Here is a 57,671-nt window from a genome sequence, read left to right as displayed (position 1 = left end):
TGTCATAAAAATTGAGAAAGCTTGTCAAAAAATAAATCGGTTATAAATTCCATTTAATTGCAGAATTTGTCGGACTTAGGAAATATTTTGGATAAATTTATAAAAAGCCATTGACATTTTGCGCTAGAAACGATAAAATATGTTTCGTGAGTTGCGGGAATGCCGGAATTGGCAGACGGGCATGATTCAGGTTCATGTGTACGAATGTACGTGAGGGTTCAAGTCCCTTTTCCCGCACTGAGTAGCCTGTAGATCTGTTATGGATTTACAGGTTTTTTTGTTTATTTAATTTTTGACAATTTTGTTTATTTCATTTTGACAATAAGAGGAATTCATAATGAAGATCGTGAAAAGCACTGGTAATATATTGATTGGGTTATGCCTGATACTGGCTGTTGTGATTGTCCTGAAAGCAGATGCCGGACAGCCGGATTTTTCGGTTGGAATGCAGGATGATCGGAACAATACGGAACAGACGGATAAGAATCCGAATAATACAAAGCAGAACAAGGCAGCGGATGGAGAGCCGTCGGACAGAGATAACGCAGCCGATGCGGACACTAGTCCTGCGCAGATAACAGATCCGAAGGATCAGACAGATCAAAATACGGGGGGCGGCGTAAATAAATCGAAAGAGCTTTTGCTGGCCTTTGGCGGAGACGTGCTGTTAAGCGATGGTCTGAACGCCGTATATGACAAAGGCGGAATCGCTTCGGTATATGACTCCCGGGTTCTGGAGAAGCTGCTGGCAGCAGATATCCTGATGATTAATCAGGAGTTTCCATTCAGCACCAGAGGCACGGCTATGGAGGATAAACAGTACACCTTCCGGGCAGATCCCAGATATGTGCAGATATTAAAAGACATGGGGGTGGATATCGTTACCTTAGCGAATAATCATACCCTGGATTTTGGCTCGGATGCACTTCTGGACACGTTAAGTACCCTGGAAGAAGCAGGTCTGCCTTATGTGGGCGCCGGGGAGAATCTGGAACGGGCCGCCCGGATGATCAGTATCGAGAAAGGCGGCAGGAAGATCGGTTTCTTAGGCGCGAGCCGCGTGATTCCTGTGACCGGCTGGTACGCGGGAAAAGACCGTCCGGGTCTGTTCGCGACCTATGATCCGGCGCAGATGCTGGAACAGATAGCACAGGCGAAGGAAACCTGTGATTATGTGGTGGCATATGTCCACTGGGGAGTGGAGTACGCAGATACCCCGGAAGAGTATCAAAGACAGATGGCGCAAAAATACATAGACGCAGGGGCGGATCTGGTGGTGGGAAGCCATCCCCATGTCCTCCAGGGAATTGAATTTTATAAAGGAAAGCCGATTCTGTACAGTCTGGGTAATTTTCTCTTTGGCCAGTGGGCGGGGGAAACGGTGATGGCGGAGATTACCATCCGCGCGGATGGTGCCGTGGGATTAAAGCTGGTCCCTTTGACGATGAAGAATAATCAGACCTTTCTGATCGAAGAGCCAAAGCGGTTGTTTGAAGAGCTGCAGAGAATTTCATTTGGGGTATCGATCCGTGAGGATGGAGTAGTGTCATCGAATGCGGAATAACCAGATCAGGAGTGAATTGCTTCCTGTATGACAGTAAAACGGCAGGAATAAAAAAAGGCACAGTATACAGAAATTTACCATATACCAGCGGTAAAGAATGTATACTGTGTCTTTTGCTTTATTTTTGGATTAGTTATCCTCGGGCTGGTCTTCCATTGTATAGACCGTCCGTTTCCGGGCCATTTCATCACTTTCCAGGTATTCATCATAGGTCGTGATCTTGTCGATCAGATGGCCGTTCACGATCTCCATAATCCGGTTAGCTGTTGTCTGCACGAACTGATGGTCATGGGAGGCGAACAGCACGACCCCCGGGAATTTGATCAGCCCGTTGTTCAGCGCGGTTATGGATTCCATATCCAGATGATTGGTAGGCTCATCCAGGATCAGAACGTTGGAGCCGGAGATCATCATCTTCGAGAGCAGACAGCGGACCTTCTCCCCTCCGGAGAGCACCTTCACTTTTTTGACACCATCCTCGCCGGCAAAGAGCATCCGGCCCAGGAAACCGCGGACATAAGTGGCGTCTTTGATCTCGCTGTACTGGGTCAGCCAGTCCACAATGATGTCCTCACAGTCAAATTCTTTGGTACTGTCCTTGGGAAAATAGGCCTGGGAGGTGGTTACACCCCATTTGTAGGTACCCTCGTCGGGTTCCATCTCTCCGGCCAGAATCTTGAACAGGGTAGTTTTCGCCAGCTCATCACCGCCCACAAATGCGATTTTATCCTCATGGCCCACGATGAAGGAGAGATTATCCAGCACCTTAACGCCGTCAATGGTCTTACTTAGATTCTCCACTGTCAGCACTTCATTGCCGATATCACGGTTCGGGCGGAAATCGATATAGGGATATTTCCGGCTGGAAGGTTTGATGTCATCCAGCTGTATTTTTTCCAGCGCGCGCTTTCTGGAAGTGGCCTGCTTGGATTTGGAAGCATTGGCAGAGAAACGGGAGATGAATTCCTGAAGCTCCTTAATCTTTTCTTCCTTCTTCCGGTTCGCTTCCTTCATCTGACGGATCAGCAATTGGCTGGATTCATACCAGAAGTCATAGTTGCCGGCATAGAGCTGGATCTTGGCGTAATCGATATCCGCGATGTGCGTACAGACCTTATTCAGGAAATAACGGTCATGGGAAACAACGATGACGGTATTCTCGAAATTAATCAGGAATTCCTCCAGCCAGGAGATCGCATCCAGATCCAGATGGTTGGTAGGCTCATCCAGCAGCAGAATGTCGGGATTGCCGAACAGTGCCTGGGCTAACAGGACCTTGACCTTCTGGCTTCCGTTTAAATCTTTCATAATGGCGTAATGCAGATCCGTCTCGATACCCAGGCCATTTAACAAGGTGGCGGCGTCGGACTCGGCTTCCCAGCCGTTCATGGTGGCAAACTCACCTTCCAGCTCGCTGGCTTTCAGGCCGTCTTCTTCTGTAAAATCTTCTTTGGCGTAGATGGCGTCCTTTTCTTTCATAATCTCATACAGACGGGCATTTCCCATGATGACGGTATCCAATACCGAGTATTCATCGTATTTGAAATGATCCTGCTGTAAAAAGGAAAGACGTTCCCCGGGAGTGATGATGACATCACCTTTGGTCGGCTCCAGCTGGCCGGACAGAATTTTGAGGAAGGTAGACTTACCGGCTCCGTTGGCGCCGATCAAACCATAACAGTTACCCTCCGTGAATTTGATGTTGACATCTTCGAATAAGGCTTTTTTGCCGATCCGAAGCGTCACATTACTTGTACTGATCATTTGAAAACCTCATTTTTTCTTTCTGAAATACTTTTTCTTTCTATGATTATGTGTTAAATTCATTTCTATTTTACAGGAATCCTATGAATTTGCAAGCCTTTTTATCAGGTTTGTGTATTTGGCAGAGCGACTGAGGTGTTTTGAAAGGGTAAATTCCATACGTTCTGCCATCACCTTCCTGGCGGTGCCGGGATTCCTTTTCACAGATCACATTTTGGAACATGATACATTTTCATTAATGAATAATAAAATATAGAAATCTGAAAAAAACAAAAAAATAAAATCCGGCATTGACATTTGGAGAAATTCACGATAGAATATGATTCGTGAGTTGCGGGAATGCCGGAATTGGCAGACGGGCATGATTCAGGTTCATGTGTACGAATGTACGTGAGGGTTCAAGTCCCTTTTCCCGCATGATTAGTTGAGCGTTGCGAATAAGCAGCGCTTTTTTTCATTCATAGGAAGTGCTCCTATGAACCCTTTTTCATTTCACAGACAATCGTAATAATGCAAAAACCTTATGATGGATAATTATAGATGGATAATTATGGAAATTTCCCGTGAATTATATTAAAGTATATAGCAAGGGGGTTAGCCAGATGAAATCTAGTACATTAAAAGAAATAGCAGAAAAACTGAATGTGTCCGTTTCCACGGTTTCCAGAGCTGTGAATCAAAAAGAATATGTCAAAGAGGAGACAAGGGAACGTGTACTCAGGGCGTTGGAAGAATATAACTATGTGCCGAACGAGGTCGCGCGGTCTCTGAAAATGAAATCGACAAAAACCATCGGAATCGTGGTCCCGGATATCTGCGAGACATTGTTTGGTATGATTATCAAGGGAATCGATCAGGTGGTATCTCCGCAGGGATATTCGATTATCGTATCCGATACCAATGAAAATAAGAAAAATGAGGAAAAGTATCTGAATCTGCTATACCAGAAGAGGGTGGATGCTCTTGTGCTTGCGACAGTTGATCTGAAAGGAACGAAAGCTTATGAGTATATAAAAAGTGGAATTCCGGTTATCTTTATCGATAATATACCGGCCCTTGACATACCGGTGGAATCTGTGACTATAGATAATGCCAAAGCCAGTCAAATGGCGGTAGAATACCTGATCGGGAATGGACATCAGAAGATTGCAGTGATTGGCGGATCTGTCGATGAGACGACAGGGTATGAGCGGATCAGCGGATACCGGGACACATTAAGAAAACATGGGATTGAGGTGGATGAGCAGTTGATCCGTTACGGGATGTACAAAGAGGACGACGGGTTCCGGTGTATGCAGGAATTTCTCAATAACCGGGGCCAGTCTGCGTTTTCAGCGGTCTATGTGACATCGGAAATGATGACTTTCGGTGCGATGAAAGCGATCCGACAATATGGGCTTCGCATCCCTGATGATATTTCCATTGTCGGATTCGATGTCCATGACAAAGCGGGGCTGGTCTATCCAAGTATTACGACAGTCCGTGAGCCGGAGGTGTTGATCGGAACAAAGGTGGGAGAACTTCTGCTGGCAAGGCTTAAGAAAGAGCGGAAGGATATGTGCCAATTGGAAGAGGATAACAAAGTTTTGCTGGATCCGGACTTGGAGATCGGACAGAGCGTCAGATGCATCCTGTAGATATACCAATCCCCCCATTTTATTGAAGGCTTCACAAGTAAAACAATTTTATTAATAAGAAATATGTACAGAATTTTTGTGCAAAATTTGTGGAAAAGGCCAAAATAATAGTATGGTTATTGACAAATTTATGAGAGGGTGATAGGATAATTGCAAACGATTGCAGAAATTTCATAGAAGAGATTCATAAAGGGAAACATATGACAAGAACAAGTACATTAAAGGAAATTGCTCAGAAGTTAAATGTATCCGTTTCCACGGTTTCCAGAGCGGTGAATAATAAGGAATACGTGAAGGAAGAGACGAGGGAGAGGGTATTGAAAGCACTGGAGGAATATAACTATGTGCCGAATGAGGTGGCGCGGTCCCTTAAGAAGCAGTCGACCAGAACGATCGGTGTGGTAGTGCCTGATATCTGTGAGACACTTTTCGGGACCATCATCAAGGGAATTGATCAGGTGGTGTCCCCGCATGGGTATTCGATTATTGTGGCGGATACGAATGAAAGCAGGAAGAATGAGCAAAAGTATCTGGAATTGCTCTACCAGAAACGGATCGATGCCCTTGTTCTGGCAACCGTGGATCTAAATGGCCGGAAAGTGCTGCAATATTTGAACAGCAAAATTCCGGTAGTATTCATCGATAATATCCCAAAACTCAAGGTGCCAATTGAATCGGTTACCATTGACAACGCCAAGGCCAGTGAGGTCGCGGTGGAGTATCTGGTTCGCCACGGCCATCACAGAATAGCGGCCATCGTGGGGTCCATTCAAGAGACGACAGGTTATGAACGGGTTGCAGGATATAAGCGGGCTCTGATAAGTCATGGGATCACAGTGGATGATAATCTGATCCGCTATGGGAATTATAAAGAAAACGAAGGGTATCTTTGTATGCGGGAGCTTTTGGACAACCGCTACCAGACATCCTTTACCAGTGTATATATTATGTCGGAAATGATGACGTTCGGCGCGATTAAAGCTATCAGGCAGTATGGGTTGAGGATTCCGGAAGATCTGTCTGTGGTCGGTTTTGATGTGCACGACAAAGCGGGTCTGGTTCATCCCAGTATCACAAGCATAAGGCAGCCAGAAGCCATGATCGGCACAAGAACCGGGGAACTTTTGCTGGAACGGCTGGCACATATGGAATCGGGTCAAACCTGTGAGAGGGAAAATGAGAGGTTTTTGGTGGAACCCTATTTAGAAATAGGGCAGAGTGTATGGGATGTAATTTAAATGGCAAAGTTTTAAACTATATTTTTTTCGTCTTTATTGCAAACGTTATCAGCTGGACTTTATTTATAACGATTGGAAAAGAGGTGAGTGAGGACAGAAGAAACAGATAAAGTTCAGATTATTAGATTTGTAATTATTAAAATAGCCAAAAGGAGGAAAAGAAATGGAATTGGGAAAGAAAACCTGGGTATTTGCAGACGGGGATCTCCCGCCCCAGGGAGAAGTGGAGCCCTTGGGGCATGAGGCTCTGATGATTGTAAATAACACAGAGAAGGATGCCGAGATAACCTTGGATCTTTTATTTGAGGATCAGGATCCGAAAGAAGGGATCAAAATCAAGGTGAAGGCCAGAAGGGTACATTGTTTCCGGATGGATTATCCCATTGGTGAGGAGCAGTATTTGATTCCGAAAGGGCAATTCGCGGTAATCTTAAACAGCAATGTTCCGGTGGTGGCTGTTTACGGGCGGCTGGACAGGCGAAAAGACATGGCATATTATCCGGTAACGGGTTTCAGTGTCTGATCTGAATATTTATTATTTGCCCAAATTGCAAACGTTGTCAGACAACGTTTGCGGAAATAAGTTACATTTAGGCAGAGAGAGCGATGGTAAATTTTAAGAGTAGAAAGGAAGGAATAAGTATGAAAAAGTTGTTAGGTTTGGTGTTGAGTTTGGTGTTGGCGGTATCCCTGTGTATGACAGGATGTTCCGGAGGAGGAGAGACCGGACAGACAGGCGGTGGGACGGATGCCCAGAAGACTGACGAAGGAAGCGCTCAAGCACAGGATACACAAAAAGATACAGAACAGCTGAATATCTTTTTCGCAACCGCTTTTATGACGGTGCCTTACGCTGCTCCCATGAATACGGCTATGGAGGAGTATGCAAAAGAAAATAACATCAACCTCCAAATGGTAGACGGGGAGGGGGATTCCCAGAAACAGCTGGATCAGATTAAAAACGCGGTAACCCAGGGCGTGGATGGCATTATCTACTGGCCTGCTGATGCAGCTTCGACCATTCCGGTAGTTAATTATCTGGCAGAGTGCGGCGTACCCTATGTAGTTCTGAATTCGAAGGTAGACGCCTCGGTCCAGGATAAGGTTCCCGCCTATGTGGGCCTGGATTATGAGATGGCCGGAGGGATCAGCGGTGACCTGGCATTGGATTATCTGAAAGACGGAGGCAACGTGGTGGTCGTCGAGGGTGTAATGGGCACAGAGGCCCAAATCGGATACCTGAAAGGATTTGAAGACAAAATTGCTCAAAATGACAAGATAAAGGTTCTTGCGAAGCAGTCCGCAGAGTGGGATACAGCCAAGGCAATGAAAATTATGGAAGACTATATCACCACTTTTGGAGAGGAAATCGATCTGGTATACAGCGAGGACGACGGTATGTACCAGGGGATCGCGGCGGCTCTTTCCGATGCCGGCTTAAGCGACAAGATTAAATGTGTCTGCAACGGGCAGCTGCAGTTCGTGCTGGATCAGATCCAATCGGGTGTACTGCTGGGAGCCAGCTCTCAGGATCCTTCCGTGGAGGGAAGAACGGGTATCGAAGTGATGCATAAGGTGATTATGGGCGAGGAGGTCCCAGAATGGACTAAGATCGACTGCCGGCTGATTACACCGGACAATGTGAATGAATTCAACGGCTGGTAATAAGGTGTAGTTGACAGGCAGGTAGCGGTGCCGGCCCCATCGGCCGGCACCCTGCCCTGATATACGGAAAAGGGGGAAACCCTACCTAAGCGAAAGCCGCAGTAAATGCAGCACTGGAGGTAACTATGGAGAGCTATGCACTGGAAATGATAGATATAGTAAAGAATTTCCCGGGCGTCAAGGCGTTGGACAACGTGACTCTGAAAGTGAAAAAAGGAGAGGTCCATGCGATTATCGGTGAAAACGGCGCGGGGAAATCAACGCTCATGAAAGTCCTAAATGGTGTATATCAGGCGGATTCAGGGAGCATTCGGTTAGAAGGACAGGAGGTAAAGATCGGCAATATCAATACAGCCAAAAGCCTGGGAATCAGTTTTGTATTTCAGGAAATCAATCTGGTCCCCACACTGTCCGTGGTGGAGAACTTCTATCTGGGAGCGCTTCTGAAGAATAAGCTGAACATGATCGACTGGCATACCATGACCCGGAATGTAAAAGAGGCACTGGAAAAGATTAATTTTACCCTGGATCCGAAACGCCGGGTCCTGGAGCTTACGGTAGCCGAGAAACAGATGATCGAGATTGCCAGAGCGGTCTCAGGAAATGCGAAAATAATCGTGATGGATGAGCCGACTTCATCCCTGTCTGAAAATGAGGTGGAGAAATTATTTACCATTATCCATCAGCTTCGGAAACAGGGCATCACGATCATCTATATATCCCATAAACTGGATGAAATCTTTAATATCTGTGATGAGGCGACCGTGATTCGGGACGGCAGGACCATCGATACCCGCCGGGTGAAAGATTACACGGAAGATATCATGATCGAACAGATGGTAGGACGCAGCGTGACCATGGAATTCCCGCACAGGACATCGAAGCCTGGGGAGGTTATATTTTCAGCGACGGATATATGCAGGAAAAATAAAATTTACCATGTGGATCTGGAACTGCGAAGAGGGGAGGTCCTGGGGCTCGCGGGCCTGGTGGGAGCTGGGCGTACCGAGCTGTGTGAGACCATCATCGGCGCGGAGAAGATGGAAGCCGGGGAGCTCCGGATCTTCGGTAAAAAAGTCAGAGTTTCCAATACCAGACAGGCAAAGCACAACTCGATCGGGATGGTGACGGAAGAGCGCAAGGAAACGGGCTTGGCCCTGGATTTTTCTGTGAAACAGAATATCGTGATCACCAACCTGCCAAAGGTCGCCCGGAAAGGAATCTGGCTGAATGCCGGAAAAGAAGAGGCAGCGGCCCGGGAATACATAGAGGAACTGAATATCAAGACTCCCGGGATGAACCAGAAGACCATGTTTCTCTCCGGAGGGAATCAGCAGAAGGTCGTGATCGCCAAATGGCTGTTTTCCGATGTGGATATTCTGATCCTGGACGAACCGACCAGAGGGATTGACGTGGGGGCAAAATTCGAGATCTACCAGCTCATCAACAGGCTGGCCGAACAGGGGAAGGCGATCCTGATGATCTCATCGGAGATGAACGAAATCATTGGGATGTCGGACCGGATCATTGTCATGCACAACGGACATAAAAAAGGGGAACTTGAGAAAGACATGATATCGGCGGAAAATGTAATGCGGCTTGCAGTGGATACGGAGGAGGAATGACAATGAACAAGAATAAAAATAAATGGCTGTCATTACTTTTTGACTATGGGCTGCTGTTCGTCCTGATTCTCATCATATTGATCGTGTCCCTGCTCTCCAAAGAATTCATGACAGTGGACAATATGACAAATATCCTAAGACAGTCCGCGGTCATCGGGATTATGGCGATCGGGGTCACGGTGGTCATCCTGGCAGGACACATTGATCTGTCTATCGGCTCCACGGTGTCACTGGCCGGAGTTATCGTCATGAGTTTTGTGAACAACTATTCCATGGACTGGACCGGTATGATCCTGGCGATTCTGGCCGGCGGGCTTGTGGGGCTGGTGAACGGACTGATTATCGCGGTGATCAATGGACGTACCTGCGACAGCTTTATCATCACCTTCGGCATGCAGACGGCGGTGGCCGCGGTGGCGCTTATCTATTCCGGGGGTAAATATATGTCGGGCACCGGCGGCGGGGTACACAGCCTGCTGGGAAAAGGATATCTGCCGATTTTCTTCTTCCTCTTTTTTGCGGTTGTCCTGTTCCTGGTCATGAGATATACACCGTTTGGCCGCACCGTTTATTTTATGGGCGCGAACACGAAGGCGGCTAAGATGTCCGGGGTCAATATCAAATTCTATACCACGATGCTGTTCGTGATCGCCGGGATAATGGCCAGTACGGCCTCCGTGATCTTAAGTTCCCGGGTAAATGCGGCATCCCCCACATCCGGAAAGGGATATGAGCTGGACGCGATCGCGGCGGTAGTGGTGGGGGGAACGTCACTGACCGGCGGGAAAGGCGGCATATTCAAGACGGTACTGGGTGTCGTTATTATCGGAGTGCTGGGAAACGCGTTAAACGTCATGAACGTTACCACCTATCCCCAGATGATCATCCGCGGGTTCATCATCATTATCGCGGTTGTTCTGGATGTTTCCGGCAACAAGCTGAAGAATAGCGGGGTGAATTAGATGACCAGAACAAAAGAAATCAGAGGTTTTTTTACCAAAAACATGGTAGTCATACTGCTTCTTTTGATGATGCTGTTTATGACTATCGTGAACCGTAACTTTTTGACACTGTCCAACCTGACGAATATTTTTATCGAGATGTCTACCTACGGCACGATTACCATGGCCATGACCATCGCGATTATATGCGGGGAATTTGATTTAAGCGCCGGTGCCACCTATGCACTGTGTTCGGTATTTTTCCTGAAAAATCTGGACACTATGGGAATCATTCCGGCCATTCTGGTGACTGTTCTCATTGGTGCGGCCGTGGGATTTGTGAACGGCTTTCTGGTAGCTAAACTGGACATCCCTGCCTTCGTCGCCACGCTTGGAAGTATGACTTATGTCCGGGGCATAGCCCTTTTTTATACCGACGGCCAGCCGGTCAGCAATGCCAACCAGGCGATCTACCAATGGGGAAATGGGAGCTTCCTTGGTATTCCCAATCTGGTGCTGACATTTTTACTCTTTGTGGTACTCACGGAATGCTTTTTAAAATTTACGAAATCCGGCAGAGAGATCTATGCGGTGGGTGGAAGCCGGAAGATCGCGGAGCTGGCCGGCATCAACGCGCAAAAGAGCAAACTGCTCATCTTTGTGATCCTGGGCATCGCGGCGGGGATCGCGGGAGTGATGATTTCCTGCCGGATGGCATCTGGAAGCGCCGCCCTGTTAGGCCTGAATACTTCAATGTCTGCGATCTCCGCGGTTGTGGTGGGCGGAACCTCGCTGTCCGGAGGCAGCGGCAGCGCGGTGCGGTCCTTGATCGGGCTGCTGGTGATCAGTGTCCTGTTTAACGCGCTGACACTTTTGGGGATCGGTGCCTATTATCAACAGCTGATCCGGGGGCTGGTTGTTATTATCATCGTGGCCATCGACGTCTACATGAGCCTTAATAAGAAGGATTAATGGAAGTGACAGGCCGATTTCCATATGGCCTTTCAAATAACACTTATCAAAAAGATTAGGAGGAAAAAGTATGTATTTTAACGCAGCAGAAACAGAAAACAGAATTGCAAAGGTGAAAGAGATTTTAAAGGAGAACGGACTGGATGCGGCATTCGTCTATTTTGACGAGCTGAATGTCGCCAACGGCTGGTATCTGACCGGCTGGTGTCCCCAGTTTGAAAAAGGGGCGGTATTAGTACCGGTAAACGGGGCTCCGATCCTTTTAGGCGGTCCTGAAAGCCAGCCGTTTGCGCTCATGTCCAGCGCGATCAAAAACACTTACTGTTTCCCGGTATTTATGGTGCCTGAGGAGGAATATCCCAACGCGACCATCATTGATTTCAAACAGCTGAACGAGGAACTCAAAGCTTCCGGCACGGTGATCAAAAAGCTGGGCCTGGTGGGAACAGAGGCTCTTCCGTATCAGGTATATGATCAGCTGGTGAAGGGATTTGCCGGAGTAGAGATCGTGGATTTCACCAAAGAGTATGAAGCGCTGCGGATCGTCAAATCAGCCTGGGAGCTCGAGTGCATGCAGCAGGCGGCTCATATGTCGGATCTGGCCTATGATGCCATGCGCGCAAAGATCATACCCGGAGCATACGAATATCAAATCGCCGCGGCCGGGGAAGCGGTCTGCCGGGACGCGGGGGCCAACAGCTTCGCCTACGGCACCATGGTAGGAAGCGGAGAACGCTCGAATGCGGTCGTTCCCACAGCCTCAGATAAACAGCTGGAGGCCGGCGAGATGGTACTGTTCGGAATCGCGCCCAGATACAAGGGGTATACGGCAACCTTTGGCGATACGCTTCCGGTATCCGGGGAATACACACAGATGCAAAGGGACGGCATGATGTGGTTAAGAGATGTTCTGCAGCTGACGAAATCCATGCTGCGTCCGGGTGTATCCGGTAAGGAGATTGACGAAAAGGGCCGGGCCTATTATGAGGACAAAGGTATCATGAAATACCTGGTGTGCCCGTTCGCCCATACGATCGGCCTGATGGAGGCGGAAGCCCCGTTTTTTGGCCCTAACAGCGAGGATATCCTGAAACCGGGCATGGCTGTGATGGTGGATGTGAGCTTTTTCGGCCATCCGCAGCTGAACGGAGCCAGAATCGAGACTGGCTATATCATTACGGAAAATGGCTGTGTGCCGTTCTCTAAGAAAATGGACGACTATTTTTCCAAAGATCTGTAGACAGTCCTTAAAAAAGGAACGGGTAACCTGTTTCCAAGGATCGGTTCGAAGTAAATCTGAACAAGAAAGAACGATTAACGTAATAAACATAAGCCGGCTGCATCATAAAATGCAGCCGGCTGTTTATAAATCAGCCAATCACACCGAGATGTTCCAACAGGATCTTAAGGCCGATCAGAATCAGGACGATCCCTCCGAAGATCTCCGCTTTTGATTTCAATTTGGCCCCAAACAGGTTACCAATCAGTAATCCGCAGATCGAAAAGACAAAAGTAACCACACCAATAAAAGAGATCGCAGGCAGAATCGCCACTTTCAGAAAAGCAAATGTGACTCCCACGGCTAACGCATCGATACTGGTAGCGAGGGCGAGAATCAGCATCACCTTCAGGCCAAAAGAATCGTTCAGCTGTTCCGGACATGATCTGGATTCCCGGATCATGTTAATACCGATCACGGATAGCAGAACAAAGGCGATCCAATGATCTACATTTGTGATAAGCGCCTGAAACTGGCGTCCCAGCAAATAACCGATCAGAGGCATCAGAGCCTGAAAGCCTCCGAAGTACAAGCCCACTAAAAGTGCGTGCTTCACATGGACCTTCCGGACCGACAGCCCCTTACAGACAGAGACCGCAAACGCGTCCATTGACAAACCAACCGCCAAGATAAAAAGTTCCCAAGTTCCCATAAAAAATCCTCCTGTTCAGTTATAGACACTACAGGAGGCTCACAAGAATTTCCCATAAAAAAAGACCCACCTGTTGTGTACAGATAAGTCTCGTCATTTCATACAAAGCCAGGAATTCTCTTCCAGTATGTTGACTTTATCACGTCCAAACGCTGACTACTCCCTTATTTCTGTCCATTATAACACAGAACACCGGCAAGTCAATCCATAAAATGCTAAAATGTGGCATTTCTCTTCACAATAACTCTGCGCAACGTATCTTCACACAAGAAAACCTGCTGCCTCAATACACCACTTTCCAAAAAAGGTTGACAACAAAGAAAACTTAGGTATAATTATAATTACTCGAGTAACCTAAAGATACGAGGAGGTATCCTTATGGTATCAATGAAGGACATTGCGAACGCCTTGAATCTTTCAAGGTGTACGGTATCGGATATATTAAATAATAAGCTGGAACACAGATCCTATAAGGCAGAGACCATTGAGATGGTGCGGATGAAGGCGAAGGAAATGGGATATGTGTCCAATAATATCGCCAGGTCCTTAAAAACCGGCTCTACCAGGACATTGGCGATCGTGGTGCCACATCTGAGCAATCCGTTCTATACCCATATTATACAAAAGGTGGAGAAGCTGGCGAATAAGGAGGATTACAGCCTGATCATCTGTACGACGGAAGAGAAGCTGGATAAAGAGAACCATGTGCTGAAGATGCTGACCAGCCGGATGGTGGACGGAATTCTGATTTCCCCGGTTTCCTTTGAGGGCTCCCTTCAGGATGAATATTCCTATAAGATCGTCTGCTTTGACCGGACGATCGAGAGCGGGAAATACCCGGCGGCTCTGTTCGATAACGAGACAGCTGCCAGACAGCTTATGAGCCAGGTAATGCGCCGGGGCTGCAGCAGGCCTTTGCTGTTAAACACGGTGGAGTCTGATTATACGATTCACTGCAGGATGAAAGGATACCGTGAGGAACTAAGAGAGGGCGGCTGTGAGCTGGATGATCAGCTGGTATATTATGATATTTATGATAAAATACAATCTTATGAAATAATGTGCCGGATTCTGAGAAATCCAAAGATACGGTTTGATTCCATTGTTCTTGGAACCAATTTTTGTATTTACGGAGTACTGCGCGCACTGAAAGAGATGAATGGGCCGCAGGTACCGATCGCCGGATTCGAAGATTTCGACGGCTCCGAGGTGATGGAGGGAGATTTTATCAAGGCGATTCAGCCGGAGAAGAAGATTGGAAAGGAAGCTTTTTATATGCTGCTCCGGTATTTAAATGGCGAAAAGCCCCAAGATGTTTTCCTGCAAACGGATGAAATCGAAGATCCGTTTGATGAGGACACCATGAATTGATAAACAGGCAGAAGGGGACATGTCCATTTCGGTTTGGGACATGTCCAATCTAAAATGGACATGTCCCAAACTGGAATGGACATGTCCCATGCCGCTGTGCGGTATGATGCAGACGGAGAGTTTCGTAACGAAGCTCTTTTTTTGTTTGTGAAAAATGCACATAAATAGAAAAGAAAAATTATGCATAGTATACAAAATGCAAAAAAGGAGTTGACATATATACTCGAGTAACCTAAAATGCAAGTAAAGGTACTCGAGTAAATAAAACATTCAAATTTAGTAATTAAGAATCAAGGGAGGCAAAAGAATGAGTGAGCATGTCTTTTTAGAAATGTCGGACGTAAGTATGACGTTTCCGGGCGTGAAAGCTCTGGACAAAGTCCGGCTGGATATCCGGGAAGGAGAAGTACATGCGCTGATGGGGGAGAACGGAGCCGGTAAATCCACGTTGATTAAGATCATATCCGGAGTGCAGCAGCCGGACCCGGGGGCCAGAATCCTTATGGACGGGGAAGAAGTACAGTTTCCCAATGTCCATGCCAGCATCAAACATGGAATTAATGCGATCCACCAGGATTTGAGCCTGTTCCCGAACCTGACCGTGGCGGAGAATATTTATCTCGGGCGGTCTAAGAACGGTAAGGTCGACTGGAAGGAATGTGACCGGATCGCCGCGGCGGCGTTAAAGCGGTTGGAAGTGCAGATGGACATTCATGAACTGCTGGGAAACTTAAGTGTGGCAAAGCAGCAGCTGGTGGCGATCGCAAGGGCGATTTCCTTAAGTTCCCGCCTGCTTATCATGGATGAACCGACCGCGGCCTTATCCTTCAGTGAAGTGCGGATGCTCTATGAGATCATACGCAAGCTTAAGAAAGAAAATATTGCGATTCTTTTTATCAGCCATAAGCTGGATGAGGTATTCGAAGTATCCGACCGGGTGACGGTATTAAAGGACGGGAAATATGTGGGCTGCAAAGATATAGGGGAGCTGGACGAAAGTACGCTTGTGCAGATGATGGTGGGCAGGTCTGTGACCTATGAGGCCTTGAATCAGGAATCCTATGCGGCGGAGAAAATCCTGGAGGTTCGGAACATTTCCAAAGAGGGAAATTTTAAAGATATCTCGTTTACTTTGCATAAAGGTGAGATCCTGGCCTTTACAGGCCTTGTGGGCGCTGGCAGAAGCGAGACGGTCAAGGCCCTGTTCGGACTGAATCCGCCGGATCAGGGGGAGATTCTGATACACGGGCAAAGGGCGGAACTGAAAAATGTTCCTCAGGCCATGAAGCACAAGATCGCATTTATCCCGGAGGACCGGCATCACGAGGGACTTATTTTGAATATGTCGATGGAAGATAATATCACTTTGTCAATCTTAAACCAGATGCTGGGGAAGTCCACATTCATCAGCAGCCGGAAGCGGGCGGGCATATCCAGGGAATATGTCAATACCCTGAACATCAAACCCGGCCAGATCTATAAGATGGCGAAGAACTTCAGCGGAGGAAACCAACAGAAGATTGCGGTAGCCAAATGGCTGGTGACAAAGCCGGATATCCTGATCATCGATGAACCGACTCACGGCGTAGATATCGCTTCCAAGACCGAAATCCACAAACTTTTAAAAAGTCTGGCGAAACAGGGCATGGCCATTATCATGGTATCCTCCGAATGGCAGGAAGTATTCGCGCTCAGTGACCGGGTGATCGTCATGAGGCATGGAAGAATCGTACATGAGGACTCCACCAGAGACGGAGATCAGAATATGATGATGGAAAAGGCTATTCTCGGGGAGGTGAAAGCATGAAAAAGCTGTTGGAGAGAAGGGAGACCAGTGTATTCCTGATCCTGGTGGCCCTGTGCATCGGACTGACGATCTATTCGCCTACCTTTTTATCCTATACCAATATCAAAAACGTGCTGGTCAGCAACACGGCCATGGGAATCATGGCGGCCGGTATGACCTTCGTGCTGATCACGGCCGGTATCGATGTCTCCGTGGCTAGCCAGATGATGTTCTCCGCCACATGGCTTGCGCTGCTGGCAGAGACACCGCTGGGGAACCCGGTAACTATCGTTCTGGCGGCCCTGCTGATCGGTCTGCTTACCGGAGCGGTCAATGGAGCGCTGATTTCCAAATTCGACATCCACCCGATCATTATCACACTTGGTACCAACAGCATCTACCGGGGGATTATCCTTGTTTTTACCAATGGCAGATGGTTAATGAACCTTCCCAAGTGGTTTACCGGATTTTCCAGTACAGTGTTCGGAATTCCGCTTCCGGTCGTATACGCGCTGCTGATCTTTCTGATCTCCGGTTACATACTCAAACATACGTATTTCGGCCGTTCGATCTACGCGATGGGCGGCAACCGGGAAGCAGCCCGGTATGCGGGTGTAAATTTAAAGAAAACGGTATTCCTGACCTATACATACACCGGTGTGATGTGCGGAGTGGCAGGTCTGGTGCTGGACAGCATCCTGGGCAACTGCCAGCCCTCCGGGTCCAACGGATGGGAGATGAATGTCATAGCGGCCGCTGTCATCGGGGGAACCAACATCCTGGGTGGTTATGGGACCATCGGCGGGACAGTGATCGGCGTGCTGATGATGGGCGTAATTGAAAATGGTCTGGTAGTCGCCCATGTACCCACTTACTGGCAGAAGCTGGTGTACGGCCTGATCATTATCGTGACGGTAACCATCGACGTGCTGCGTAAGAAAAAAGCGGATTCCAGGAAGCAGATGATAGAGATAGATTAGGGAGGAAGTTCAAATGGAAAAGATAAAAAAAATCAGGCTTTCGCTGAACGGGATCGTGCTGATGGCGGCGTTTTTGGGAATTGTCATCATCGGTACCGTGGTCAATGAAAATTTCCTGACCATGAAAAATATCCTGTCAATCTTCCAGCAGATGTCGGAAATGGGAATCATGGCGCTGGGACTGACCATCGTGATCATCACCGGCGGCAATGATCTGGCGTCTGGCACCACCATGGGACTGTGCGCGGTGGTATCCGGCCTGTGCCTTACCTCGGGCATGCCGATTCCCCTGGCTTTACTGATCAGTCTGGCTGCTGCCGTGGCCTGCGGTTGTCTGAACGCGTCCCTGGTGGCGTTGATCGGGATACCGCCCATGATCGCCACATTGGGAACCCAGATGTTCTTTTACGGAGCTGCGCTGGTGCTGAGCAAGGGGAATTCTATTTCCAATATACCGAGAGAGTTTTATTTCCTGGGACAGGATAAACTGGCGGGTCTGCCGTTACAGGCGGTTATCCTGATCCTGCTGACCATTGTGCTGGCGGTTATATTGAAGAAAAAAGTATTCGGCAAGCATTTGTTTGCGATTGGAAATAATATCAAAGCCAGCGCCTATTCCGGAATCCGCACGGTAAAAGTGTTGTTTCTGGCTTATATCACCTGTTCGGTACTGTGCTGTATCGCGGGCAATATTCAGGTGTCACGGGTGGCTACGGCCAGAGCGGATATGGGTTATTCTTTCCTGATGCCCTGTATTTCCGCGGTGGTTTTGGGCGGGACCAGCATAGACGGAGGGATCGGCGGGGTCGGAGGGACCGTGGTCGGTGTGCTGATCTTCGCCATGATCAGCAATATCATGAATTTGGCGGGGATCTCATCTTTCTGGCAGCAGCTGGCCACCGGAAGCATCCTGGTTCTGGTGGTGGTATTCAATAAGATCACGGAGAACAGCCAGCTGCGTCTGAAGAAAATGGCAGGGAAAAAAGCGGCAAGTGAATAGTACAGGGACGCTTTCCGATAAATTTTGATTTCATGAAAGGGCGATGATTGGAAAACGATAACTGCAAAACAGTTAAACTAAGGGTAGAAACAAACTACATATAAATTATGAAGGAGGTATTTGCTATGAAAAAAGGGATTGCATTGTTACTGGTTATGGGGATGTGCGCGGGACTGTTAAGCGGATGCGGAAAAGGAGTTTCATCCGGTGAGGCAGTGTCAGGTACGGAAGCACAGGTGAGCGAAAAACAGGGGAATGATTCCGGGGCGACGAAAGATTCCAACGGATATACCATAGCGCTGATTCCCCAGCAGGTGGGGATACCCTACTTTGAGACATCCGGGACCTGGGGACAGAAAGCGGCGGAGGATCTGGGCTGTGAGGTGATCTATACCGGGCCGACGACCGGTGATGCGGCCAGCCAGGCGAATATTGTTCAGGATATGATCACCAAGGGCGTTGACTGTATCGCGATCTCCCCGCTGGATGCCAGCGCCATCGAACCGGTGCTGGAACAGGCGAAGGAAGCCGGGATCCTGGTGGTTACCTGGGATTCAGATGTCAATAAAACCGAGCTGCGGGAAGTCTATGTCAACTGCTGTTCGGAGCAGGTGCTGGGAGAACATCTGATGGAACGGTTCGCCCACTATATGGGCGGCAAAGGAGATTATGCGATCATCACCAGCGTATTGACCGCGCAGAATTGTTCCGCATGGGCGAAGTATGCCACGGAGTATCAGGAAGCCAATTATCCGGATATGACCCGGGTAGCCTATGAACCCTGTGATGATGACCAGTCCAAGGCCTACTCGATTACCCAGAATCTGATGACCGCGTACCCGGAATTAAAGGGAGTGCTTGGAGTAACTACACCCGCTCCTCCGGCAGCTGCGCAGGCAGTGGGAGAAGCAGGAAAGAACGGCGATGTTATCGTAACCGGTGTGGTGGAAGCATCTGCAGCTAAATCGTACCTGGAGGACGGCTCCATGCAGGAGGCCAATATCTGGCATCCTGGTAAGCTGGGATATCTGGCAGTATACACGGCGAAGACACTGCTGGACGGCGGAAAGATCGAGGATGGACAGGATGTGCCGGAGGTCGGAGCGGTAGAGGTAAAAGACGACCAGATTATTATGACGGAGTTACTGGACATCACGACGGAAAATGTGGATGAATTTGATTTCTAAGAACATTATATAAGGAAAGAAAAGGCCGCCGTCCGATCCAGGTACGGCGGCCTTAGTAAAAGGCGGGGCTATTCAGAGATAAATTGAGAATGCATTGAAATAATGAAAAAATAAAGGAGCTGAACTATGAGAATCAGAATTGAAGATCAGGAATTCCAGGAGAGAATCCGTAAAACGCAGGAAATGATGAAGCAGGAAGGATTGGATTTGCTTCTGGCCTATGGCAATGAAGCGGAACCACAGTATGTGAGGTACTATTCAGATTACTGGCCGTCTTTTGAATCGGCAGGTGTGCTGATGGCAGCAGAGGGAGAACCTCTGCTGATTATCGGACCGGAGAGCGGTACATTCGCCGGGGATGTGTCCAGAATACCGAAGATCCGGAAACTTCTGTGTTTCCGGGAGTCTTCCGAACCGGAATATCCCGGGGCCAGACTGGACGATTTCGTATCGGTGATTCGGGAAGCGGCTGGATCCAGGCAGGTACATAAGATGGGTATCGCAGGTTCCTGTCTGATTACACAGGTGATCTACCAGGCTTTGACGGATGCGCTCCCGGAGGTGGGAAATCCACAGCTTGTGAAAGCCGACCTGATGGTATCAAAGATCCGGGCGCATAAGTCACCGGCAGAAATCGCCTGTATGCGGGAAGCCTATCGGATTACCCAGCTGGCCATGAAAAAAGTAGTGGAACAGATCCATGCAGGAATGACAGAGAATCAGGTGAAGGGAATCGCCATGTCCGTAATATACGAGGAAGGCGGGGAAGGCGAGGCCTACCCTTTCTGGATACTGACCGGTGAAGGCTCCAACCAGGCGATCAGCAGGTGCAGGAATAAGGTGATAGAACCAGGCGATTTGGTTCATATTCAGATCGGAACCCGTTATGAGGGCTACGCCTCCACGATGGGAAGACCGGTGGTGGTCGGCAGGGCAAATGAAGTACAAAGAGGCCTGATCGAAGCGGGATTAGCCGCCCAGCGCGCGATCCTTGAGACCGCCGGGGCCGGTGTGAATGCGGGAGAGGTAAGTAAAGCCCACTATCAGACGTTAAAAGAGCTGGGTTACGACGGACATATCCTGTATGGTCCCTGCCATGGTACCGGACTGATGGAAGGAGAATATCCATGGATTGAATCCAATTCGGATTATCTGCTGGAAGAGGGAATGACTTTTTGTACCTGTGTGTATCTGGGAGATGATGAAAGACAAATCGGCATGCGGATCGAGGATGGATTCCTGGTCACTAAGGACGGTACCGAATCCTTCTCTGATTACCGCAGGGAAGTGATAGAGATTCTATAGGGTAAGATGAAAAAGAATGAAAAATTGTTATTTCCGGTAGTTTGTATTTTATTGTTTGGTCTGGGAGTAGAGACAGGCGGATTTCAGCTGTCTGTCCTGCAGATGGCAAAAGAATTCCAAATATCACCGGCCTCTATGGGGCTTATGATCGGCGCACAGTACGGAGCGATTATGCTTATGCCGCTGATCTTCGGGAAACGGTCAGACCGGTGGGGTAAGAAAAGAGAGGGGACTGGCACATTCCGTCAGAAAAATAGGCTTGCCTGGTAATTAAGGGCGGAAGGGGCCTGTCCCCGGAAGTTGACTCGAACAGGGCCGACATCCGGGGACAGGCCCCTTCCGCCCTTTGTAACCTGGCAAGCCTATTTTTCTGACGGAATGTGCCAGTCCCCTCCCAAACCCCATAAGATTGCGGCTTTACTGTCCGGGTGAGAACCGTTATAATAGAAAAGACCCTGTAAAATATTTCGCAGACAGGATATGCGGAACGCAGCAGGGATAAACAGGAGTCAGACAATACTCTGCTTCATGAAAGGGAAAATATGGCAAAACTAAGAAAAATGCTGGGAAGCGCGGATTCCCCTTATATTATATCACTTATGCGTCTGATCGAGACACAGAGCAAGTCCACTATCGCCAACTGGTGCGTGGATTATGTGACGGAACACATAGCAGCGATCTATCGAAAGGCATATCCGGAAGACCGGTGCCCTGAGCAGGCGCTGGAGGCGTTCCGGGAATACCAAAATGGCAAGATAAAACTAACGGACCTGAAAAAAGCGGTGGCAGAGGTAAATAATGCAGCCAAAGCGGCTGAGGAAAATCCTGCGGCCCAGGCGGCGGCCAGAGCCGTAGGACAAGCAGCGGCTGCCATCTACACCCCGACCCATTCACTGGGGCTGGCGTTTTACGGATCTGCCGCGGTTGCTTACGACAGAGCCGGACTGTCGGAAAAGCCGGAAGTCTATGAACAGATCGCATCCGAGGAATGCGGTAGAATGCTGGCGGCCTTACAGGCAGTTGCGGTAGAAAATGAAGAACACCCTGCAAAAATCAACTGGTATTGCTGATGCATTATACCGGTATTTTAGCACAGAAAATGCCCCACTGGAGGAAAATAAAAAATGAAAAAACAACTAACTACCTGGGAAAGCGCCTGTATCATCACCGGCTACGGAATCGGCGGCGGAGTCATGGCGATGCCCTATCTGGCAGAAAAAAACGGAATCCCCATAAGCCTGCTGATTCTGGCCGCCGCATTTGCTGCCAGCTATATCCTGCATATGATGATCGCGGAGATGGCGGTGAAAAGCGGGGATAATCCCCAGTTAATCCAGGTATTCTCCCGCTATCTGTTTCAGGGGCGGTTCCAGAAAGTGCTGACCATCGCCTTCTTTGTGATTATGGCCCTGGTGCTATTCACAAATCTGGCCGTTTACATATCCGGAGCCGCTGAAATTATCAATGCGGCGCTGGGAATTCCGATGCTGGCAGCCCGCCTGTGTTTCTACGCGGTGGCGGCCTTGGTGGTGTTGTTCGGATTAAAGGCGGTAGGCGTCAGTGAAAAGGCCGCAGTGTTGGTGATCTTCGTGATGATCGGTATCCTGGCGGCAGCGTCCCTGATGCGGCCGCAGAGAGGATTACCGATGGCACCCGGTACCTGGAATCAGGGAATGGCATATTTCGGCATGGCCATGTTTGCTTTTTCCGCGTTCTTTTCTATACCCCAGGCGGTGACCGGACTGAACAGAGATACGAAGAAAATCAGAAAAGCCGTATTTCTGGGCTTGATGAACAATCTGGTGCTGATCATCGTAATCACCCTGTGTTCCCTGGTTTCCTCGGGGGAAGTGACGGAGATGGCCATGATAGGCTGGAGCAAGGGCATCGGTGCCTGGGCCCAGGTGGTTGGGTCGATTTTCATGGTTCTGGCCATGCTGACCACCTACTGGTCGATCTCCCTGGCATTGGGGGATATCGTGCAGGAACAGATGAAGTGGGGACGGAAAGCCTGCTGGGTGGCGGCGACGGTTCCCTCTCTGCTGCTGACCTTCCTGCCCATCGCCGGTTTTATGGAATTCATGCGGCTGGCCGGAGGCCTGATCGCCATTCTGGTGGCGATCCTGGTAGTTCCGGCCTACCGGAAGGCTTCCCGGGAAGAAGGGGAGTCCATGCTGGGGAGGTTCGGCACGACAGGGATGCAGATTTTGATTATGATCGCCTATATTTTCATGGCGGTAGGAAATGTGGTGAGTGTATGAATACGATTATGATGCAGCATTGTCTGTTTAAAGACGGCTATTTTCACACGATGGATTCGGAGACTGAATGCTACGGCTATATGGGAGTGACAGACGGCAGGATCAGCTATCTGGGAGACACCCGTCCTGGAGGATATTTTCATGAGTGCTCTCTGGAGGGAAGGCACGTGTTCCCGTCGCTGATCGACAGCCATCTGCACCTGCTGTATACGATGGTGCTTCAGGCGAACAGCTGTGTGATCTGTGAGATCCGGGACGGCAGAGTCGTGCCGGATACGCTGGCCGGCGTCCGCCAAAAGATAGAGGAAGTGTGCAAAGCCCATAGGAATAAAGAGATCATCGTGGCGAATCAGTATATTGTCTCCGGGATACGGGAGGGAAGGATGCCCAGCCGGCAGGAGCTGGATCAGTGGACGGACGGCAGGAAGATTGTACTCTATAATATCGACGGCCACAGCAGCAGTATGTCCACCGCCCTCATGAAAGAGCTGGAGATATATCAGGAAGGGCACGACGGGATCCTGGCCGGAAAGGATCATGAATTTATACAGGGAAAAGTGATGGAGACGATCGGTAAAGCGGTGACGCCGAAGGTACTGGCCAGAGGGGTGGCGAACTTTACCAACCTCTGTATCCAGTATGGAATCGGTGCCGTATGCGCGCTGGACGGCAGCGGGGATGTGCCAGAGGATAAACTGACCAGGATGCTGGCGAAGATCGCCTCCCATATGGATATTGGCGTGAGGCTGTATCCCCAGTTTATGGATCTCACTCAGGCGGAGCGTTACCGCAGATACCAGAGCACGCCCCGGATCGGCGGCTGCGGTGTGTGGGAAATGGATGGGTCCGTGGGTTCCCACAGTGCAGCATTTTATTCTCCATACCGGGATACGGGAGCGCAGGGAGAGTGTTATTACACACAGGAACAGGTCAATGAAATGCTGCGAAAAGCGGATGAGGCCGGATACCAGATCAGCAGCCATGCCATCGGGGAAGCGGCCATCGACCGGATATTGGATGGATATGCCGGTTTTCAGCCGCGGCGGATGCACCGCATTGATCATTTTGAATTCCCCACATCTGAAGCTGTACGGAGAATCTGCGGCAGTAATAATCTGGCGGTGACCGTACAGCCCGGATTTTCCTGGATTGACCGGCACTATCTAAAGAGTTATGAACAATACCTGCCGGAAGCATTGGTACAGCAGCAGGTACCGCTTCGCACGCTTGTGGAGCACGGGGTATGCGTATGCGGTTCCAGTGATTCGCCGGTACAGGAGATCAATCCGTTTGATCAGATGCTGGGCATGATCGATTTTTATCTGCCGGAGGAATCCTTAACGATGTACCAGGCGCTTTGCACCTATACGAAGAACCCGGCGGTCATGCTGGGGGAAGAGAGGGATCTGGGGACGCTGGAGGTTGGGAAAAGGGCTAATTTTCTGGTATCAGACCAGAATCTTCTGGAGCTGGACCGTCATACAATAGGAAATGTGCAGATTCGGCAGCTTTACCTGGATGGTAAAGTCTGCAAAAGAAAAAAAGGATCGGTTGCGGAGTTCCTGGCTATGATGGCCGGGCCGGGACATAAGATCTGACTTCACCAACAGAAAGGCAGGGAATCGTATGGAATGCGCGGAGGAGTTAACGAATATAAACCGGAATGCGGGAAAGGAGGATGCGTCTGCTGTCCTGGTGAACGGATACCGGGTACGGCCGGGCATGTATCTGACGAACGGGGCAACCGTTACCCTGGGAGGTGTCTGCTTTACGATTCATTCCAGAGGGGCGGTCTTTTGTGAACTGGTCCTGTTTCATCCGGAGGAAGAAGAGCCCTATGCGGTCATCCCCTATCCGGAATGTTTCCGGATCGGAAATGTCTATTCCATGATCGTCTACGGCATCGATCCGGATCAGACGGAATACGCCTATCGTCTGGACGGGCCGTATCAGCCGGAAAAGGGGCTGCTGTTCGACAAAACCAAGCTGATCTTAGACCCTTACGCCAGACTGGTGGCCGGTCAGCATATCTGGGGAAAGTGGGAGCCTTACGATAAGCGGAAGGCATTCCGTGGTAAAATCGTCCACAATTCTTTTGACTGGGGGGAAAATGACCAGCCCCATCTGGATTTTAAGGATTTGATCATCTATGAGCTCCATGTCCGCGGTTTTACGAAGCATCCGTCGGCAGAGGTAAAAAATCCCGGTACATTCGAAGGGATCCGGGAGAAGATCGGATATTTCAAAGAGCTGGGGATCAACGCGGTGGAGCTGATGCCGATCTTTGAGTTTGACGAATGCCGGGACGACCGTATGGTAAATGGGGAACGGCTGCTGGATTACTGGGGATATAACACCGTATGCTATTTCGCACCCAACTCCAGCTATGCCTGTGCGAAGACCTATAACGGTGTGGACGATGAGCTCAAAACCCTGATCCGGGAGCTGCACGAGAATGGAATCGAAGTGATCCTGGACGTGGTGTTTAATCACACGGCGGAAGGCAATGAAAACGGTCCCTATATCTCGTTCAAGGGGCTGGATAACAATATCTATTATCTTCTGACCCCCGAAGGATATTATTACAATTTCAGCGGGTGCGGCAATACTCTGAACTGCAATAATCCGATTGTGAACGACCTGATCATTCAATGTCTGCGCTACTGGGTGACTGCCTACCGGATCGACGGCTTCCGCTTCGACCTGGCGTCTATCCTGGGCAGAAATGAGGACGGTTCTCCCATGAGCAAGCCGCCTCTTCTGGAGCGGCTGGCCTATGATCCGATCCTGGGGAGCGTCAAGCTGATCGCGGAAGCGTGGGATGCGGGCGGATTATATCAGGTGGGCAGTTTTCCTTCCTGGGGCCGCTGGTCGGAATGGAACGGAAAATACAGGGATGACCTGAGGCGGTTTCTAAAGGGCGACGCAGGGCTTCGGGATGCGGTGGCCCAGCGGATCATCGGTTCCCCGGATCTGTACGATCCGGCCTACAGAGGAGATGACGCTTCCGTGAACTTCCTGACCTGCCACGATGGATTTACCCTGGCAGACCTGTATTCCTATAATCAAAAGCATAACGAAGCCAACGGCTGGAACAATACGGACGGGGATAACAACGGCAACAGCTGGAACTGCGGGGCAGAGGGTGATACCGATGACAGCACGGTGCTGGCGCTTCGAAGGAAGCTGATCAAAAACGCGGCCACGGTTTTATTGTGCAGTATGGGAACGCCGATGCTTCTCTCCGGAGATGAATTTGGCAACAGCCAGCGGGGGAATAATAACGCCTACTGCCAGGACAATGAGATATCCTGGCTTGACTGGACAGATCTTGAAAAACACGCGGACATCTACCGGTATTTCACGAACATGATCGCTTTGCGCAAGGCGCACCCGATCCTGAGAGATCAGAGCAGGGCGGCTGCCTGCGGTTTCCCGCTGACCAGTTTTCACGGTACCTCGCCCTGGGAACTGAAGAATTCCGAAGAAGAGCGGGTGCTGGGAGTCCTGTTTGCCGGCAGGGATGAGCGGGACAGGAAGGATGATATCCTGTATCTGGGGATGAATATGCACTGGGAAGCGCATGAAGTAATACTTCCGCAGCTGCCGGAGGGCCTTTCCTTTAGGGTAATTGCGGATACATCAAAAGGTCCGGGGCAGGACTTTCTGGAAGAACCTTCGTTAAGACCGGTTGTGGCGGGGCAGTCCGTTAGAATAGAACCCAGAAGTATCATGCTGTTGGAAGGGACCGCAGGATCCTGACAGACCAAAGAAAATCCTTTGGCGGTTAAAGTGTAGTGCGGCTTATGAATTTGGCAAAAATATATATCAAAATGAGTGATTTTGAGTATAATTGATGAGTTCATTATATTTACCATAATAGAAGCACATAAGGAAACAATCAGCAAGAGGGAAAATAAAAGATGAAACTGGTAATTGTAAAAGCTCCATGCAGGGCTTAACCGGGCAATATTGCATGGAGCGATATAGGTAGTGTCCGGGCAGGCTTTGCATTCTTAATGAAACAGCTGTTAAAAAAATTAAGGAGCAATAGCCATGAAAGGACAAAAATTAAACAAACATCAAACAGGATTAACCAGCTTTATCATATTATGGATCAGTCAGAGCATCTCGGAGCTGGGCAGTGCCATGACCAGCTATGCGCTGGTGCTATGGGCTTACCAGCAGAAAGGAACCGCCATGAGCACGGCTTCCATGGCGTTCTTTTCCTACCTGCCCTACGTGCTGATCAGCTTCGCCGCGGGAACGCTGGCGGACAGATGGAAGAAGAAAAACATCATGCTGGTCTGCGACACCATAGCGGCCGCAGGAAGCGGCACGATTTTTCTTCTGCTGTGTACCAACAGCTTGCAGTTGTGGCATCTGTATCTGATCAATCTGCTGATTGGATGTATGAATGCGTTTCAACAGCCAGCTTCCATGGTAGCAGTGACCCTGCTGACACCGAAAAAATACTATTCCAATGTAAGCGGAATGCAGGCGATGTCCGCTTCCTGCGTCTCAATCCTGCAGCCGGCTCTGGCGACGGCTTTGATGGCATTCGGCGGGATTCAGACGGTTCTGGCGGCAGATCTGATCTCATTTGCCGTGGCATTTCTCACACTGGCCTTCCTGATCCACATACCGGAGATCCCGACAGAGATACCGGAGGCCCCGACAGAGATACCGGAGGCCTCAACTGTAAAAAAAGCGAAGAAAGAGGGATTCTGGCAAGACAGTATGGAGGGCATCCGCTATCTGAGAAAACGCCGTGGAATCTGGAAAATGATTCTGTTCTTCGCCCTGGTCAATCTGTTAGCCTCCATGGGAGGAAATGCGCTGATGCCGGCCCTAATCCTATCCAGAACGGCGAACAACACCAAGATTCTGGGGGCTGTATCGGCCTGTCTGGGATTTGGAACGCTGTGCGGCGGCCTTCTGGCCACCTTTGCAAAGCTGCCGGGCAGCCGGAGAAAAACGATCTTCTGGTCCTGCGGGATCTCCTTCCTGGCGTGTGACGTGCTGTGGTCAGTCGGCAGAAATCAAACCATGTGGTCGCTGGCGGCCTTTTTAGGAAATTTCCCGCTTCCCTTATTAAACGCCGGCATGTCCAGCGTAATGCGGGAACAGATACCGGTGGAGATGCAGGGACGTATATTTTCCACACAGGCGACATTCCAGTTTTTCACAATACCGGCGGGTTATCTGCTGGGTGGAATCCTGGCGGACTACATATTCGAGCCATGGATGGCTTATTCATCCCCCACCCAATCACGAATAAGTCTTTTGGTAGGCAGCGGAAAAGGTTCCGGTATCGCTCTGATCTTCCTGCTCACAGGACTCACAGGATTCTGTATCAATATGGCGGCCCTGAAAGACCGGGATTACCTGGAGCTGGACCGGCGTCCGGAAGAATCCTGAGTATACCCGAAGTAAAAAGGAGGGGCATTCCTTATGATACGAAAGCACTGGCGGTCAGCCGTGGTACCACCTGGATTCAGCCGGAGCGAATCTGGCAGGAGGACATACCGGTGGTGCCGGAGAGCGGATTTTATAGAAAAGGCTGATGGTCTGGGGATAATTAGATTAGGGCCGGAGCGGGCAGGCGCAAGGAGCGGTTCCGGGGGGAGACGGCCCACAAGTGCGGGAGGCAAAACGCATTGGCAGATCTAAGAACAGGTAACCCCGATGGCGGGAGAGTTTCTTAAAAGAGGATACCGTTAACGGTATCCTCTATATATTGGGAAAAGTACAACTTTTATAATACTACCATGAAAGAGTTACATAGCTGATGGTAAAGGGATCGGAGGAACGATTATTAAATGACATACAGACATTGCCATTTACAGGAGCTAAAGCCCAAGTATCTCGACCGTTGCTGGTTCCAGTATAACTAGGTAAAGCAACGGATCCAACCGACCATGTATATCTGTGTGCTGCAGATCTGTTTAATCGATAGCTAAGATTCATTTTTGTGTCTTTATATGCATACACTTGCGCACAATTGAATGCTACGGTCTCTCCGCTCCCTAATGTGACAGGTCCATAACTTACCTTTGGCTGAGGATAATAGCTATTTGGAAACATGCCATATTCTTTTACTTGACCATCATTTGAGTATATTGTGTATGTAAAATACTTGGGCGGATCATTGGATGTTTCCGATGCGAAAGCTGTTGAGGATAAAAGGATACAAAAAATACTTAGTAGACTTACAAATCTAATGAGTAATTTGCACTTCATCTTAAAATCTCCTTTCATAAATTGGATTCACAATGTTTTTAAGCAAATATTTAATGTTTATCAACAGTAATTTCTCCGCCCTTAAGAGTAATTGATTCTGTACTTCCCCCAATCATATACAAATAGTATTCTCCCGAGTTGTCGGCTGTAAAAGAATATGATCCTTGTAAATCGTTATCCTGTTCCCCACTATTTAATACTTTGTTATATATAGTACCGATTTCAATAACCTGATCGCCTATTTCAGATTGGTATTTTTCATATATGACATTTATCTTATTCCCCTTTTCTAAATTCCATCCTTTGCCGTCATTGGTGAATATCACTACATTTGAATTAAAAAACATAATCTCAGGTATTTTGTAAACTCCATTTTCTTCGTTTGTATCAAAAGCTGAAATTGCAGTAGGCATGAAATCTTTATTATAAAATTTATTAACATAACTACTTTGTGCTGCAGATTGAGATGATTGACCTTTAGACTCGACTATGTTATTTTCTGCATCTGTAATAACATAACCCGTATCATAATTGGCAGTATTTATTTTACCAATCATATTTTTATTTCGAGATGTTATTAACTGTGGAACGGGTTCTAACACCTGATTTTTATTACTTGTGGTCATAATTAAAATCCCACCAATAACAACAATCACTAATACACAAACAATTAAAGTTGTCTTTTTCAATAAAATCATCCTTTCAAAATTCGTATACCAATTTTTGAAACACACATAATCTAAGTACATAGTATCATAATAAGAAACTATACAAAACAAATAATGTACAAAAGACAATTTCTTTTATTTTTATTACTCATATAATATTTGCTCGTAGTATTTAATTAGGAAGTAACAAAGATGAAGTGATGAATTGAATTAAGAAATCTGCTAAAATATTGGTACCAGAGCTAGTAAAACCAGACAGGTAATAATAACCTCTGACTATATATTACTCCATATAAAATATATTTGTTTAGTATGTCTTTTAAGTCACTTAAAAAGGTCCTGTAATTTGGAATAAAATTACAATCAAAATATTTTTAACTCTCCGAGTTAAGCAACCGTAAAAAAATCTTCTCAGGGCTTGCAGGATCCCGCATTTAAGGTTATGATGGAAAATACAGAAAAAGTCAGCAGTGACTAAAAGATATGAGGGATATAGCGGTGAACTACAGAGAACAATTAAAGGACAGACAGAGAATCGTAATTAAAATAGGGAGTTCTTCCTTAACGCATCCCACGACCGGTAATCTGAATCTGATCAAACTGGAAAAACTGATCCGGGAACTGGTGGATCTTCGAAATCAGGGAAAGGATATCATACTGGTATCCTCCGGAGCGATCGCAGTGGGGAAGAAAGCGGCGGGCTTAAAGGATCGGCCGGACCGGATCGCACAGAAGCAGGCCTGCGCGGCTATCGGGCAGTGCCGGCTGATGATGACGTATCAGAAACTGTTCGGCGAGTATAATCAGATCGCAGCCCAGATTCTGATGACCAAGAATACGATGCTAGAGGAAGCTACCCGGGTAAATGCCCATAATACATTCCAGGAATTGCTGAATATGGGTGTGATCCCGATTGTCAATGAAAATGACACGGTTTCTACCTATGAGATGCGTTTTGGAGATAATGACACGCTGTCCGCTATCGTTGCGGCTTTGGTGGAGGCGGATCTGCTGATCCTGCTTTCTGATATCGACGGGCTTTTTACCGACGATCCCCATAAAACCAGCAAGGCTACGTTTATCGATATGGTGGATCATATGGATGAACGGCTGATGCAGATGGGGAAAGCGTCGACCGGTACGAATGTAGGGACCGGCGGCATGGTCACCAAACTGACTGCGGCCAGGATCGCGACAGAGTCCGGAGCCGATATGGTGATCGCTAACGGCAAGGATGTCCATGTCATACATAGAATAATGGAAGGAAAGCAATTCGGCACGTTATTCGTAGCCCACAGAAAAGAGGAGTTTTCTCTGGCGGACTATGTGGAGGCCGGTTACTAGGTGATTGTAATATGGATGAGGCAAAGATAACCAGAATTAACGTGCTTTACCGGAAGTCTAAGGCGGAAGGACTTACCCAGCAGGAGTTGAAAGAGCAGACGGCGCTTCGGCAGGAATATCTGGAGGCAATCCGCGGTAACCTGCGGGGGCAGCTGAACAATATTTCGATCCAGGAAAAAGACGGCTCTATCACGGATCTGGGTGAGAAGTATGGCAGAAAAAAAGGAAATTAGACAAACCATATTAAAGAGCAGAGAGCAGATGCCGGCGGACGATTGGCGCCGGTTCAGCGACCGTATCTGTGCATCGGTGATGGAGCTGCAAGCGTACGGGCAGGCAAAGTGTCTGCTGCTGTACGTGAACTTCGGCAGGGAGGTGGATATGCGGCCCCTGTTTCAGGACGCGTGGAAGAAGGGAAAGCGCACCGCGGTGCCGAAGGTTCTGGGGGATGGACGTATGGAATTTTATGTGATACGGGATTTCCGGGAACTGCGGCCGGGTTTTAAAGGAATTCTGGAGCCGGTGGAAGGGATGATGGTTACGCCGGTGGAACATGTATTTATGATTATGCCGGGCGTGGCTTTTGATCAGGAGGGCGGCCGTATCGGCTATGGGAAGGGATTCTATGACCGGTATCTCGCGTTACATCCTAACCTTTTGAGGGCAGCGGTCAGTTTTGAGAGTCAGATTGTGCCACGGATACCGTCTGGCCCTTATGATATGAGGCCGGACTGGCTGATTACCGAAGCCAGGACGATACGGATAGAATGAAATTTATATAAATTTATTTTTAAAATATGAAGCTATGTCAATGTATTTACTTAGAAAAAGGAGGAGCCCAGATGAGATTAATGGAAATCGGACAACGGGCCAGAAATGCGGAACCTGTTCTGCGGACCCTGTCGATCGATAAGAAGAACCGGATACTGGAGAAGGTAGCGGCGGCATTGACTGCGCAGCAGCAGATGATATTAGAGGCCAACGAAGCAGATGTGGAAAATGCGAAAGCGGCTGGTATGAAGGCCGGGCTAGTAGACCGGCTTCAGCTTACCAAGGACAGGATCGCGGGAATGGCGGAAGGGCTTCTGCAGCTGGTGAATCTGGAGGACCCCATAGGAGAAGTGATCTCCATGAAACCGCGGCCCAACGGGCTGCTGATCGGGCAGAAGCGGGTTCCGCTGGGGGTGATCGGAATTATCTACGAATCCAGGCCCAATGTGACCGCCGATGCGTTCGGTCTGTGCTTTAAGACCGGAAACGTAGTGATCCTGCGGGGAGGAAGCGACGCGATTCATTCCAATATGGCCATTGTCGCCTGCATTCGGGAGGCCTTGGAGGACGGAGGCGTTCCCGGGGATGCGATCCAGCTGATAGAGGATACCAGCAGGGAGACGGCTGCTGCCTTTATGAAATTAAATCCGTATGTGGATGTGCTGATTCCCAGAGGCGGCGCGGGGCTGATCAGGACTGTAGTGGAACAGAGCACGATTCCCGTGATCCAGACCGGTACGGGAAACTGCCATATCTATGTGGACGAATCGGCGGATCTTGAGATGGCGGTGAATATCGTTAACAATGCGAAAACCCAGAGAATCGGTGTCTGCAACGCATGTGAATCCCTGGTGGTACATGAGGCTGTGGTGGATCAGTTCATGCCCATATTAAAAAGAAAACTGGCCGAAAAGAATGTAGAGATACGCGCGGATGAGAGGGCACGTCAGGCCGAGCCTGATCTGGCCTGCGCGTCTGAAGAGGACTACGGGACAGAATATCTGGACTATATCATAAGTGTGAAGACCGTGTCCGGCATCGATGAGGCGATTGCCCACATCAATAAATATAATACAAAACATTCTGAGGCGATTATCACGAAAGATTACCACAATGCCCAGAAATTTTTAAATGAGATCGACGCGGCTGCTGTCTATGTCAACGCGTCCACCCGGTTTACCGACGGGTTTGAGTTCGGTTACGGAGCGGAGATCGGGATCAGCACCCAGAAGCTGCACGCCAGAGGGCCGATGGGATTACAGGCGCTGACCACGACTAAGTTTATTATTTATGGTGACGGACAGATCCGCGAATAAGTTACTTTTTTATCGCTATGAGCACTTAGCGGCTGTTTTTTAGCCGCTTACGTGCGATGCATGAAAAATAGTCAGCGAGGTATTGTCGAGCGCTACTATTTTTTATCGCTATGAGCACTTAGCGGCTGTTTTTTAACATATGTTAATTTTTAATCATAAGTTGGAATCCTCCCACATATAATGTTTTGAAGGCCAAGCCTTACAAAACAAACGATATGTTCGGGAGGGTTCTTATTTGGTACAGTTGAATAAAACTTATACTTATGAAGAAATGATGGAACGGCTGAATGATCTGGGCAGGGACTACCGGTCTCTGATTCAGATCCAGGTGATCGGGCATAGCCATGATGAACGAAAAATTCCGATGATCCGGCTTGGCAATGGAGAGAAGACACTGATCTGTACGGCCGGGGTCCATGGCAGAGAGACGATTAACCCGGTTTTGATGATTAAGATGATCGAAGAGTACTGCGAAGCATACGAAAAACGGATGAAAATCGGTGAATATGACGTGTTTGATCTGTTGAATGGCTATGAAATCAGCTTTATTCCATTGCTGAACCCGGATGGTTATGAGATCGCGCTGCATGGATTTGATCAGATCCGCAATCCGATTCTCAGGCAGGCGGCAAAGATGATGAATATTCCTCATGAAGATTGGAAATATAATGCCCGGGGAGTGGATATCAACCGGAATTTTCCATCCCGCTCCTATGTGCAGCAGCGTCCCAACGAGATGCCGCTCAGCGAGGCGGAAAGCCGTTTGCTGGTCACCGTGTTTCAGACGGCTCCGTCCATTGGCTATCTGGATTTTCATTCCAGAGGGAAGATCATCTATTATTACCGGGGGGCAATGTCAGGTCTGTATAACCAGAGACAGCGCCGGATCGCAAAGCGGCTTTCGAATATATCCAAATATTCCATGGGCAAGAAGGAAGAGGAGATGCTGACTAATATAAGCGGCGGCAACACGGTTCATTATTATTCCGAATATATCGGCAAGCCTGCGATTACAGTGGAGACGGTGGAGGAGGAAGCAGGTTTCCCGCTGGACATCCGCTATCAGGAGGAAGCATGGGAGGAAATACATACCATACCGCTTGAAATCCTTCGTATTGAAAAATCAGAATCCCGAAGAAAGATGTTATATTAAAAAGTATTAGATGTTACCATTCACGGCCGATGGAGAGGGGACTGGCATCTTTCGGCAGTAAAGTCAAACCTAACAGTAACTACGTGGAGAAAGGGGCCTGTCCCCGGATGTTGACTAGAATAGCTCGGCATCCGGGGGAACTGGCGCTTTTTTGCTTGTATAGGCCGGCATCCGGGGACAGGCCCCTTTCTCCACGTAGTTACTGTTAGTGTTTGGCTTTACTGCCGAAAGGTGCCAGTCCCCTCTCCAACGGCCGTGAATACTAACTCTAAGAACAATTGTCTTAGATAAATTCGGACTTAGTATATTGACAGAATGAAAAATAAATGAGATTCTGGAGAAGATCCTACAGATTCCTGAAGACGGAAAAGGACTCTTTTGGATTATGTTTTGCGGCAGTGAGAATCTGCCGGTTTCTTTGAGAAGGGTGGTGGTCAGCAGACATGTATAAGACCGGATTTTGCACTTAGCCTGAAGTGGGAACAATCCGGGGTCGATTCGCGAATGAATGATTTAGAGTGAAAATAGGGACGGAAAAAATTCGTATTTACTTTTTATAGAAGGAGTTTAGCTATGCAGACTTACAAGTACATGTTAGGAAAAACACAGATTACCTATCTGGTAACGGACAAGGGAAGGACTTCCTTTGTTATGCTTCCGGCAGATGAGGCCGGCAAACTGGCTGTTAACTGGGACTCTGAGCCGGCAGCCGCCGATGCGGCGAACGAATATAACAAAGAGTGGAAGCCGGGAACGCTGGTACATCTGCATCTTAGACATCACAAACGGAGTCTGGGAAATGGTTCCACCATGAAGTATTCAGAAAGCACGGACCAGCTCCGGTTTGAAAGACAGTGGGAGGAAACGCAGAACTCACAGACCAGGATCATTACGGTTCTGGCATCGCCGGAGAATTATAAAGTGATACATACGCTGACCTGGACACACGGGCAGACAGCGATTTTCTGTGAGACCGAATTTGTGAATGAGAGCGGCAGGAGTATGGTGCTTGAGATGCTGAGCAGTTTTTGCCTGGAGAATTTAAGCCCTTGTCAGAAGGACTCAGATCAGACGGATAAACTGGCTCTTCACAGATTCCGCGGCAGCTGGGCACTGGAGGGAATGCACACAGCGCAGAATATCGAAGAACTGGGCCTTCAGAAAGCCTGGTGCTCTCCGTTTCCGAAAAGTGAGAAGTTCGGTTCGATCGGAAGCTGGACCACCCAGACCTATTTTCCAACAGCCGCGGTGGAGGACCGGGAACATCATCTGTTCTGGGCTGCGGCTCTGGAGTATAACGCTTCCTGGCAGATGGAGCTTTCCAGGGATGGAGATACACTGTCTTTCAGCGGCGGCATCGCCGATGAAGAAAAGGGCGCCTGGTCGAAGACCGTGCGGCCCGGAGAACATTTCTGCGCACCCAGGGCATATGTGGCCGTTGTTAAGGGAGATATCTATGAGGCCTGCCAGAGCCTGACCAGGCTAGAGAACATTGCCGCAGATGCCTATGGCGAACAGGGACTGCCGGTGATTTTCAATGAGTACTGTGCTTCCTGGGGCAATCCCACCCAGGAAAAAGTGCTCCAGTTTGCCCAAACCATAAAGGGGAAAGGAATTCGGTATCTGGTCATCGACGCAGGCTGGAGCAAAGACAGTCAGGAACAGCTGGGGAATGGGGAATGGCTGGTAGACACCAAACGGTTTCCCGATATGAAAGAGATGAACCGGAAGCTTCGGGAGGATGGGTTTGTTCCCGGAATCTGGTTGGAATTCGAAGTGACAACCATGGGATCCCGGGTGTATGAAAAAGAATACGACCCGATGCATCTGAAAAGAAACGGCGTGGTGATACATAACGGTCCCTATCGGACCTACTGGGATTTTACGAATTCAAAAGTGACAGATTATCTGCGTGCGCATGTCATTGATATGCTGAAGGAATATGATTTCGGCTATCTGAAGGTGGACTATAACGGGAACATAGGTATGGGCTGTGACTGCGGCGAGAGCCTGGGAGAGGGCTTACGCAGACAGATGCAGGGGGTGCGTGATTTCTTTATCCGGATGAAAAAGGAGATCCCGGAACTCATCATCGAAAACTGCGCGTCCGGCGGAAACCGGACGGAGCCGTCCATGCTGGCCGTCACGGCGATGACCTCCTTCTCAGATGCCCATGAGGCCAGGGAAATCCCTTACATTGCCGCCAATCTGCAGAACTTGGTATTGCCCAGGCAGAATCAGGTCTGGGCCGTTCTTCGAAAAGATCACACGAAGGAGCGGCTGGAGTACGGTGTGGCTGCGGGATTTTTAGGAAGGCTGTGTCTCTCAGGAGACATCGAACAGTTGTCAGAGGACCAGTGGCAAACCATATCCGACGGAATCAAGTTCTATCAGGGACTGGAACAGATCTTGAAAAACGGCGTTACCAGGATCTTCGGAAAGCGGAGCGCGTATATCCGGCATCCAAAGGGTACGCAGGCGGCGGTGAGAGCGAATGATAGGGAAATACTGATTGTCTGCCACGGTTTTGAGGATACGGACGATGAGTTCAGTATTCCGATAGAAAAAGGTTTTCAAACAGCCGGCAGATATGGAAGAGATATTTTCTGCGTGGAGGACGACCGGGTAATCGTGAAAAAGATGGAGGAATGGACGGCGGGAGCGGTCTATCTTATTAAAAAATAATACGGGACAAAGCAGGGCAGCGCTGTGTCCCGGTTCTCCAAAGAAAGGAACAGACCCTCCGCGGGCGGCAGCGGAGGGTCTATATGACTATGCATGGAAAGGATAAGGAAAATGGGGGTTACAGCAACATATGGATCGGATTCCCAGGTGACTTTGTACACTCTGGTGAATGAGAATAAAATGGAACTGACGGTCTGTGATTTGGGTGCAGTCCTGTACAGGCTGGTGGTACCGGACCGCAATGGAGAAATGCGGGACGTAGTGCTGGGTTATCAGGATCTGAACAATTACCGGTGCAATGATCCCGGACTGGGGGCGGTGATCGGGAGAAATGCAAACCGGATCAGCCATGCCTCCTTTACCCAAAACGGCCGTACATTCCGCCTGGATCAAAATGAGGGCGGCAACAACCTGCACAGCGGGTTTGACAGATATTTTGAACGGATGTGGGAGGCGGCAGCGGGCGGAACGGAAACGGAGCCGTCGGTTTCTTTTAAGCTGCACAGCCCTGATGGTGACCAGGGTTTCCCGGGCCAGGCAGATATTCAAGTCACTTATACATTGACAAAAGAAAATGAAGTAAAGATCTCTTATCATGCGATATCCGATCAGGACACCATATTCAATATGACGAATCACAGTTATTTTAACCTGTGTGGACACGACTCGGGGACGGTGGGGGATCATCTGCTATGGATCGATGCGGATGCCTATACACCGGCTGATCAGGCCTGTATCCCTACCGGTGGGATCTGCCCTGTGGAGGGAACGCCGATGGATTTCAGAGTTCCTAAGCGAATCGGACTGGAGATCGGCAGTGATGAGCAGGAATTGCGGTGGGGGTGTGGCTATAATCAGAATTTCGTGCTGAATGATCCGGGCAGTGGAAAGCCGTTTGCCATATTGGCCTGCCAGGAAAGCGGTATCTCCATGGAAATGTATACCGACCTGCCGGGGGTTCAGGTATATACGGGAAATTATCTGAACGGGGAGGTCGGAAAAGGCGGCTGCCGGTATGAGAAATGGGCCGGTGTCTGCTTTGAAACGCAGTATTTCCCGGATACGCCCAATAAGCCCGTATTTCCTACGAGTTTTGTAAAAGCTGGTACGGCGTATGAGGCTGACACCACCTATAAATTTCACACCATCAATTTTCCACATTATAATGGCTTTTTCGGTAAAAATGACCGAATCCAAGGTCCTTTTATCTTAAATAACAATAAATAACAACAAAATATAAAAAACTCCAATTCCTTTCCCGTTTTTTCTATAATGGACATAGTATTTCATGAAATGACTCTGAAATACAAAAAAAACCGATATGAAATAGCGAGAAAGGAGGATTTTTATGAAGGATGCGGATTCCAAAGGTCTTATAAAACATGGAAGAGAAATGTGCCGACGCTTGCTCAGACGCACCTTTACTGTATTAGTAGCCTGTGCCATGATAAGCAGTACGATGTTAACAAATTTGCAGGTTGCCTATGCAGGAGAAAATGTGAATAAGACGGAAGGAGGAGACATAGACGGGCCAGAGCAAATGCCGCAGGAATCCCAGGACGGTGTCCAAAACGTATCAGACGATATGGCTTCCACGGACGCGCAGGTAACGGCGCAGCCAGGAGACGAACCTCAGGCGGCCGGAACACCAGATCCGGCGAACGGGCCGGAAGCTACAGAATCACCAGCCCCGGAAAACGGGCCGGAAGCTACAGAATCACCGGTTCCGGCGGATAACCCGGAAGCTGCGGAATCGCCGGTTCCTGCAGATACACCAGAACCGACGGGTACCCCGGTACCAGATGGGACGACACCAAATGCGGATACCACAGATGCGGACGCACATTTGACCATTACAGAATTTAGTAATTGGAATCCGGATACTATTTGCGAAGTAACATTTAAAACACAGAGATCGGATCTTGGTTTACCAGAAGCTCTGGAAGCTTTGGTAACTTCCGTGCCGGAAGATGCGGATGCGGAACAGACAGGGAATGTGACCACGGAACCGAACACGATAAAAGTTCCGGTTCAGTGGAACTGTGATCATTATGACGGCACAGTGCTGGGAGACTATGTCTTTCAGGCAAGCCCTGTTGGGAATGTTCTGGCAGAACAGAACCTGTCACTGAAGGACGGCGTACTTTTCCCCACAGCGACGGTGCGGGTAGTGAGCGCGGGACCGGTGGTTCTGGAATCGGACCTGGGCGTAACCGTAACGGCGGATAACGAGGAGATCGTCGATCCCGATACCAGCTTAAACGTAGAAAAGAGCCAGGTGGCGGATGAAGTCCTGCAGGAACTGGCTGAAAAAGAAGAAAATATCAGCTATGACAATATGATCTATCAGAACCTGGATATCTCCCTTGAGATGGACGGGGAGCAGGTTCAGCCCGAAGGTCAGGTGGAGGTATCCATGGAGATCCCCGAGGGTATGGCGGAAGAAAATTTTGCCGTATATCATCTGGCGGAAGATGGAACGCTGACCAAAATGGAAGGCCGGGTCGAGGATGGAAAATATATTTTCCAGACCACCCATTTTTCTGATTACCTGGGGGTATCTACGCTGAATACCTCAGGCCCGGTTACTACATATAATGAACTGACCGCAGCGATCTCAGCGGCAAATCCCGGGGATACCATCACGATTCAGGGGGAAATCCCTCTCTCCTCACAGCTGAGCATCAGTAAGAAGCTGACGCTGACCGGGGGAACGATCTACAGAAGCTCAGACAGCGGGAAGATCAGTATTTATGGTGATGTGACTCTGGAGGGAATTATTATTGACGGGAAGGGGATATCTTCTTCATTAAACCTGATCCAGGTATTTCCAGGCGGGAACCTGGTCATTGAAAATGGGACATTTATTCAGAACCAGATGTCAACCGGTAATGGCCGTTCTGCTATATATGTCGGAGACGATACGGAGAGTGGGAATGCCGCATGTGTGATGAAGGACGGAAGTATTGTAAATAATACATCTGCAGCCCAGGGCGCCGGTGTTCTCGTGAAAAGCAATGGGACTTTCCACATGCAGGGCGGAGTTATTTCAGGAAACCGAACAACAGACGATAGTAACAATTATTCAGGCGCTGGTGTGTATAATCTGGGAAGCTTGTATCTGGAAGGCGGGCGTATCAGCGACAATCATGCAGCCGGATGGGGTGGAGGCATTTATAATACCTCGTACGCAAAGACATTTGCCATGACCGGTGGCATCATCGAAAGTTCCAACACTGCTACAAAGGGGAGCGGTGTATTCCACAGTGCACAGAACCAGGCCGGTGCGGAGTTCCATATTTCCGGTAATGCACAAGTGAACGCCGAGATTTATCTGGATTATAATAGCAGTACTGCGGATAAGTTTGCCTACCTGGATGGTCCTTTGAATTATACGATTACGATCAAGCCGTTAAATTATACGGAAGGCAAAGTGATCGCAAAAGTTTCGGATGCGATTACGGATGCTGCGACCATCAACAATATTCTCAACCAGTCGATCAAGAAAATCACGGTACCGGTAGTGGTATCGGGTTCGACTACTTCTGTGTGGTATACATACCTGGATGGCACATCCATTAAGATTACTCAGCAAAAACCGGATTACATAAAAGATCAGGTGTATGTGGATGGCCAGAACGGAAGTGACAGCACGGGAGACGGAACGAAAGATAATCCGGTACAAAGCTTTGACAAAGCCAAAGATTATCTGGATCATAACGGAACCATTATCGTAAAGGATCCGATCATAGTAGACAACGATCAGACGTGGGAATTACCGTCCGATGTCTATGGTGACGACTCGAAGGTGGTCATTGATACGGGCAGCGGGGAACCGGGGGTGGTTGTAAAGCCGGGCGGAACCCTGAACCTGGGTGACATCACGATCCAGAATCCCGGGGGCGATACGGTGATCGTAGTGGAAGGCGGTACGCTTAACACCAGCCCTGATACGACCCTGACCGGAAAAGACGGAACCGGAGTAGTGGAACATGTGCTGGATGTAACGGCGAAACTGTCCAATATTACGCATAACGGCCCGAGCTATGTTAACTCCGGGGAAGCTTACAGTACGACATTGACACCGGAAGCAGGCTACGAACTGCCGGATACGATTACGGTGGTGATGGGAACGGAGTTAGAGGCGGGAACCGGATATACCTATGATAAGACGAGCGGTGTGGTGTCGATCACTTCCGTGACGGCTTCTGTCACGATTACGGCGTCTGGAAATCCGATACCTGTTATGCTGACGGCAGTCCCGAACACCATATCGGGAAAAGTCCTGAAAGCGATTACCCCAGTGGAGCTTCAGGTGACCGGAGGAAGCGGGACGGCGGAACTTAGCATAACGGCGGGTACGCTGCCGGCGGGACTTACCCTGGAGAATGGCCGGATCGCCGGTACGCCCACAGAAACCGGAACGGGTACTGTGACGGTACAGGCCGCAGACGCCAACGGAACGACTGCCACGGTTCAGATATCCGTGGATATCCAGCCGTACCATGGAGAGATCACCGGTAAGGTAGCGGATGTGAATGGTCTGCCGCTGAATGGAGTCCAGGTAACATTAAAAGACGGCAGCGATCAAACGATCGGCAGCACTGTAACAAATGCTGACGGAGATTACAAAATCTCCGATCTGCCTGACGGAAGCTATACACTTACCGTACAAAAAGACACGGTTAGCAAAAACAGCTCCATTGGTATCAGCAATGACGGGGCAAATGTAACGGGTGACCGCAATTTTAAGCTGCCGGTGGGCGGCGCGGACTTAACCGGAACGGTTACGGATGTGAACAGCCAGGCAGTGGCGGGGGCGGAAGTTATTTTAAAAACAGCTCCGGATACGGAAGTTGGACGCTCTGCCACAGACGGTCAGGGGAAATATACATTCGCTAATGTCCCTGACGGCACCTATGAGATTACCGTCTCGAAAAATGGAAAAACAGATACATTTGAAGTAATAATCAGCAATAATGGACAGACAGCCGGCATGAAAGATGTGCAGCTGCTCATCGGCGGGGCTGATTTAACCGGAATAGTGACGGATGTCAATAAGCTGCCCGTTGAGGGAGCTGCAGTGGTTGTCAGCAGGAAGCCCGATAGCGAAGCGGGCCGCTTTACGACGGATTCAAGCGGCAGTTATACGATTACGAATCTGCCTGATGGAGAATATGTCATTACCGCAGAAAAAGACGGTACTACCGGGACGGCAAATGTAACGGTCAGTGCAAACGGCCAGAATGTGAGCGGAACCGGAAATGTGCAGCTGCCGTACGGCGGCGCGGACTTGTCTGGAAAAGTAATAGATATAAACGACCAGGCGGTGCCGGGAGCGGAAGTGGTATTAAAAACAAAAGCCGGAGCGGAGATTGGGCGATCGGTTACTGACGCTCAGGGAGATTATACATTCGCCCATATACCCGATGGAGCCTATGTGATCACCATTGAGAAAAACGGTGCAGCGGATACGTTTGAAGTAGGGATTAGCGGAAACGGGCTGACGGTAACCGGTATGAAAGATGTGCAGCTGCCTTTAGGCGGAGCCACATTAACCGGAACGGTTACGGATGTGAACGCCCGGCCGGCCAAAGGAGTGCTGGTCGTGATTACAGACAGCCTCGAAAAAGAGATCGGCCGCAGTACGACAGACGATCAGGGTAACTACACTATCGGCAATATCCCGGACGCAGCATATAAGATAACATTTGAAAAAGATGGTATTACCGGCACAGGAAACGTTACGATCAGCGGAAACGGGCAGAGTGTGATCGGAGATATGAATATGCAGCTGCCGGTGGGAGGCGCGGACTTAACCGGAACGGTTACGGATGTGAACAAGCAGCCGGTGAAAGATGCGGAAGTGATTTTAAAAGTGAAACCCGACACAGAAGCGGGACGTGTTACGACGAATGCCCATGGCTCTTATACATTTGCCAATGTACCTGACGGGACCTATGAGATTACAATCGGGAACCAGGGTACCACGGATCAGTTTGAAGTAGTGGTCAGCGCATATGGTCATACGGTAACCGGCATGAAAGATGTACAGCTGCCTATCGGCGGGGCCGAATTAAGCGGGAAAATCACAGATGTGAATAATAACGCAGTTGTTGGAGCGGAGGTAATCGTAAAAGATGGCTCCGGCAACGAAATTGGCCGTGATACGACAGACGGAAACGGAAGCTACATGATTCCCAATGTGCCGGACGGAACCCATACCATTACTGTGGTTAAAGATGGTACAACCGAAACGGAAACCATAGAAATCAGCCAAAATGGACAGACAGTAACCGGTGGCGGCAACATTCAGATCTTGTTTGGCGGAGCCAATGTAACCGGAACGATCACGGATGTGAACAAGCAGCCGGTCGAAGGAGCGGAAGTTGTGATCAAGGACAGCGAAGGAAACGAGCTGGGCCGGGACACGACAGACAGCAACGGGGATTACACGATTCCCAATGTGCCGGACGGAAATCATGATATCACCATCGAAAAGGACGGAAAGACCGAGACCGGAAAGGTCGAGATAAAAGACAACGGCAAGGATGTAAGCGGAGCCGGTGATGTACAGCTGCCGGTGGGCGGAGCTGATTTGACCGGAACGATCACAGATGTGAATAAGCAGCCGGTGGAAGGTGCCCAGGTCGTGGTAAAAGATGAAACCGGAAAAGAGATAGGCCGTGATACGACAGACAGCAATGGTGATTATACGATCCCTAATGTACCGGATGGAAAATATGATGTGACCGTAGAATCGGACGGAAAGACCGAGACCGGAAAGGTCGAGATTACCGGAAACGGACAGAACGTGAGCGGAACCGATGATGTACAGCTGCCGGTAGGCGGAGCGGACTTAACCGGTAAGGTTACGGACGTGAACGGGAATCCGGTTGAGGGCGCGGAAGTAGTAGTAAAAGATAACACCGGCAAAGAACTGGGGCATGATACAACGGACGTCAATGGGGACTATACGGTTCCCAATGTGCCGGACGGAACCCATGAAATCACGATCGAAAAAGACGGAAAGACGGAAACCGACCAGGTGGAAATCGGCAATAACGGACAGACAGTAACCGGTGGTGGTGACGCCCAGCTTCAGGTGGGCGGGGCAGACGTAACCGGAACGATCACGGATGTGAACGGTAAGCCGGTAGAAGGCGCCGAGGTCGTGGTAAAAGATGAAACCGGAAAAGAATTAGGCCGCGATACGACAGACGGCAACGGAGATTATACGATTCCCAATGTTCCCGATGGAACACATGACGTGACCATCGAAAAAGACGGTAAAACCGAGACGGGCAAAGTAGAGATCACCGGCAACGGCCAGAATGTATCCGGAACCGACGATGTGCAGCTGCCGGTAGGCGGAGCTGATGTAGGCGGTAACGTTACGGATGTAAACGGCAAACCGGTTGTGGGTGCCGAAGTAGTGATCAAGGATCAGGACGGAAAGGAACTGGGGAAGGATACGACAGACGCCAACGGCGATTATCAGATCCCCAATGTGCCTGACGGCAGCCATACGATTACCGTTGAAAAAGACGGTAAGACCGAGACTGGTTCGGTGGATATCGCCGGAGGAGGCCAGAATGTAGATGGAGATAAGAATGCCCAGATACAGGTAGGCGGAGCCAGTGTGGAAGGAACCATAACGGACAAGGACGGGAACCCGATCAGTGATGCAGAGGTAACCGTAAAAGATGAAAATGGTAAAGAGCTGGGCAAAGATAAGACGGACCAGAACGGCCATTACGAGATAACCAATATCCCGGACGGGGAGCATTCTCTGACAGTGGATAAGGATGGAAAAGCCAATACTTCCGATCTGAAAGTAGAAGGCGAGAAGGTAACTGAAGTAAATGGACAAAAGGGTGAGAAGCCTGACATCAGCACAAACCTTGGCGCTGAGATAAGCGGTACCCTGACGAATGATCAGAACGATCCCGTCAGCGGCGCGCAGATCACGGCAAAGGACGACAAAGGGACGACTCTGGATACGGACGTGACCGATGAAAATGGCCGGTACCATATAGAGAATCTGCCGGACGGGACCATCACGGTCACTATAACACACCCCAAATATCCGGAACACAGCATCCAGGTAGCCGTAAACGGCGGAAAAACAGACCTGACCGATGGTCTGCATATACAGAAGGATGCACAGGTGAAGGCTGCGGAAGATGCTATCCGCGCTCTGATCGATCCCAACACCAGCAGTGAGGCCCAGATTAGCGCTGCCAAGAGCCAGATCGCGCAGGCCAAAGAACTTTATGACGTGCTGGGCGGTAAACAAAGCCAGGTAGAAGATGAGCTGATTCGGAAACTGGATCAGTTAATCCGCAAGGCTGCCTCCTTAGAGGTAAACTTAGATATAAAAACAGCGGGAACCCAGGTCACACTTTTGGAGAACCCGGAAGATCTGATCGGATTAGTAGTCAGCTCCGAGGAACTCAATAACAGCAAATCCATCCAATTAGTCGTCACAGTAACCGCCATAGCGGCGGATGCAGCGGAAAAGCAGCAGATCCAGCAGGCGGCGGGCGGCAGAACAGTAGGTTCCTATTTCGACATTAGTCTGATAAAAAATATTACCTGGCAGGATGGAAGCCAGGAAAGCTTACTGGTCAGCAATGTTCCAAGAGAGATCGTATTTACCATTACGATTCCGGAAGGGATGCGGGGCGGCAAGGATTATGCCGTGGTTCGCTACCATGACGGTGTTGCGGAAGTATTACACACAACGCAGATTGGTGACACATTGAGATTCAGTTCCGACAAGTATTCCACTTATGCGATCATCTACACCCCGATCGAAAAGCATGATGTGCCGGATACCAAACATAACAATGATTCCCAGGGCAGCAGTTCTGACAGCCAGGTTTCAGCTGCGCAGACAGGGGATCAGACTCCGATAGGCCTGATGATGATGTTAAGCTTAGCAGGACTATTCGGTATAGCTACAATATTTACAAGAAAGAAGATAGTCAATCGCAAATAGTATCTAAAAATCAAAAGGGGACATGTCCATTTCAGTTTGGGACATGTCCCCTTTGATTTTTTGACGAATTGGACATGTCCCAAACCGGAATGGACATGTCCCCTTTCGGCCTTCGGCGGTTTTCTTAGACCCTTGACAAAAATGGGGCGGATGCTTATAATAGATTCAGTTGTAAAGACAACACAAAATCGCCAAAGCGCAGAAGAGAACAGTAGGATATGAGAACCATCCAGAGAGAGGTGTTAATCAGCTGGAAGCACCTTATGGGAAAGATATCTGAAGACCATCCCGGAGCGGCCTTAATACGGCACGGTGACCCCGTTATCGGTCCAAATGAAGTGGTTTTGCAAGAAACAAGAAGGGTGGAACCGCGGATCATATTAGAAGATGTCCGTCCCTTTCCGTGCTGGTACAGTGTGGGAAGAGGCGGTTTTTTAATGCGTTTAAGCGCATGCAGGAGAGTAAAGAAGGGAGATACTAACATGATCGTAACTTTAAAAGACGGATCAAAAAAAGAATTTGAAAACGCCATGTCTGTCATCGATATTGCCAAAGATATCAGTGAGGGACTGGCCAGAATGGCCTGTGCAGGAGAGGTAAACGGGGAAGTAGTGGATCTGCGCACAGTAATCGATAAGGATTGTAACCTGAACATCCTGACCTTCAGCGATGAGGGCGGACGCGCTGCATTCCATCACACGACTTCCCATATCATGGCCCAGGCGGTGAAGAGACTGTATCCCAGTACTAAGCTGGCGATCGGGCCTTCGATTGCGGACGGGTTTTATTATGACATGGACCGGGAGGAGCCTTTTACAGCGGAAGAGTTAGAGAAGATCGAAGCGGTAATGAAGAAGATCGTGAAAGAGGATCTGAAGATCGAGCAGTTCACTCTTCCCAGGGAAGAAGCGATTCAGTTTATGAAGGATAAGGAAGAACCCTATAAAGTAGAACTGATCGAAGATCTGCCCGAGGGAGAGACCATCAGTTTTTATCAGCAGGGAGAATTCGTGGATCTGTGTGCCGGCCCTCATCTGATGAGCACAAAGCCGGTGAAGGCATTTAAGCTGACCTCCCTGGCAGGCGCTTACTGGCGGGGCAGTGAGAAGAATAAAATGCTGACCAGAATCTATGGTACTTCTTTTACCAAGAGTGCCGATCTGCAGGAATATCTGGACCGGATTGAAGAGGCGAAGAAACGTGACCACAGGAAACTGGGAAAAGAGCTGGGTTTATTTACTATGATGGACGAGGGACCAGGATTCCCGTTTTTCCTGCCCAAGGGCATGGTTTTAAAAAATACTCTGTTGGACTATTGGCGTCAGATACACACGAAGGCAGGTTATGTGGAGATCTCCACGCCGATCATGCTGAGCCGGAAACTCTGGGAGACGTCCGGACACTGGGATCACTATGCAGATAATATGTATACTACGGTGATTGATGAGGAAGACTTCGCGATCAAACCGATGAACTGCCCCGGCGGTATTCTGGTGTACAAATCAGAGCCCCATTCCTACCGCGACCTGCCGATCCGTATGGGGGAAATCGGCCTGGTGCACCGCCATGAAAAATCAGGGGCGCTTCACGGCCTGATGCGTGTCCGCTGCTTTAACCAGGATGATGCGCATATCTTCATGATGCCGGAACAGATCAAGGAGGAGATCAAAGGCGTTGTACAGCTGATTGACGAGGTATACAGCCTGTTTGGGTTTAAATATCATGTGGAACTGTCGACGCAGCCCGAGGACAGCATGGGAAGCGCCGAGGACTGGGCGATGGCTACGGACTCCTTGAAAGCCGCCCTGGAAGAGCTGAATCTTCCGTATGTAATCAATGAAGGGGACGGCGCATTCTACGGCCCGAAGATCGACTTCCATCTGGAAGATTCCCTGGGCAGAACCTGGCAGTGCGGAACGATCCAGCTGGATTTCCAGATGCCGCTGCGGTTTGACCTGGAGTATATCGGTGCGGATGGAGAACGCCACAGGCCGATCATGATTCACCGGGTGGCTTTTGGATCAGTGGAACGTTTTATCGGAATCCTGATCGAACATTTTGCCGGTGCATTCCCTACCTGGCTTGCCCCGGTTCAGGTTAAGGTGCTGCCGATATCAGATAAGTTTATCAATTATGGAACGGATGTCCTCCAGAAATTAAAAGATGCCGGCATCCGTGCGGAACTGGATACCCGGGCTGAGAAAATCGGTTATAAGATCCGAGAGGCTCAGACACAGAAAATACCTTACATGCTGGTAGTTGGAGAAAAAGAGGCCGACAGTAAAACCGTGGCGGTAAGAAGCCGGGCAAATGGAGACGAAGGACCTCAGGGACTGGATGCGTTTATTGAGAACGTTCAGGAAGAAATTCGTACAAAGAAAACGGCAGTACCTAAATAAAATGACGAAAAGCGGCTAATCAGTATTGGCCGCTTTTTTTGATGATAAGCTAAATTTTTCTGAATATTAATTAAAATTTGATTACGATGCAGTCAGGATAAAAACAGAGGAAAAGGCACATAATATTCCTGGAATCTATTCAAAAGGAGGAAATGAAAATGCCGCAATTAGATTGTTCTGTTGATAGCTGTGTCTATAATAAAAGAGAATGCTGCTGTCGTGGTGAGATCTGTGTAGATGGAAGAGAAGCCAAAAGTTCGGAAGATACCTGCTGCCGCAGTTTTGAAGAGAAGCGAGGGGAATCTTTTTTAAGTGCTACGGAACATCCTACCCAGACGATTAATGTAGAGTGTAAGGCAACGGATTGTATCTACAACAAAGATTGCATCTGTGATGCGAGACACATCGGTATCGCCGGATCTAACGCATGTCACTGTGAACAGACAGAATGCGCCAGCTTCTGCTGCCACTAATCCGTAATAGTTAAAAAACTCCATTTAGGAAGAATTTTGTAAAAAACGGTATAGCCCCCCAAAAGGGCTATGCCGTCTTTTCCTTTCTATACCTGCCGGGAGGATGGGGAACATCGCCCTATGGTAATATCGTATCATTCCGCAATGCTTCGCTCAGATTACAGCGCAGCAGGCGTTTTCCGCCGATGTAGTAAGCCAGTGCCACGAAGACAATGATCGCAAGGCAAAATAGCGCAATGGGGATCATCGGGGCTTCGGCCCAGAACTCCATCGGGTTTAGATGGCTTGCTGCCGCCGCGAATTGCACAAAAGCTATGGTTAAGGGCAGTGTGATCAGCAGGGGACGGCCGGCAATGACCAGTGCCTCAACACAGAACATCTTACGGATGCCGGCGGGCGTCATGCCTACGGACATATATTGGGCGAATTCCCGTTTCCTCTGCGTGAGGAAACCCAGCGTATTTGAGAACACGTTGGCAATGCCGATCACAGCCAGCAGAATACAGAACCCGCCTAAGATCAGAAGATAGCCGGATATCATATGGTCATTGGTAATCTTTTCACCGATCCGGTTTTCACTTTCAATTTCGTAATTCCTGCCCAAAGATTTCAATATGCGGTCCTCTAATTCTTCCGCACCGGCCAGGTCGAGTCCTTCTTTTCCCAGAACCCGGATGTAGGTATCTTCTTCGGCCCTTGTAACGGTTTTCCCCTTGTTCTTCAACAGAAGTAAGAGCAGTTCATATTCCATCGGGCTCAGACTGATTTCCTCTCCTTCGCAAAATACCATCATCCGGCTCTGATCCAGAGAAATAGAATCGCAGGAGAGATACTGTTCAGACACATTTCCCGTTCTGCGCAGCAATGCACAGATACGGGAGTACAAAACATCCAGCTCGAAAGGTTTCACCACATAATCATCCGCACCGCTCTGAAAACCGAATATGACGTCCCGGGAATCATCCCGGACCGTGAGAAAGATCAACGGCAGATCATTCCAGTTGGAGCGGATAAAGCGGCAGAGGGCATCCCCCTGGCCGTCCGGCATATTCCAATCCACCAGGACGAGTCCGGGCACGTGTTTTCGCAAAGCCTCCTTTGCCCCGGCTATCGTTGCATACACGGAAACCTGATAGCCTTTCCGTTTTTGCCAATGGAAAACACATCTTGTACTTTCAAAGTAGCTGTGCTAAATTAAATATATCCGGCAGAATTCTCTGCCTGTCGATTCCGGCGTCTCGCCATAATATTCCACCAATCCATGTATCATACCAAGAACAAAGGAGAAAATGTGTATGGAGAAAAAAGTAAAACTGAATCCTGAAGAAAGAACGGACGATTATCCGGCAGGACAGCAGGATGCCCTTCGAGAAATCAGGTTGACCCTGAAAAATGATGTGGTATTCCGCAGCGTTTTCCGCAGAAGCAAAAAGGGGCTGCAAGGCCTTCTGGGCGCTCTGTTGAATATTCCGCCGGAGAGCATTCGTGATATCGAGTTTCTGGACACTCACCTTGATTTGGAATACCCGGAGGATAAGGAAGGTATTCTGGATCTGAGGATAATCTGTCAGAACCGTAGACATATCAATATCGAGATGCAGATGTACCATGTTAACTATTGGGAGGATCGTTCTCTTTTCTATAACAGTAAACTTTTTATAAGCAGTGTACGCAAAGGAGAGGATTACCGGAATGCGAAAATCTGTATTCATATAGGAATATTGGATTTTACTCTGTTTCCGGATCAGAGAGAGTTTTATTCTATACATAAGATAGCGAATATAAAGACCGGAAGGATCTATAGTGACAAGCTGGCATTTCATGTGGTAGAATTAAGTAAAGTGAAGCAGGCTTCTGAAAAAGAGAAGACTACAGACGTATATCGCTGGGCCAGGCTGATTTCCGCGGGAAGCATTCAGGAGATGAAGATGCTGGCCAAAGGAGATGAGTATATGAAGGAAACGGTAGATGTGTTTGAGGATTTCTCGCTGGAAGATGAGGAACGCTACCGGGCATTCCGCAGAGAAATGGCGATTATGGACCGGAAATCAGAAATGAATGATGCATTTAAGGACGGGGTTGAGAAAGGAATGGAGCAGGGAAAGCAAGAGCTGGTTCTAAACATGCTAAAATCCGGTATCTCAATCGAAAAGATTGCATCTATGGCAAATTTATCCGTTGACTTAATCCGTGAGTGGGAGAAAGCGGCAGTGTAAAAGGAATTACGGTGTAGAAAGAATTTGTAAAAAGATTCAGACAAAAACTTGACAGCCTGATAAAATTATGGTAATTTTAATAAAGCTGCGAACAACGAAGAAGAGTATCCACTCTCACCTTAGCACAAAAGCGTGACTATGGTTCATAATGAAAAGCATGATTGAAATATGCTCATTCATATAAGTGGATAGTCTGTCTATCCACTTTTTAATTTTTTTATGGAGGTGCACAACTATTAGCGATTTAATGATTAACGAGCAGATCAGGGACAAAGAAGTTCGTTTGATTGGGGAAGATGGAGAGCAATTAGGTATCATTTCGACGAAAGAGGCCATGAGGCTTGCGCGCGAGGCGGAACTGGATCTGGTAAAGATTGCCCCTACTGCAAAGCCGCCGGTATGTAAGATCATCGATTACGGCAAATTCCGTTATGAGCAGGCCAGAAAAGACAAAGAGGCCAAGAAAAAGCAGAAAGTTATCGATATCAAGGAAGTACGTCTTTCACCGAACATTGATACAAATGATTTAAACACGAAAGTGAACGCAGCGAGAAAGTTTCTCACCAAAGGTGATAGAGTTAAAGTGACACTTCGTTTCCGTGGAAGGGAAATGGCTCACATGTCGAGCTCCAAGCAGATCCTGGATGTATTTGCCGAAAAACTCGCAGATGTGGCAACCGTTGAGAAAGCTCCCAAACTGGAAGGACGGAGCATGACTATGTTTTTAACTGAAAAACGTTAAAAATAGATTATAATTTCTAAGGAGGAACATAGAAATGCCTAAAATGAAAACAAGCAGAGCTGCTGCAAAACGTTTCAAAAAGACCGGAACCGGACAATTAAAGAGAAATAAAGCATACAAGAGCCATATCTTAACTAAGAAATCTCAGAAGAGAAAGAGAAATCTTAGAAAAGCAACCATCACGGATGCAACCAATGTTAAGAATATGAAAAAGATACTGCCCTATTTATAGGATGTAAGTGAAGGAGGAAATAAGACATGGCAAGAGTAAAAGGCGGTATGAACGCTAAAAAAAGACATAATCGTACATTAAAACTTGCGAAAGGTTACAGAGGCGCAAGATCAAAACAATACAGAGTAGCAAAACAGTCTGTTATGAGAGCGCTGACCAGCTCCTACGCAGGCAGAAAAGAAAGAAAACGCCAGTTCCGTCAGCTGTGGATCGCCAGAATCAATGCGGCTGCCAGAATCAACGGATTATCCTACAGCAGATTTATGTATGGCTTAAAGCTGGCCGGTGTGGATATGAACCGGAAAATGCTGGCTGAGATGGCTGTAAATGATGCGGACGGATTTGCACAGTTGGCTGAAGTAGCGAAAGCGAAATTAGCATAAAAATAGACAGGCCCTTGAAACAGTGTTGTTTCAGGGGCTTTTTTTAGTTATGAGCACTTCAGAAGCGATTCTACAAAACTTTAATATGCGGTAAAATAAGAGACTGCAAACTGGACGATACGGCATATGTCATAACGGCTGTCAGAAATCCGATAGAATACGCGGATGAAGATAAATATTTTGAGTCATTTAGAAATGTTATAAACAGTATAAGAGAAAAACTGGATTACCCCAGTATGACCATATCGATTGAAAAAGTTGAATACTATTATTTTATTCAGCCAGGTTCCTGACGGTCTTCTTATCAATCGCCTGCATGGTGGCCAATATACCGTCTAGGTGGTCATATTCATGCTGAATTAATTCTGATAGATCCCCTTTAAAAATCCTGACCTGCTCTTTCCATTCCAAATCCCTATATGTCATCCTGCACTTTTGATATCTTTTTACCTTTACGATTAAATTCGGAAAGGACATACAGTCATCCATGACCTCCATCTGCGCCTCCCCGATTGGTTCCAGTACCGGATTGAGGAAGAGTTACGGATGATCGATATACATATACAGCACATGCTTAGGAACATCGATCTGCGCAGCGGCAATTGCGCGTCCGGCTTCCCGAGCAGATCACAGAGGCAGTATTCGGTGATATACCGGTTATCTGATCTCATATGGTCGCAGAGTGGCGATAGGATACCGGAGTTCATCATTAACGTATCCATTTAAATCCCCCCTTTTCAATATGACTTTACCTTATAAGTAGAGCTCATTTTCCTTTCGCAGCCCCGCGAATGACTGCAAGTGTTCTCCAAGAACCGCCAACACCTGTTCCGGAAGTGACCGGGCGTGGGCCGGACAGATGGAGATACACCGCATGCACTGGATACACTTTTCAGGATCCGTATCACTGGGAGAATTTTTTGAGATCGCCTGTACCGGGCATTTCTGCGCACATAACCCGCATCGGCGGCAGGCGTCTGATACGACAGGAACATTCGGTGAGGACTTCCATGCCTTATACGGTCGGCTGCCCGGTATAACAGAAATTATCTCCCTCTGTCCGGTTTCCCATTTCTCCAGTATCCGGTTGGAAAAATCTGCGAGACAGGCCTGGTCCCAAGCATCGGGCCTGTGTTCGGCCAGCTTATGTATGATAGAATGCTCCGCCAGCAGGGCGGCCGCAGCCAGCGGCTTGAACCCCTGCTCTGACACCACGTCGTTAAGCTCCAGCAATGCGTCCTCGTAAGCGCGGTTTCCATATACTGCGGCAATGATGGCAGGAGTCTGATTTCCTCGAATTTTTTTCAGCTTATCCGTCATGCAGGCTGGAATTCTGCCTCCGTATACCGGGCCGGCGAAGAGGACGAGATCCTCTTTGGTAAAGTTAAGAGGATGGGCTTCAGGCAGTGTTAGATCCACTTCCTGGATGTGCTGCGCAAGTCCTTTTGCCAGAAAAACAGCGGCCTGCCGGGTTCCGCCTGTGGGACTGAAAGCAACGATGGTGATTGTTGTAAGCATGTTATTTTCCACCTTCCTGCCGCCTCAGCGGCTTATTCTTCTATTATCTGAATTTGTCCTAATCCTTTTGTAGTCAATGATTCAGTTCCTGTATACCGGATTCCTAGGCGGAGTGATCTGCTGAAAACTGGAATCCGCACCTTTTTTGACTATTACATTCAGTGTAATACCCTTAATCTGGAATGTCAAATTTCTTAAGTTTCCCTAAACTGAATGACTTATCCTAGATAAAATGGTAAAATAACGGAAGTAGTAAATAGCAGTAATCGTATAGAAATATATAATGGAAATAGAAATTGTGATAAGACGGTAAAACGGAGCCGGCGGATTCCGGCAATGAGTGAAGCCTGGAAGGAGGAATGAGAATGAAACCCTATAAGCCCAGTGAATTAGCTGTTCAGATGATGGATTATCTGGACTGCCCCTGTGAGGTATTCGGGCCAATGGACGATGATGATGCCTTATGGGCTGCTTATCAGAATGCTTATGAACAGGGGAAAACCATGGGATTTGTTCCCGTATTGGTGAAAGTGGATGATACTCTGATGGAATGTCTGCTGATGAATGCGGCGAAAGACGACGATACGGACCAGCTGGAACTTCAGGATATTTGGAATTACCGGCATGGGCTGCTGGAGCAGGAGAAAGAGATAGGTGTCCGGTATCTGGATCAATGGATACAGGAGAGGCGTCAGGAGGCGGAAGAGGACGGGATCGACTGGCAGCAGGAGATCATGGGCGCAAGGGGGCAGGGGGAGGCCTGCGACCGGTTCCTGTCCTACTGGAATTACCAGACGGAGGAGACCGATGAGATGATCCTGGCCAGATTACCGGCTAAACATCCCTGGGAGGTATTTGCATGGCTCCCCATGGGAAACTGGAATGAATGCCCTAACACGCCGGAACTAATGGCGGTGGCCCGCTACTGGTATGAAAATCACGGAGCTGTGCCGGCCTGCGTCAGCCATGATGAACTGGAATTCATCCTGGAGGCTCCGGTCGGGGACTATGAAGCGGCAGGCAGGCTTGCTTTGGAACAATATGCGTTTTGCCCGGACAGGGTCGAGCAGTGTGAGGAAGACGGCAGTGTGGAGAAGCTTGCGGATACCCTGGCCAGATCGACGGTCTGGTATTTTTGGTGGGATTGAGAGGAAAAAGGATGACGCGCGCCCAGGAGCTGTGGCCGGAAGCGGTGGATGGTTATAGTCTGAAGATCAATTTGTAGGAGCGCATCCGTGATACCCACATATATTAATAGAAAGAGTATGATGGGGGATCAGGATGGTAGGTGGATGGGAGTATCATTCAGAACTAACGCCTTATGATCAGTTCATATTTTATAATGCGATTGGAAGTCATGAAAACTATTTTTACCAGCCGATTGCGGTAGCGACTCAGATCGTAAACGGTACGAATTACAAATTTATGTGTATTGCAAAACCCCGGGTACCGGGACTGCCGTCATTTTATGCAATCGTGGAGATCTATAAACCGATTGACGGTACTCCTTACGCGGTCAGTATTTATCCGGCGGAGGAATATCGCTATAAAAAATAGTAGCGCTCGAAAAAACCTCGCTGACTATTTTTCATGCATCGCACGTAAATGCCCAAAATACGGGCATTAAGTGCTCATAGCTATAAAAAATAATAGCGCTCGAAAATACCTCGCTGACGTGAAAGGATACGAGGATGGTCTGTCCCGTAATCCCATGTACGTAGCATATTTCATATTCTTTCTGGGCTGTGTACTGCTGACGCAATCGTTATTGCTGTTAGTTTTTGTGCTTATTTTCCAGATAACAGCACATTGGATGATTCGTGCGGAAGAAAGATGGTGTATCGGGCAGTTTGGAAGTACGTACCTTCAGTATATGAAAAAAGTCCGGCGCTATTTTTAAGCGTCACGACACCGCAACTGGTTACAAAGATAACTTACGGTCTAAGGGAGGCCTGTACGATGAGCGAAATGATGATATTTCCAAATAGAGAAGACTTTAGAAAATGGCTGCATGCGAATGGCCAGTCAAGTCCCGGTGTATGGCTGCTGTTCGGAAAAGCTGGCGGGCCCAAAACGCTCAGGGCCGGCGAGGCGCTTGAAGAAGCCCTCTGCTTTGGATGGATCGATGGACTTATGGAAAGCATCGATGCGAAAGCTTATAAGAAATATTTCTCTTTGCGCAGACCGAACAGCAAGTGGTCGGATAAAAATAAGGCTTTAGTTGAAAAACTGGAAGCACAGGGGTTAATGACCGATTATGGCAGAATGAAAGTAGAGGAAGCCAGGAAAAATGGACAATGGGAATCGAAAAAAGCCCCTGCAATAACAGAGGAGCAGATCGCTTCGGTCACTGCTTTATTGAAGGCCTATGAACCGGCACATACCAATTTTCTCGCCATGTCGATGTCGGTAAAGAAAACCTATACCAGGGCATACCTGGATGCAAAAACAGAGGCAGGCCGTGAAAAACGTCTCACGTGGATGGTGGAGCGGCTCAATAAGAATTTGAAGCCGATGTAGAAGGTGCCATAGGGAGGGTGAAAATTGATGCAGACGATATACATGCACGGGCTGGGGCAGAATGCCTCATCCTGGAAGGACGTGATTACCAGCAGGAAAGAGGAAGCTCAGGCCTCGTGCCCGGATCTGGCAGAACTCATTCAGGGCGGCGGGACTGACTATTCAAATCTTTATTCCGCTTTTTCCGAATATTGTGGGAAATTCCAGGAACCATTCTGTTTGTGCGGGCTTTCTCTTGGCGCTGTTCTGGCGCTTCATTATACGATTGACCATCCGCTGAGAGTAAAGAAGTTAGTCCTGATCGGCGCCCAATATAAGATGCCGCGCCTGTTGTTGAAAATCCAAAGTATGATCTTTCGCTTTATGAAGGAAGCTTCTTTCCAGCAGATGGGATTTGGGAAAGAGGAATTTATCCGCCTGTCGGACTCCATGAGCACGTTGGATTTCAGCGGGGGCCTGAAAAAGATACCTTGTGATACTTTAGTCCTGTGCGGTGAGAGGGATCGGGCCAATAAAAAGGCGGCCAGGGAGCTGGCTGTACATCTCGCCCATGCCAAGCTGCAGATTGTAGAAGGGGCAGGACATGAAGTAAATACGGACGCCCCTTCAAAATTGGCAGCAATACTGGATCATTTCTATCACAATACAGATTCTTGAAGAACCCGGAACGGATGAATTTACAGTCTCATCCGTTTGGATCGTCCAAATGTTCGATCTCCGGGTATTCTGACAGCAGTCTGTCATTGGCGATCTCCAAGTGCCGGTAATATTCGGAAT

At 48.7% G+C, this 57,671-nt stretch carries 45 protein-coding genes, 2 tRNA genes and 3 pseudogenes (1 of these 50 cut by a window edge); 42 read left to right on the top strand and 8 right to left on the bottom strand.

Features of this window, described 5'->3' with window-relative positions:
- Positions 1 to 153: 153 nt before the first annotated feature.
- Both KTH90_RS15280 and KTH90_RS15275 read left to right on the top strand, forming a co-directional pair.
- Positions 154 to 237, top strand: a tRNA-Leu gene (locus KTH90_RS15280).
- Between the two features lie 100 nt (positions 238 to 337).
- Positions 338 to 1,564 carry a CapA family protein gene (locus KTH90_RS15275; RefSeq protein WP_158354094.1) on the top strand — a complete coding sequence of 409 codons (1,227 nt, stop codon included), beginning with the start codon at positions 338 to 340 and terminating at the stop codon, positions 1,562 to 1,564.
- 129 nt (positions 1,565 to 1,693) lie between these two features.
- On the opposite strand, the gene KTH90_RS15270 is transcribed toward KTH90_RS15275, so the two are convergent.
- Complete coding sequence (locus KTH90_RS15270) at positions 1,694 to 3,328, bottom strand: ABC-F family ATP-binding cassette domain-containing protein (RefSeq protein WP_158354093.1); 1,635 nt, start codon at positions 3,326 to 3,328, stop codon at positions 1,694 to 1,696.
- A 333-nt stretch (positions 3,329 to 3,661) separates the two neighbouring features.
- On the opposite strand from KTH90_RS15270, the gene KTH90_RS15265 reads away from it, so the two are divergent.
- The 9 genes from KTH90_RS15265 to KTH90_RS15225 all read left to right on the top strand — a co-directional run bounded on the left by KTH90_RS15265 (position 3,662) and on the right by KTH90_RS15225 (position 12,646).
- Positions 3,662 to 3,745 (top strand) — tRNA-Leu (locus KTH90_RS15265).
- A 146-nt stretch (positions 3,746 to 3,891) separates the two neighbouring features.
- Positions 3,892 to 4,965 (top strand): LacI family DNA-binding transcriptional regulator, encoded by a 1,074-nt coding sequence (locus tag KTH90_RS15260; protein ID WP_330656036.1) that lies wholly within the window; start codon positions 3,892 to 3,894, stop codon positions 4,963 to 4,965.
- Positions 4,966 to 5,111: 146 nt separating this feature from the next.
- The gene (locus KTH90_RS15255; RefSeq protein ID WP_330656038.1) at positions 5,112 to 6,203 is read left to right on the top strand and encodes a LacI family DNA-binding transcriptional regulator; all 1,092 of its coding nucleotides are present in this window, start codon (positions 5,112 to 5,114) and stop codon (positions 6,201 to 6,203) included.
- Between the two features lie 163 nt (positions 6,204 to 6,366).
- Complete coding sequence (locus tag KTH90_RS15250; RefSeq protein ID WP_158354090.1) at positions 6,367 to 6,726, top strand: sensory rhodopsin transducer; 360 nt, start codon at positions 6,367 to 6,369, stop codon at positions 6,724 to 6,726.
- Between the two features lie 119 nt (positions 6,727 to 6,845).
- Positions 6,846 to 7,868 carry a sugar ABC transporter substrate-binding protein gene (locus KTH90_RS15245; protein ID WP_238727015.1) on the top strand — a complete coding sequence of 341 codons (1,023 nt, stop codon included), beginning with the start codon at positions 6,846 to 6,848 and terminating at the stop codon, positions 7,866 to 7,868.
- Positions 7,869 to 7,993: 125 nt separating this feature from the next.
- A complete protein-coding gene (locus tag KTH90_RS15240) occupies positions 7,994 to 9,493 on the top strand; it encodes a sugar ABC transporter ATP-binding protein (protein WP_158354088.1) in 1,500 nt (499 codons plus the stop codon).
- Positions 9,494 to 9,495: 2 nt separating this feature from the next.
- Positions 9,496 to 10,455, top strand: a complete 960-nt coding sequence (locus tag KTH90_RS15235) for an ABC transporter permease (protein WP_238727014.1) — start codon at positions 9,496 to 9,498, stop codon at positions 10,453 to 10,455.
- Positions 10,456 to 11,406, top strand: coding sequence for an ABC transporter permease (locus KTH90_RS15230; RefSeq protein WP_158354086.1), 951 nt, complete (start codon positions 10,456 to 10,458; stop codon positions 11,404 to 11,406).
- Between the two features lie 70 nt (positions 11,407 to 11,476).
- Positions 11,477 to 12,646, top strand: coding sequence for a M24 family metallopeptidase (locus tag KTH90_RS15225; RefSeq protein ID WP_238727013.1), 1,170 nt, complete (start codon positions 11,477 to 11,479; stop codon positions 12,644 to 12,646).
- Positions 12,647 to 12,776: 130 nt separating this feature from the next.
- Here the strand turns inward: KTH90_RS15225 and KTH90_RS15220 are convergent, their stop codons facing one another.
- A complete protein-coding gene (locus KTH90_RS15220) occupies positions 12,777 to 13,337 on the bottom strand; it encodes a manganese efflux pump MntP (protein WP_158354084.1) in 561 nt (186 codons plus the stop codon).
- Between the two features lie 378 nt (positions 13,338 to 13,715).
- Here KTH90_RS15220 and KTH90_RS15215 point away from each other — a divergent pair, with 378 nt between their 5' ends.
- The 12 genes from KTH90_RS15215 to KTH90_RS15160 all read left to right on the top strand — a co-directional run bounded on the left by KTH90_RS15215 (position 13,716) and on the right by KTH90_RS15160 (position 28,648).
- Positions 13,716 to 14,708 carry a LacI family DNA-binding transcriptional regulator gene (locus tag KTH90_RS15215; RefSeq protein WP_158354083.1) on the top strand — a complete coding sequence of 331 codons (993 nt, stop codon included), beginning with the start codon at positions 13,716 to 13,718 and terminating at the stop codon, positions 14,706 to 14,708.
- 307 nt (positions 14,709 to 15,015) lie between these two features.
- Complete coding sequence (locus KTH90_RS15210) at positions 15,016 to 16,515, top strand: sugar ABC transporter ATP-binding protein (protein ID WP_158354082.1); 1,500 nt, start codon at positions 15,016 to 15,018, stop codon at positions 16,513 to 16,515.
- Entirely contained in the window at positions 16,512 to 17,474 is a 963-nt protein-coding gene (locus KTH90_RS15205; protein ID WP_158354081.1) for an ABC transporter permease, read from the top strand. The genes KTH90_RS15210 and KTH90_RS15205 overlap by 4 nt, the downstream gene beginning before the upstream one ends.
- A gap of 13 nt (positions 17,475 to 17,487) precedes the next feature.
- Entirely contained in the window at positions 17,488 to 18,474 is a 987-nt protein-coding gene (locus KTH90_RS15200; RefSeq protein ID WP_158354080.1) for an ABC transporter permease, read from the top strand.
- 125 nt (positions 18,475 to 18,599) lie between these two features.
- Positions 18,600 to 19,661 (top strand): autoinducer 2 ABC transporter substrate-binding protein, encoded by a 1,062-nt coding sequence (locus KTH90_RS15195; protein ID WP_238727012.1) that lies wholly within the window; start codon positions 18,600 to 18,602, stop codon positions 19,659 to 19,661.
- A gap of 126 nt (positions 19,662 to 19,787) precedes the next feature.
- Positions 19,788 to 20,966: a M24 family metallopeptidase gene (locus KTH90_RS15190; protein WP_158354078.1), complete on the top strand. Its 1,179-nt coding sequence runs from the start codon at positions 19,788 to 19,790 to the stop codon at positions 20,964 to 20,966.
- Between the two features lie 6 nt (positions 20,967 to 20,972).
- Complete coding sequence (locus KTH90_RS15185) at positions 20,973 to 21,236, top strand: MFS transporter (RefSeq protein ID WP_158354077.1); 264 nt, start codon at positions 20,973 to 20,975, stop codon at positions 21,234 to 21,236.
- Between the two features lie 272 nt (positions 21,237 to 21,508).
- A complete protein-coding gene (locus KTH90_RS15180; RefSeq protein WP_158354076.1) occupies positions 21,509 to 22,036 on the top strand; it encodes a putative immunity protein in 528 nt (175 codons plus the stop codon).
- Positions 22,037 to 22,090: 54 nt separating this feature from the next.
- Positions 22,091 to 23,227 (top strand): aromatic amino acid transport family protein, encoded by a 1,137-nt coding sequence (locus KTH90_RS15175; RefSeq protein WP_158354075.1) that lies wholly within the window; start codon positions 22,091 to 22,093, stop codon positions 23,225 to 23,227.
- Positions 23,224 to 24,825, top strand: a complete 1,602-nt coding sequence (locus KTH90_RS15170) for an amidohydrolase (protein WP_158354074.1) — start codon at positions 23,224 to 23,226, stop codon at positions 24,823 to 24,825. The genes KTH90_RS15175 and KTH90_RS15170 overlap by 4 nt, the downstream gene beginning before the upstream one ends.
- Before the next feature lie 28 nt (positions 24,826 to 24,853).
- The gene (glgX, locus tag KTH90_RS15165; RefSeq protein ID WP_158354073.1) at positions 24,854 to 26,989 is read left to right on the top strand and encodes a glycogen debranching protein GlgX; all 2,136 of its coding nucleotides are present in this window, start codon (positions 24,854 to 24,856) and stop codon (positions 26,987 to 26,989) included.
- 294 nt (positions 26,990 to 27,283) lie between these two features.
- Positions 27,284 to 28,648, top strand: a complete 1,365-nt coding sequence (locus tag KTH90_RS15160) for an MFS transporter (protein WP_158354072.1) — start codon at positions 27,284 to 27,286, stop codon at positions 28,646 to 28,648.
- Positions 28,649 to 29,520: 872 nt separating this feature from the next.
- Here the strand turns inward: KTH90_RS15160 and KTH90_RS15155 are convergent.
- The gene (locus KTH90_RS15155) at positions 29,521 to 30,159 is read right to left on the bottom strand and encodes a hypothetical protein (RefSeq protein ID WP_158354071.1); all 639 of its coding nucleotides are present in this window, start codon (positions 30,157 to 30,159) and stop codon (positions 29,521 to 29,523) included.
- A 477-nt stretch (positions 30,160 to 30,636) separates the two neighbouring features.
- Between KTH90_RS15155 and proB the strand changes: the two genes are divergently transcribed.
- From proB to KTH90_RS15105, 10 genes are all read left to right on the top strand, one after another.
- Positions 30,637 to 31,482, top strand: coding sequence for a glutamate 5-kinase (gene proB, locus KTH90_RS15150; RefSeq protein ID WP_158354070.1), 846 nt, complete (start codon positions 30,637 to 30,639; stop codon positions 31,480 to 31,482).
- An 11-nt stretch (positions 31,483 to 31,493) separates the two neighbouring features.
- Positions 31,494 to 31,715 carry a DUF896 domain-containing protein gene (locus KTH90_RS15145; RefSeq protein ID WP_238727011.1) on the top strand — a complete coding sequence of 74 codons (222 nt, stop codon included), beginning with the start codon at positions 31,494 to 31,496 and terminating at the stop codon, positions 31,713 to 31,715.
- Positions 31,693 to 32,253 carry a 5-formyltetrahydrofolate cyclo-ligase gene (locus KTH90_RS15140; RefSeq protein WP_238727010.1) on the top strand — a complete coding sequence of 187 codons (561 nt, stop codon included), beginning with the start codon at positions 31,693 to 31,695 and terminating at the stop codon, positions 32,251 to 32,253. Before KTH90_RS15145 ends, KTH90_RS15140 begins: the two co-directional genes overlap by 23 nt.
- A gap of 71 nt (positions 32,254 to 32,324) precedes the next feature.
- Positions 32,325 to 33,569: a glutamate-5-semialdehyde dehydrogenase gene (locus tag KTH90_RS15135; protein WP_158354069.1), complete on the top strand. Its 1,245-nt coding sequence runs from the start codon at positions 32,325 to 32,327 to the stop codon at positions 33,567 to 33,569.
- Positions 33,570 to 33,804: 235 nt separating this feature from the next.
- A complete protein-coding gene (locus KTH90_RS15130; RefSeq protein WP_158354068.1) occupies positions 33,805 to 34,722 on the top strand; it encodes a M14 family zinc carboxypeptidase in 918 nt (305 codons plus the stop codon).
- Positions 34,723 to 35,295: 573 nt separating this feature from the next.
- A complete protein-coding gene (locus tag KTH90_RS15125) occupies positions 35,296 to 37,407 on the top strand; it encodes a glycoside hydrolase family 36 protein (protein ID WP_158354067.1) in 2,112 nt (703 codons plus the stop codon).
- A gap of 111 nt (positions 37,408 to 37,518) precedes the next feature.
- A complete protein-coding gene (locus KTH90_RS15120; RefSeq protein ID WP_158354066.1) occupies positions 37,519 to 38,634 on the top strand; it encodes an aldose epimerase family protein in 1,116 nt (371 codons plus the stop codon).
- A gap of 121 nt (positions 38,635 to 38,755) precedes the next feature.
- Positions 38,756 to 46,411: a carboxypeptidase regulatory-like domain-containing protein gene (locus tag KTH90_RS15115; RefSeq protein ID WP_158354065.1), complete on the top strand. Its 7,656-nt coding sequence runs from the start codon at positions 38,756 to 38,758 to the stop codon at positions 46,409 to 46,411.
- Positions 46,412 to 46,893: 482 nt separating this feature from the next.
- Complete coding sequence (gene thrS / locus KTH90_RS15110) at positions 46,894 to 48,810, top strand: threonine--tRNA ligase (RefSeq protein ID WP_158354064.1); 1,917 nt, start codon at positions 46,894 to 46,896, stop codon at positions 48,808 to 48,810.
- Between the two features lie 158 nt (positions 48,811 to 48,968).
- Positions 48,969 to 49,283 carry a DUF1540 domain-containing protein gene (locus KTH90_RS15105; RefSeq protein WP_158354063.1) on the top strand — a complete coding sequence of 105 codons (315 nt, stop codon included), beginning with the start codon at positions 48,969 to 48,971 and terminating at the stop codon, positions 49,281 to 49,283.
- Positions 49,284 to 49,401: 118 nt separating this feature from the next.
- Here KTH90_RS15105 and KTH90_RS15100 read toward each other — a convergent pair.
- Positions 49,402 to 49,998 (bottom strand): annotated as a pseudogene (locus KTH90_RS15100) (FtsX-like permease family protein); the annotation flags it as partial.
- A 168-nt stretch (positions 49,999 to 50,166) separates the two neighbouring features.
- A pseudogene (locus KTH90_RS25585) lies at positions 50,167 to 50,418 on the bottom strand (response regulator transcription factor); the annotation flags it as partial.
- 160 nt (positions 50,419 to 50,578) lie between these two features.
- On the opposite strand from KTH90_RS25585, the gene KTH90_RS15090 reads away from it, so the two are divergent.
- The 4 genes from KTH90_RS15090 (at position 50,579) to rplT (ending at position 52,856) form a co-directional block, all read left to right on the top strand.
- Entirely contained in the window at positions 50,579 to 51,499 is a 921-nt protein-coding gene (locus tag KTH90_RS15090) for an Rpn family recombination-promoting nuclease/putative transposase (protein ID WP_238727009.1), read from the top strand.
- Positions 51,500 to 51,746: 247 nt separating this feature from the next.
- Complete coding sequence (gene infC, locus KTH90_RS15085) at positions 51,747 to 52,241, top strand: translation initiation factor IF-3 (protein WP_158347303.1); 495 nt, start codon at positions 51,747 to 51,749, stop codon at positions 52,239 to 52,241.
- A 34-nt stretch (positions 52,242 to 52,275) separates the two neighbouring features.
- The gene (rpmI, locus tag KTH90_RS15080) at positions 52,276 to 52,473 is read left to right on the top strand and encodes a 50S ribosomal protein L35 (protein WP_158347304.1); all 198 of its coding nucleotides are present in this window, start codon (positions 52,276 to 52,278) and stop codon (positions 52,471 to 52,473) included.
- Between the two features lie 26 nt (positions 52,474 to 52,499).
- Positions 52,500 to 52,856, top strand: coding sequence for a 50S ribosomal protein L20 (gene rplT, locus KTH90_RS15075; protein ID WP_158354061.1), 357 nt, complete (start codon positions 52,500 to 52,502; stop codon positions 52,854 to 52,856).
- A 273-nt stretch (positions 52,857 to 53,129) separates the two neighbouring features.
- Here rplT and KTH90_RS15070 read toward each other — a convergent pair.
- Both KTH90_RS15070 and KTH90_RS15065 read right to left on the bottom strand, forming a co-directional pair.
- Positions 53,130 to 53,381, bottom strand: a pseudogene (locus tag KTH90_RS15070) (peptide deformylase); the annotation flags it as partial.
- Between the two features lie 228 nt (positions 53,382 to 53,609).
- Entirely contained in the window at positions 53,610 to 54,374 is a 765-nt protein-coding gene (locus KTH90_RS15065) for an EFR1 family ferrodoxin (RefSeq protein ID WP_158354060.1), read from the bottom strand.
- Between the two features lie 365 nt (positions 54,375 to 54,739).
- Here KTH90_RS15065 and KTH90_RS15060 point away from each other — a divergent pair, with 365 nt between their 5' ends.
- The 5 genes from KTH90_RS15060 (at position 54,740) to KTH90_RS15040 (ending at position 57,551) form a co-directional block, all read left to right on the top strand.
- Positions 54,740 to 55,522, top strand: coding sequence for a DUF4253 domain-containing protein (locus tag KTH90_RS15060; RefSeq protein ID WP_238727008.1), 783 nt, complete (start codon positions 54,740 to 54,742; stop codon positions 55,520 to 55,522).
- 133 nt (positions 55,523 to 55,655) lie between these two features.
- A complete protein-coding gene (locus KTH90_RS15055; RefSeq protein WP_158354058.1) occupies positions 55,656 to 55,931 on the top strand; it encodes a hypothetical protein in 276 nt (91 codons plus the stop codon).
- A 154-nt stretch (positions 55,932 to 56,085) separates the two neighbouring features.
- A complete protein-coding gene (locus KTH90_RS25335; protein ID WP_158354112.1) occupies positions 56,086 to 56,274 on the top strand; it encodes a methyltransferase in 189 nt (62 codons plus the stop codon).
- Positions 56,275 to 56,333: 59 nt separating this feature from the next.
- On the top strand, positions 56,334 to 56,894 hold the full coding sequence (locus KTH90_RS15045; protein ID WP_158354057.1) for a YdeI/OmpD-associated family protein: 561 nt from the start codon (positions 56,334 to 56,336) through the stop codon (positions 56,892 to 56,894).
- 27 nt (positions 56,895 to 56,921) lie between these two features.
- Entirely contained in the window at positions 56,922 to 57,551 is a 630-nt protein-coding gene (locus tag KTH90_RS15040) for an alpha/beta fold hydrolase (protein WP_158354056.1), read from the top strand.
- Positions 57,552 to 57,579: 28 nt separating this feature from the next.
- Here KTH90_RS15040 and KTH90_RS15035 read toward each other — a convergent pair whose 3' ends face one another.
- Positions 57,580 to 57,671, bottom strand: the end of a protein-coding gene (locus tag KTH90_RS15035; RefSeq protein ID WP_158354055.1) for a MerR family transcriptional regulator. It continues 793 nt past the right edge of the window; 92 of the gene's 885 nt are visible here — the last part of the coding sequence; its start codon lies off the right edge, out of view; it ends in the stop codon at positions 57,580 to 57,582.

Source organism: Diplocloster modestus, assembly GCF_019042245.1.
Classification (GTDB): domain Bacteria; phylum Bacillota; class Clostridia; order Lachnospirales; family Lachnospiraceae; genus Diplocloster; species Diplocloster modestus.
Note: the sequence above shows the minus strand (reverse complement) of the source record. Positions and strands in the feature narration are given on the sequence as shown.

Bases quoted from the DNA above. Each gene is read 5' to 3' on its own strand.
- KTH90_RS15275 (WP_158354094.1), top strand. From the start codon at position 338: ATGAAGATCGTGAAAAGCACTGGTAATATATTGATTGGGTTATGCCTG.
- KTH90_RS15270 (WP_158354093.1), bottom strand. From the start codon at position 3,328: ATGATCAGTACAAGTAATGTGACGCTTCGGATCGGCAAAAAAGCCTTA.
- KTH90_RS15250 (WP_158354090.1), top strand. From the start codon at position 6,367: ATGGAATTGGGAAAGAAAACCTGGGTATTTGCAGACGGGGATCTCCCG.
- KTH90_RS15245 (WP_238727015.1), top strand. From the start codon at position 6,846: ATGAAAAAGTTGTTAGGTTTGGTGTTGAGTTTGGTGTTGGCGGTATCC.
- KTH90_RS15240 (WP_158354088.1), top strand. From the start codon at position 7,994: ATGGAGAGCTATGCACTGGAAATGATAGATATAGTAAAGAATTTCCCG.
- KTH90_RS15235 (WP_238727014.1), top strand. From the start codon at position 9,496: ATGAACAAGAATAAAAATAAATGGCTGTCATTACTTTTTGACTATGGG.
- KTH90_RS15230 (WP_158354086.1), top strand. From the start codon at position 10,456: ATGACCAGAACAAAAGAAATCAGAGGTTTTTTTACCAAAAACATGGTA.
- KTH90_RS15225 (WP_238727013.1), top strand. From the start codon at position 11,477: ATGTATTTTAACGCAGCAGAAACAGAAAACAGAATTGCAAAGGTGAAA.
- KTH90_RS15220 (WP_158354084.1), bottom strand. From the start codon at position 13,337: ATGGGAACTTGGGAACTTTTTATCTTGGCGGTTGGTTTGTCAATGGAC.
- KTH90_RS15215 (WP_158354083.1), top strand. From the start codon at position 13,716: ATGGTATCAATGAAGGACATTGCGAACGCCTTGAATCTTTCAAGGTGT.
- KTH90_RS15210 (WP_158354082.1), top strand. From the start codon at position 15,016: ATGAGTGAGCATGTCTTTTTAGAAATGTCGGACGTAAGTATGACGTTT.
- KTH90_RS15205 (WP_158354081.1), top strand. From the start codon at position 16,512: ATGAAAAAGCTGTTGGAGAGAAGGGAGACCAGTGTATTCCTGATCCTG.
- KTH90_RS15200 (WP_158354080.1), top strand. From the start codon at position 17,488: ATGGAAAAGATAAAAAAAATCAGGCTTTCGCTGAACGGGATCGTGCTG.
- KTH90_RS15195 (WP_238727012.1), top strand. From the start codon at position 18,600: ATGAAAAAAGGGATTGCATTGTTACTGGTTATGGGGATGTGCGCGGGA.
- KTH90_RS15190 (WP_158354078.1), top strand. From the start codon at position 19,788: ATGAGAATCAGAATTGAAGATCAGGAATTCCAGGAGAGAATCCGTAAA.
- KTH90_RS15185 (WP_158354077.1), top strand. From the start codon at position 20,973: ATGAAAAAGAATGAAAAATTGTTATTTCCGGTAGTTTGTATTTTATTG.
- KTH90_RS15180 (WP_158354076.1), top strand. From the start codon at position 21,509: ATGGCAAAACTAAGAAAAATGCTGGGAAGCGCGGATTCCCCTTATATT.
- KTH90_RS15175 (WP_158354075.1), top strand. From the start codon at position 22,091: ATGAAAAAACAACTAACTACCTGGGAAAGCGCCTGTATCATCACCGGC.
- KTH90_RS15170 (WP_158354074.1), top strand. From the start codon at position 23,224: ATGAATACGATTATGATGCAGCATTGTCTGTTTAAAGACGGCTATTTT.
- glgX (WP_158354073.1), top strand. From the start codon at position 24,854: ATGGAATGCGCGGAGGAGTTAACGAATATAAACCGGAATGCGGGAAAG.
- KTH90_RS15160 (WP_158354072.1), top strand. From the start codon at position 27,284: ATGAAAGGACAAAAATTAAACAAACATCAAACAGGATTAACCAGCTTT.
- KTH90_RS15145 (WP_238727011.1), top strand. From the start codon at position 31,494: ATGGATGAGGCAAAGATAACCAGAATTAACGTGCTTTACCGGAAGTCT.
- KTH90_RS15140 (WP_238727010.1), top strand. From the start codon at position 31,693: ATGGCAGAAAAAAAGGAAATTAGACAAACCATATTAAAGAGCAGAGAG.
- KTH90_RS15135 (WP_158354069.1), top strand. From the start codon at position 32,325: ATGAGATTAATGGAAATCGGACAACGGGCCAGAAATGCGGAACCTGTT.
- KTH90_RS15125 (WP_158354067.1), top strand. From the start codon at position 35,296: ATGCAGACTTACAAGTACATGTTAGGAAAAACACAGATTACCTATCTG.
- KTH90_RS15120 (WP_158354066.1), top strand. From the start codon at position 37,519: ATGGGGGTTACAGCAACATATGGATCGGATTCCCAGGTGACTTTGTAC.
- KTH90_RS15115 (WP_158354065.1), top strand. From the start codon at position 38,756: ATGAAGGATGCGGATTCCAAAGGTCTTATAAAACATGGAAGAGAAATG.
- thrS (WP_158354064.1), top strand. From the start codon at position 46,894: ATGATCGTAACTTTAAAAGACGGATCAAAAAAAGAATTTGAAAACGCC.
- KTH90_RS15105 (WP_158354063.1), top strand. From the start codon at position 48,969: ATGCCGCAATTAGATTGTTCTGTTGATAGCTGTGTCTATAATAAAAGA.
- KTH90_RS15090 (WP_238727009.1), top strand. From the start codon at position 50,579: ATGGAGAAAAAAGTAAAACTGAATCCTGAAGAAAGAACGGACGATTAT.
- infC (WP_158347303.1), top strand. From the start codon at position 51,747: ATGATTAACGAGCAGATCAGGGACAAAGAAGTTCGTTTGATTGGGGAA.
- rpmI (WP_158347304.1), top strand. From the start codon at position 52,276: ATGCCTAAAATGAAAACAAGCAGAGCTGCTGCAAAACGTTTCAAAAAG.
- rplT (WP_158354061.1), top strand. From the start codon at position 52,500: ATGGCAAGAGTAAAAGGCGGTATGAACGCTAAAAAAAGACATAATCGT.
- KTH90_RS15065 (WP_158354060.1), bottom strand. From the start codon at position 54,374: ATGCTTACAACAATCACCATCGTTGCTTTCAGTCCCACAGGCGGAACC.
- KTH90_RS15060 (WP_238727008.1), top strand. From the start codon at position 54,740: ATGAAACCCTATAAGCCCAGTGAATTAGCTGTTCAGATGATGGATTAT.
- KTH90_RS15055 (WP_158354058.1), top strand. From the start codon at position 55,656: ATGGTAGGTGGATGGGAGTATCATTCAGAACTAACGCCTTATGATCAG.
- KTH90_RS25335 (WP_158354112.1), top strand. From the start codon at position 56,086: ATGTACGTAGCATATTTCATATTCTTTCTGGGCTGTGTACTGCTGACG.
- KTH90_RS15045 (WP_158354057.1), top strand. From the start codon at position 56,334: ATGAGCGAAATGATGATATTTCCAAATAGAGAAGACTTTAGAAAATGG.
- KTH90_RS15040 (WP_158354056.1), top strand. From the start codon at position 56,922: ATGCAGACGATATACATGCACGGGCTGGGGCAGAATGCCTCATCCTGG.